The organism is Streptomyces sp. NBC_01618, assembly GCF_045209435.1.
Lineage (GTDB): Bacteria > Actinomycetota > Actinomycetes > Streptomycetales > Streptomycetaceae > Streptomyces.
The window spans coordinates 2,915,253-2,972,557 of the sequence record NZ_CP109297.1 but is presented as its reverse complement, the minus strand read 5'-3'; the positions used below and the strand labels follow the sequence as shown (position 1 = coordinate 2,972,557).

53 protein-coding genes, 2 tRNA genes, 1 other RNA gene and 1 pseudogene (2 of these 57 cut by a window edge) are annotated in these 57,305 nt (G+C 69.8%); 38 read left to right on the top strand and 19 right to left on the bottom strand.

Annotated elements, in window-relative coordinates; all coding sequences use genetic code 11:
• A protein-coding gene (gene prfB, locus OH735_RS13975) for a peptide chain release factor 2 (protein WP_406381815.1) crosses the window boundary here: on the top strand, positions 1–241 show its end. Its footprint begins 866 nt before the window's first position; 241 of the gene's 1,107 nt are visible here — the last part of the coding sequence; its start codon lies off the left edge, out of view; it ends in the stop codon at positions 239–241.
• A gap of 404 nt (positions 242–645) precedes the next feature.
• Positions 646–1,554 (top strand): LPXTG cell wall anchor domain-containing protein, encoded by a 909-nt coding sequence (locus tag OH735_RS13970; RefSeq protein ID WP_406381814.1) that lies wholly within the window; start codon positions 646–648, stop codon positions 1,552–1,554.
• A 118-nt stretch (positions 1,555–1,672) separates the two neighbouring features.
• On the opposite strand, the gene OH735_RS13965 is transcribed toward OH735_RS13970, so the two are convergent.
• Positions 1,673–1,873 (bottom strand): hypothetical protein, encoded by a 201-nt coding sequence (locus tag OH735_RS13965; RefSeq protein WP_383759955.1) that lies wholly within the window; start codon positions 1,871–1,873, stop codon positions 1,673–1,675.
• A 269-nt stretch (positions 1,874–2,142) separates the two neighbouring features.
• Between OH735_RS13965 and ftsE the strand changes: the two genes are divergently transcribed.
• The 5 genes from ftsE to ssrA all read left to right on the top strand — a co-directional run bounded on the left by ftsE (position 2,143) and on the right by ssrA (position 6,042).
• Positions 2,143–2,832: a cell division ATP-binding protein FtsE gene (gene ftsE / locus OH735_RS13960; protein WP_389922715.1), complete on the top strand. Its 690-nt coding sequence runs from the start codon at positions 2,143–2,145 to the stop codon at positions 2,830–2,832.
• Between the two features lie 23 nt (positions 2,833–2,855).
• Positions 2,856–3,773, top strand: a complete 918-nt coding sequence (ftsX, locus tag OH735_RS13955) for a permease-like cell division protein FtsX (RefSeq protein WP_406381813.1) — start codon at positions 2,856–2,858, stop codon at positions 3,771–3,773.
• A 67-nt stretch (positions 3,774–3,840) separates the two neighbouring features.
• Positions 3,841–5,028, top strand: coding sequence for a S41 family peptidase (locus tag OH735_RS13950; RefSeq protein WP_406381812.1), 1,188 nt, complete (start codon positions 3,841–3,843; stop codon positions 5,026–5,028).
• An 18-nt stretch (positions 5,029–5,046) separates the two neighbouring features.
• A complete protein-coding gene (gene smpB, locus OH735_RS13945) occupies positions 5,047–5,535 on the top strand; it encodes an SsrA-binding protein SmpB (protein WP_351073540.1) in 489 nt (162 codons plus the stop codon).
• 118 nt (positions 5,536–5,653) lie between these two features.
• Positions 5,654–6,042: a transfer-messenger RNA gene (ssrA, locus tag OH735_RS13940) on the top strand.
• 118 nt (positions 6,043–6,160) lie between these two features.
• Here ssrA and OH735_RS13935 read toward each other — a convergent pair.
• Positions 6,161–7,417, bottom strand: a complete 1,257-nt coding sequence (locus OH735_RS13935) for an MFS transporter (RefSeq protein WP_406381811.1) — start codon at positions 7,415–7,417, stop codon at positions 6,161–6,163.
• Between the two features lie 83 nt (positions 7,418–7,500).
• Between OH735_RS13935 and OH735_RS13930 the strand changes: the two genes are divergently transcribed.
• The 8 genes from OH735_RS13930 to OH735_RS13895 all read left to right on the top strand — a co-directional run bounded on the left by OH735_RS13930 (position 7,501) and on the right by OH735_RS13895 (position 16,781).
• Positions 7,501–8,505 (top strand): LysR family transcriptional regulator, encoded by a 1,005-nt coding sequence (locus tag OH735_RS13930; RefSeq protein WP_406381810.1) that lies wholly within the window; start codon positions 7,501–7,503, stop codon positions 8,503–8,505.
• A 144-nt stretch (positions 8,506–8,649) separates the two neighbouring features.
• A complete protein-coding gene (locus OH735_RS13925) occupies positions 8,650–9,216 on the top strand; it encodes a GNAT family N-acetyltransferase (protein WP_406381809.1) in 567 nt (188 codons plus the stop codon).
• Positions 9,217–9,516: 300 nt separating this feature from the next.
• Complete coding sequence (locus tag OH735_RS13920) at positions 9,517–10,164, top strand: CGNR zinc finger domain-containing protein (RefSeq protein ID WP_406381808.1); 648 nt, start codon at positions 9,517–9,519, stop codon at positions 10,162–10,164.
• Between the two features lie 109 nt (positions 10,165–10,273).
• Positions 10,274–10,867, top strand: coding sequence for a sigma-70 family RNA polymerase sigma factor (locus OH735_RS13915; RefSeq protein WP_406381807.1), 594 nt, complete (start codon positions 10,274–10,276; stop codon positions 10,865–10,867).
• A complete protein-coding gene (locus tag OH735_RS13910) occupies positions 10,864–11,742 on the top strand; it encodes a zf-HC2 domain-containing protein (protein ID WP_406381806.1) in 879 nt (292 codons plus the stop codon). The genes OH735_RS13915 and OH735_RS13910 overlap by 4 nt, the downstream gene beginning before the upstream one ends.
• Before the next feature lie 78 nt (positions 11,743–11,820).
• The gene (locus OH735_RS13905; protein WP_406381805.1) at positions 11,821–14,301 is read left to right on the top strand and encodes a HelD family protein; all 2,481 of its coding nucleotides are present in this window, start codon (positions 11,821–11,823) and stop codon (positions 14,299–14,301) included.
• A 451-nt stretch (positions 14,302–14,752) separates the two neighbouring features.
• A complete protein-coding gene (locus tag OH735_RS13900; RefSeq protein WP_406381804.1) occupies positions 14,753–16,186 on the top strand; it encodes an NAD-dependent malic enzyme in 1,434 nt (477 codons plus the stop codon).
• Positions 16,187–16,499: 313 nt separating this feature from the next.
• Complete coding sequence (locus tag OH735_RS13895; RefSeq protein ID WP_003968811.1) at positions 16,500–16,781, top strand: HU family DNA-binding protein; 282 nt, start codon at positions 16,500–16,502, stop codon at positions 16,779–16,781.
• Positions 16,782–17,011: 230 nt separating this feature from the next.
• Here the strand turns inward: OH735_RS13895 and murA are convergent, their stop codons facing one another.
• Entirely contained in the window at positions 17,012–18,352 is a 1,341-nt protein-coding gene (gene murA / locus OH735_RS13890) for a UDP-N-acetylglucosamine 1-carboxyvinyltransferase (RefSeq protein WP_406381803.1), read from the bottom strand.
• Positions 18,353–18,639: 287 nt separating this feature from the next.
• On the opposite strand from murA, the gene OH735_RS13885 reads away from it, so the two are divergent.
• Both OH735_RS13885 and OH735_RS13880 read left to right on the top strand, forming a co-directional pair.
• Positions 18,640–19,200, top strand: coding sequence for a YqgE/AlgH family protein (locus OH735_RS13885; RefSeq protein ID WP_406381802.1), 561 nt, complete (start codon positions 18,640–18,642; stop codon positions 19,198–19,200).
• Positions 19,201–19,230: 30 nt separating this feature from the next.
• A complete protein-coding gene (locus OH735_RS13880) occupies positions 19,231–19,518 on the top strand; it encodes a DUF3039 domain-containing protein (protein WP_406381800.1) in 288 nt (95 codons plus the stop codon).
• Positions 19,519–19,776: 258 nt separating this feature from the next.
• Here the strand turns inward: OH735_RS13880 and OH735_RS13875 are convergent.
• Positions 19,777–20,010: pseudogene (locus tag OH735_RS13875) on the bottom strand (zinc ribbon domain-containing protein); the annotation flags it as partial.
• Positions 19,913–20,158, bottom strand: a complete 246-nt coding sequence (locus OH735_RS13870; protein WP_406381799.1) for a hypothetical protein — start codon at positions 20,156–20,158, stop codon at positions 19,913–19,915. The pseudogene OH735_RS13875 and the gene OH735_RS13870, both read right to left, overlap by 98 nt.
• A 121-nt stretch (positions 20,159–20,279) precedes the next feature.
• On the opposite strand from OH735_RS13870, the gene OH735_RS13865 reads away from it, so the two are divergent.
• The 8 genes from OH735_RS13865 (at position 20,280) to OH735_RS13830 (ending at position 33,490) form a co-directional block, all read left to right on the top strand.
• Complete coding sequence (locus OH735_RS13865; RefSeq protein WP_406381798.1) at positions 20,280–21,908, top strand: beta-N-acetylhexosaminidase; 1,629 nt, start codon at positions 20,280–20,282, stop codon at positions 21,906–21,908.
• Positions 21,909–22,228: 320 nt separating this feature from the next.
• Positions 22,229–23,125 carry an FAD binding domain-containing protein gene (locus tag OH735_RS13860; protein ID WP_406381797.1) on the top strand — a complete coding sequence of 299 codons (897 nt, stop codon included), beginning with the start codon at positions 22,229–22,231 and terminating at the stop codon, positions 23,123–23,125.
• The gene (locus tag OH735_RS13855) at positions 23,122–25,101 is read left to right on the top strand and encodes a 2Fe-2S iron-sulfur cluster-binding protein (RefSeq protein ID WP_406381796.1); all 1,980 of its coding nucleotides are present in this window, start codon (positions 23,122–23,124) and stop codon (positions 25,099–25,101) included. Before OH735_RS13860 ends, OH735_RS13855 begins: the two co-directional genes overlap by 4 nt.
• On the top strand, positions 25,098–27,440 hold the full coding sequence (locus OH735_RS13850; protein WP_406381794.1) for a xanthine dehydrogenase family protein molybdopterin-binding subunit: 2,343 nt from the start codon (positions 25,098–25,100) through the stop codon (positions 27,438–27,440). The genes OH735_RS13855 and OH735_RS13850 overlap by 4 nt, the downstream gene beginning before the upstream one ends.
• A 172-nt stretch (positions 27,441–27,612) precedes the next feature.
• Positions 27,613–28,116: a hypothetical protein gene (locus OH735_RS13845; RefSeq protein ID WP_406381793.1), complete on the top strand. Its 504-nt coding sequence runs from the start codon at positions 27,613–27,615 to the stop codon at positions 28,114–28,116.
• Positions 28,117–29,664: 1,548 nt separating this feature from the next.
• Positions 29,665–31,035 (top strand): type VII secretion-associated serine protease mycosin, encoded by a 1,371-nt coding sequence (gene mycP / locus OH735_RS13840; RefSeq protein WP_406381792.1) that lies wholly within the window; start codon positions 29,665–29,667, stop codon positions 31,033–31,035.
• A 274-nt stretch (positions 31,036–31,309) separates the two neighbouring features.
• Positions 31,310–32,668, top strand: coding sequence for a zinc ribbon domain-containing protein (locus OH735_RS13835; RefSeq protein WP_406381791.1), 1,359 nt, complete (start codon positions 31,310–31,312; stop codon positions 32,666–32,668).
• 156 nt (positions 32,669–32,824) lie between these two features.
• On the top strand, positions 32,825–33,490 hold the full coding sequence (locus OH735_RS13830; protein ID WP_406381790.1) for a hypothetical protein: 666 nt from the start codon (positions 32,825–32,827) through the stop codon (positions 33,488–33,490).
• 107 nt (positions 33,491–33,597) lie between these two features.
• On the opposite strand, the gene OH735_RS13825 is transcribed toward OH735_RS13830, so the two are convergent.
• The 4 genes from OH735_RS13825 to OH735_RS13810 form a co-directional block, all read right to left on the bottom strand.
• Positions 33,598–33,672, bottom strand: a tRNA-Cys gene (locus OH735_RS13825).
• 900 nt (positions 33,673–34,572) lie between these two features.
• A complete protein-coding gene (locus tag OH735_RS13820) occupies positions 34,573–34,959 on the bottom strand; it encodes a DoxX family protein (RefSeq protein WP_406381789.1) in 387 nt (128 codons plus the stop codon).
• A 95-nt stretch (positions 34,960–35,054) separates the two neighbouring features.
• On the bottom strand, positions 35,055–35,525 hold the full coding sequence (locus OH735_RS13815) for a carboxymuconolactone decarboxylase family protein (protein WP_406381788.1): 471 nt from the start codon (positions 35,523–35,525) through the stop codon (positions 35,055–35,057).
• A 94-nt stretch (positions 35,526–35,619) separates the two neighbouring features.
• Positions 35,620–36,537 (bottom strand): sigma-70 family RNA polymerase sigma factor, encoded by a 918-nt coding sequence (locus OH735_RS13810; protein ID WP_406381787.1) that lies wholly within the window; start codon positions 36,535–36,537, stop codon positions 35,620–35,622.
• 34 nt (positions 36,538–36,571) lie between these two features.
• On the opposite strand from OH735_RS13810, the gene OH735_RS13805 reads away from it, so the two are divergent.
• Entirely contained in the window at positions 36,572–37,111 is a 540-nt protein-coding gene (locus OH735_RS13805; protein ID WP_406381786.1) for a recombinase family protein, read from the top strand.
• Between the two features lie 524 nt (positions 37,112–37,635).
• Here the strand turns inward: OH735_RS13805 and OH735_RS13800 are convergent.
• Complete coding sequence (locus tag OH735_RS13800; protein WP_406381785.1) at positions 37,636–38,043, bottom strand: hypothetical protein; 408 nt, start codon at positions 38,041–38,043, stop codon at positions 37,636–37,638.
• A 123-nt stretch (positions 38,044–38,166) separates the two neighbouring features.
• On the opposite strand from OH735_RS13800, the gene OH735_RS13795 reads away from it, so the two are divergent.
• The 4 genes from OH735_RS13795 (at position 38,167) to OH735_RS13780 (ending at position 40,377) form a co-directional block, all read left to right on the top strand.
• Positions 38,167–38,943 (top strand): Scr1 family TA system antitoxin-like transcriptional regulator, encoded by a 777-nt coding sequence (locus tag OH735_RS13795; protein WP_406381783.1) that lies wholly within the window; start codon positions 38,167–38,169, stop codon positions 38,941–38,943.
• Entirely contained in the window at positions 38,940–39,188 is a 249-nt protein-coding gene (locus tag OH735_RS13790) for a DUF397 domain-containing protein (RefSeq protein ID WP_406381781.1), read from the top strand. Before OH735_RS13795 ends, OH735_RS13790 begins: the two co-directional genes overlap by 4 nt.
• A gap of 8 nt (positions 39,189–39,196) precedes the next feature.
• Positions 39,197–39,763 (top strand): AAA family ATPase, encoded by a 567-nt coding sequence (locus tag OH735_RS13785; RefSeq protein WP_406381780.1) that lies wholly within the window; start codon positions 39,197–39,199, stop codon positions 39,761–39,763.
• Between the two features lie 98 nt (positions 39,764–39,861).
• A complete protein-coding gene (locus OH735_RS13780; protein ID WP_406381779.1) occupies positions 39,862–40,377 on the top strand; it encodes a DUF1269 domain-containing protein in 516 nt (171 codons plus the stop codon).
• Positions 40,378–40,488: 111 nt separating this feature from the next.
• Here the strand turns inward: OH735_RS13780 and OH735_RS13775 are convergent.
• Positions 40,489–40,563, bottom strand: a tRNA-Cys gene (locus OH735_RS13775).
• 186 nt (positions 40,564–40,749) lie between these two features.
• On the opposite strand from OH735_RS13775, the gene OH735_RS13770 reads away from it, so the two are divergent.
• The 4 genes from OH735_RS13770 (at position 40,750) to OH735_RS13755 (ending at position 44,804) form a co-directional block, all read left to right on the top strand.
• Positions 40,750–42,237, top strand: a complete 1,488-nt coding sequence (locus OH735_RS13770; RefSeq protein WP_406381778.1) for an MFS transporter — start codon at positions 40,750–40,752, stop codon at positions 42,235–42,237.
• A gap of 47 nt (positions 42,238–42,284) precedes the next feature.
• A complete protein-coding gene (locus tag OH735_RS13765; RefSeq protein WP_327274949.1) occupies positions 42,285–42,485 on the top strand; it encodes a ribbon-helix-helix protein, CopG family in 201 nt (66 codons plus the stop codon).
• Positions 42,482–42,871 carry a type II toxin-antitoxin system death-on-curing family toxin gene (locus OH735_RS13760; RefSeq protein ID WP_406381776.1) on the top strand — a complete coding sequence of 130 codons (390 nt, stop codon included), beginning with the start codon at positions 42,482–42,484 and terminating at the stop codon, positions 42,869–42,871. The genes OH735_RS13765 and OH735_RS13760 overlap by 4 nt, the downstream gene beginning before the upstream one ends.
• A 151-nt stretch (positions 42,872–43,022) precedes the next feature.
• Entirely contained in the window at positions 43,023–44,804 is a 1,782-nt protein-coding gene (locus tag OH735_RS13755; protein ID WP_406381775.1) for a DEAD/DEAH box helicase, read from the top strand.
• A 120-nt stretch (positions 44,805–44,924) separates the two neighbouring features.
• Here the strand turns inward: OH735_RS13755 and OH735_RS13750 are convergent, their stop codons facing one another.
• Positions 44,925–45,353 carry a hypothetical protein gene (locus OH735_RS13750; RefSeq protein WP_406381774.1) on the bottom strand — a complete coding sequence of 143 codons (429 nt, stop codon included), beginning with the start codon at positions 45,351–45,353 and terminating at the stop codon, positions 44,925–44,927.
• Positions 45,354–45,757: 404 nt separating this feature from the next.
• Between OH735_RS13750 and OH735_RS13745 the strand changes: the two genes are divergently transcribed.
• The 4 genes from OH735_RS13745 to OH735_RS13730 all read left to right on the top strand — a co-directional run bounded on the left by OH735_RS13745 (position 45,758) and on the right by OH735_RS13730 (position 51,697).
• The gene (locus tag OH735_RS13745; RefSeq protein WP_406381773.1) at positions 45,758–47,374 is read left to right on the top strand and encodes a hypothetical protein; all 1,617 of its coding nucleotides are present in this window, start codon (positions 45,758–45,760) and stop codon (positions 47,372–47,374) included.
• A 204-nt stretch (positions 47,375–47,578) separates the two neighbouring features.
• Positions 47,579–49,549 (top strand): hypothetical protein, encoded by a 1,971-nt coding sequence (locus OH735_RS13740; protein WP_406381771.1) that lies wholly within the window; start codon positions 47,579–47,581, stop codon positions 49,547–49,549.
• 335 nt (positions 49,550–49,884) lie between these two features.
• Positions 49,885–50,526 (top strand): IclR family transcriptional regulator, encoded by a 642-nt coding sequence (locus tag OH735_RS13735; protein ID WP_266746457.1) that lies wholly within the window; start codon positions 49,885–49,887, stop codon positions 50,524–50,526.
• A gap of 382 nt (positions 50,527–50,908) precedes the next feature.
• Positions 50,909–51,697: a S16 family serine protease gene (locus OH735_RS13730; protein ID WP_406381770.1), complete on the top strand. Its 789-nt coding sequence runs from the start codon at positions 50,909–50,911 to the stop codon at positions 51,695–51,697.
• Here OH735_RS13730 and OH735_RS13725 read toward each other — a convergent pair.
• The 7 genes from OH735_RS13725 to OH735_RS13695 form a co-directional block, all read right to left on the bottom strand.
• Positions 51,627–53,033 (bottom strand): MFS transporter, encoded by a 1,407-nt coding sequence (locus tag OH735_RS13725; RefSeq protein ID WP_406381768.1) that lies wholly within the window; start codon positions 53,031–53,033, stop codon positions 51,627–51,629. The genes OH735_RS13730 and OH735_RS13725 overlap by 71 nt on opposite strands.
• Positions 53,034–53,037: 4 nt before the next feature.
• The gene (locus tag OH735_RS13720) at positions 53,038–53,235 is read right to left on the bottom strand and encodes a hypothetical protein (RefSeq protein WP_406381767.1); all 198 of its coding nucleotides are present in this window, start codon (positions 53,233–53,235) and stop codon (positions 53,038–53,040) included.
• Between the two features lie 23 nt (positions 53,236–53,258).
• Complete coding sequence (locus OH735_RS13715; protein ID WP_406381765.1) at positions 53,259–53,867, bottom strand: ArsR/SmtB family transcription factor; 609 nt, start codon at positions 53,865–53,867, stop codon at positions 53,259–53,261.
• Positions 53,868–54,000: 133 nt separating this feature from the next.
• Complete coding sequence (locus OH735_RS13710) at positions 54,001–54,948, bottom strand: glycine betaine ABC transporter substrate-binding protein (RefSeq protein WP_406386549.1); 948 nt, start codon at positions 54,946–54,948, stop codon at positions 54,001–54,003.
• 65 nt (positions 54,949–55,013) lie between these two features.
• Positions 55,014–55,871, bottom strand: a complete 858-nt coding sequence (locus tag OH735_RS13705) for an ABC transporter permease (RefSeq protein WP_406386547.1) — start codon at positions 55,869–55,871, stop codon at positions 55,014–55,016.
• A gap of 35 nt (positions 55,872–55,906) precedes the next feature.
• The gene (locus tag OH735_RS13700; RefSeq protein ID WP_266752193.1) at positions 55,907–57,106 is read right to left on the bottom strand and encodes an ABC transporter ATP-binding protein; all 1,200 of its coding nucleotides are present in this window, start codon (positions 57,104–57,106) and stop codon (positions 55,907–55,909) included.
• 115 nt (positions 57,107–57,221) lie between these two features.
• On the bottom strand, positions 57,222–57,305 hold the 3' portion of the coding sequence (locus tag OH735_RS13695; RefSeq protein WP_406381764.1) for an ABC transporter permease. It continues 564 nt past the right edge of the window; only the last 84 of its 648 coding nucleotides appear in the window; the start codon falls outside the window, past its right edge; its stop codon occupies positions 57,222–57,224.

Sequence of the window (57,305 nt, the reverse complement as noted above, 5' to 3'; positions counted from 1 at the left end):
CCTCCAGGCGAAGCTCCTTGAGCGCCGCCGCCAGGAGGAGCAGGCCAGGATGGACGCCCTCAAGGGCGACGGCGGCAACTCCTGGGGCAACCAGATGCGGTCGTACGTCCTGCACCCGTACCAGATGGTCAAGGACCTGCGTACGGAGTTCGAGATGGGCAACCCGGAAGCGGTCTTCAACGGCGAGATCGACGGCTTCCTGGAGGCGGGCATCCGCTGGCGCAAGCAGCGGGAGAAGTAGGCAGGCGGGCCGACGCGGCCCGACTCCCTGTTCTTTGAACGGCGGTGCCGGAATCCCCACGGGGTTCCGGCACCGCCGTTCTCGTCGCGGGGCGTACGAGGCGGCGCGCGAAAGGGAGTTGAGGGGGCGAGTTGCGGAGGCCGCGTGGTGAGTGCGTCACAGTCGTGATTCCGAATGGAGATCAACTCCCGCCAAATTGGTGCAGATAGCACGGAACGGCCTTGACGTAGTCCTTAACTCTGGACAGGGTGCTAGGGCAGCATGCGTATGTCCGGGACGGGCGTGAACGGGGGCGGGCGGCATGACCACGGCTCCATGTGGCGCCGTTCGGAGCGAACCCCGCAGAGCCGGGGCCCGCATATGGCTGCTCCACTGACGAGAACAGCTACTGGGGGTAGCAGCACATGACGAAGAAGACGCGAGTCCGCGTTGCGCGGATAGCCGCAGGTGCGGTGATCGCCGCGGGCGCCTCGCTGACCGCCGCCGGTGCGGCGTCTGCCGTCGGCATCGGTGTCAACGTCGCGGGTGTCCAGGTCGGCGTCCAGATGATGGACGGCGACGGCGAGCCGTGCAGCCCGGCCGACCCGCGATGCGAGACCGGTGGTAACGAGACCGGTGGCAACGAGACCGGTGGTAACGAGACCGGTGGTAACGAGACCGGTGGCAATGAGACCGGTGGTAACGAGACCGGTGGTAACGAGACCGGTGGCAATGAGACCGGTGGTAACGAGACCGGTGGCAATGAGACCGGTGGTAACGAGACCGGTGGCAATGAGACCGGTGGCAATGAGACCGGTGGCAATGAGACCGGTGGTAACGAGACCGGTGGCAATGAGACCGGTGGTAACGAGACCGGTGGCAATGAGACCGGTGGTAACGAGACCGGTGGCAATGAGACCGGCGGTAACGAGACCGGCGGCAATGAGACCGGCGGTAACGAGACCGGCGGCAACGGCAATGGTGGCAACCAGTCCGGCGGCAACGGCAACGGCGGCAACGGCAACGGTGGCAACGGCTCCTCCGGCACCTCCGGCAACGGTGGTACCACGGGTAACGCCTCCGCAGGCGCCGTGACCGGTGGCGGCGACGCCGACAACTGCACCGTCGACCTCGACGGCGCCAAGTGCGCGGACAACACCACCCCCGACTCGGCCGGCAACCAGCCGGTCGAGCAGGGCAAGGGCAAGGACGAGCTCGCTGAGACCGGTGCCGCCGAGACCACGTTCCTGCTGGTCGGCGCCGCGACGATGATTGCCGGAGGCATCGGCTTCCGGATCATGCCGCGCCTCATGAACGGCCGTACGGTCGCCTAAGGGCCCACCAGCGGTCACATGCACGCACAGAAGGGCCCGGGACGCCTGCTACAGGCATCCCGGGCCCTTCTGCGTACACGTACCGCTCTCGCAGGCGGACGGGCGGGCTCTCCCGCGGCTACACGGTCTGGTGCGCCAGCAGCGCCAGCGCGCCCAGCAGCACCACCAGCAGGGCCACCAGCGTCACGGGGCTCAGCCCGGCGAAGATTCCCTGCCCCTGTTCGTGCTGCAGCCGCTCACGGCTTGCCCGGCACACGGGGCAGCGGCCCTCGTTCACGGGCGCCGCGCAGTTTGCGCACACCAATCGGTCATAGGTCATGCGCTTTCCTCCTCCCGCGCGGCGGAGCCGCATACGCCTTGTCTCCGCACAACGCTCATGGGGACGCAACCGTTCCCCCTACCACTGTGCCAGCTCGCGCGGATTTCGGCGCGGCCCGCCGGACATCGCCCGTTCCGTAGCGCTTCGACCCCGCTTCCGGCCCATGCCGTTCTGCCATAAATCACCCATCCTCGGACGCGCGCCTGCACGCGTCAGGCCGGTTCGCGTAAGGTCACGCACACCTACTCCCGGCCGACCGTGGTGCATCCGTGATCCGTTTCGACAACGTCTCCAAGACCTACCCGAAGCAGAGCCGTCCCGCTCTACGGGATGTGTCTCTCGATATCGAGAAGGGCGAGTTCGTCTTCCTGGTGGGCTCCTCCGGCTCCGGCAAGTCCACCTTCATGCGACTCATCCTCCGCGAAGAGCGCGCAAGTCAGGGAATGGTCCACGTCCTGGGCAAGGACCTCGCGCGCCTGTCCAACTGGAAGGTGCCGCACATGCGCCGCCAGCTGGGCACGGTTTTCCAGGACTTCAGACTTCTCCCCAACAAGACCGTTGCGGAGAACGTGGCGTTCGCGCAGGAGGTCATCGGCAGGCCGCGCGGCGAGATCCGCAAGGCGGTGCCGCAGGTGCTCGACCTGGTCGGCCTCGGCGGCAAGGAGGACCGGATGCCCGGCGAGCTCTCCGGTGGTGAGCAGCAGCGCGTGGCGATCGCGCGGGCGTTCGTGAACCGGCCCATGCTGCTGATCGCGGACGAGCCGACCGGCAACCTCGACCCGCAGACCTCCGTCGGCATCATGAAGCTGCTGGACCGGATCAACCGGACCGGCACCACCGTGATCATGGCGACCCACGACCAGAACATCGTCGACCAGATGCGCAAGCGCGTCATCGAGCTGGAGAAGGGCCGTCTCGTACGTGACCAGGCCCGCGGCGTCTACGGCTACCAGCACTGAGCATCGAGCACTGAAAGGACGCCATGCGCGCCCAGTTCGTCCTGTCGGAGATCGGCGTCGGCCTCCGTCGCAACCTCACGATGACCTTCGCCGTCGTCGTCTCCGTCGCCCTCTCGCTCGCCCTGTTCGGCGGCGCGCTGCTGATGCGCGAGCAGGTCAGCACGATGAAGGACTACTGGTACGACAAGGTCAACGTCTCGATCTTCCTGTGCAGCAAGAGTGATGTGACCTCGACGCCCAAGTGCGCCAAGGGTGCTGTCACCGCCGATCAGAAGAAGGAGGTCGAGCGCGACCTCAAGAAGATGGACGCCGTCGACACGGTCACCTACGAGTCGGCCGACCAGGCGTACAAGCACTACCAGGAGCAGTTCGGCGATTCGCCCATGGCGAGCAACATCACGCCGGACCAGATGCAGGAGTCGTTCCGGGTCAAGCTCCACGACCCGAAGAAGTACAAGGTCGTCGCCACCGCCTTCGCCGGCCGGGACGGGGTGCAGTCCGTCCAGGACCAGAGATCCATCCTGGACAACCTCTTCGGGCTGATGAACGGCATGAATGTGGCTGCCCTGTTCGTGATGGCACTGATGCTGGTCATCGCGCTGATGCTGATCGTGAACACCGTCCGGGTGTCCGCGTTCAGCCGGCGGCGCGAAACGGGCATCATGCGGCTGGTCGGCGCCTCCGGGTTCTACATCCAGATGCCGTTCATCATGGAGGCCGCTTTCGCCGGTCTCATCGGTGGCGTGCTCGCCTGCGTGATGCTGCTGGCCGGCCGGTACTTCCTGATCGACGGCGGTCTGGCGCTGCAGAGCAAGCTGAACCTGATCGACTTCATCGGCTGGGACGCGGTCCTCACCAAGCTGCCCCTGGTCCTGGCGATTGGCCTGCTGATGCCCGCCGTTGCCGCTCTCTTCGCGTTGCGCAAGTACCTGAAGGTGTGACAAGCGCCCTTGTGGCGCGCGGTCAACCGGCCGTGCGCAACAAAGGCGTTGTCCTACACTCGTCGCCATGTCGGGTCCCGCGCAGTGTTTCGGGCCCCGCGGCGTGCGCCGCGGGGCGGCCCTGACATTGGTTTTCGCGACCGTGCTGGCCACCGCGGCGGCCACCGGATCGTTGCCGCACGGCGGCGCGAAGTCCTCGGACATCGCGACCCGTTACGTCGCCTCCACCGTCGACGGCGACGAGGTGGCCGACGCCGCCGCGCGGGCCGTGGCCGACGGCAAGTCCGGCAAGGAGGCGGCCGAGGAGGCCGTCAGCCGCAGTGGCGACCGCTGGGGCGCGGTGTACGACGAGCGGCAGTACGAGGAGTTCGAGCAGGCCCTCGACGGCTCGTACACCGGCGTGGGGATCGCCGCCAGGCGCTCCGCCGAGGGACGGGTCGAGGTGGCCCGGGTCCAGCCCGGCGGCCCCGCCGACCGCGCGGGTATCGAGCCGGGCGATCTGCTGCGTACGGTCGACGGCCACCGGGTCGACGAACGCCCCGTCGCCGAGGTCGTCGCCCTGCTGCGCGGAGACCGTACGGAGGCGGCCGCGGGCAGCACCGTCGTACTGGGCGTGCAGCGGGGCGCGGCGCTCCGGACCGAGACGCTGCGCCGGGCCACGCTCAGCACCGAGGCCGTCACCGTCCGGCGCATCGGACCGGACCGTTCCGATCCCTCGCCGGCCGTACTGATCGAGGTGGACTCGTTCACCAGGGGCTCGGGCGACCGGGTCCGCGACGCGGTCCGGGGCGCACCGGCGGGTGCCGGGGTGCTCCTCGACCTCCGCGGCAATTCCGGCGGCCTGGTCACCGAGGCCGTCACCGCCGCCTCCGCGTTCCTGGACGGCGGCCTGGTCGCCACGTACGACGTGCACGGAGAGCAGCGCGCCCTCTACGCGCAGCCGGGCGGCGACACCGTCCGCCCCCTCGTCGTCCTCATCGACGGCGGCACGATGAGTGCCGCCGAGCTTCTCACCGGCGCGCTCCAGGACCGGGGCCGCGCCGTCACGGTCGGCTCGCGCACCTTCGGCAAGGGTTCCGTCCAGATGCCCAGCAAGCTTCCGGGCGGCTCGGTGGCCGAACTGACCGTCGGCCACTACCGCACCCCGGCGGGCCGCGGCGTCGACGGACACGGCATAACCCCGGACCTCGCGGTCACGTCCAGGGCCGAGCGGCGGGCCGAGACAGTATTGAGTGGCCTCGGGGGTGGGTCGTAGTGCGAAAATGGCTGCACTATGGCTAAGGAAAAGGACACCGGGCGCAAGCTCATCGCGCAGAACAAGAAGGCGCGGCACGACTACCACATCCTCGACACCTACGAGTGCGGTCTCGTGCTCATGGGTACGGAGGTCAAATCGCTGCGGCTGGGCCGGGCCTCGCTCGTGGACGGCTTCGTCCAGATCGACGGCGGCGAGGCATGGCTGCACAACATCCACGTCCCGGAGTACGTGCAGGGGACCTGGACCAACCACTCGGCCAAGCGGAAGCGCAAGCTGCTGATGCACCGGGCGGAGATCGACAAGCTGGAGTCGAAGTCCGGCGAGACGGGTCACACGATCGTGCCGCTCGCGCTGTACTTCAAGGACGGCCGGGTGAAGGTCGAGATCGCGCTCGCCAAGGGCAAGAAGGAGTACGACAAGCGGCAGACCCTGCGCGAGAAGCAGGACCTGCGGGAGACGAACCGCGCGATCTCGGCCGCGCGCCGGCGCCAGCGCAGCGCGTAGCCTGGAGCATACGGGCGGGCCGGCAGCGGCCCGCAGGAATAGGCTGGCATCGTCGTGCGTTGGTCGCGTACGATGGCACTGCACTCCACAGCGGGTGCACACATTGAAAACACAACATGGGGATGATCGGTTTCGACAGCGGATGTCGAAGCAGGGGAAGCGAGCCGAGGAAGCGGCAATGATCTCGTAAACCATATGTCGCAACCAATAATCGCCAATTCCAAGAGCGATTCCCAGTCCTTCGCCCTCGCTGCCTAATAAGCAGTGAGTGAGGGACCCTTAATGGGTGTCAGCCCGGGGGTGTTCCCGACCCGGACCCTGGCATAATCTAGGGGACTAAACCACTGATCCCGGTCACGGGGGTCGGTGGGAAATCAAACAGTGACTGAGCCCGTCGGAGACTTGTTCGCGAGATCTCCGGGGCCGAGAAAATCGCAGCGAACTGCGCTCGGAGAAGCCCTGATTCTGCACCGTTGGACGCGGGTTCGATTCCCGCCATCTCCACAATTCCCATGTGAACGAGGACCCCGTTGCCCACCGGCAACGGGGTCCTCGTTTTGTTCCCGCCGTCCGGGTTTTGTTCCCGCCGTCCGGAGCGTGCCCGGCGTGATCCGATCGAGAGGCCCTACCGCCGCCGGACCCCGACCGCCGCGACGGCCAGCGCCAGCCCCGCCGCGCACACCGGTGCGGCATAGCCCGGTACCGGGGCCGTGTGCTCCACCAGCCAGCCTCCGGTCGCCGAACCCGCGGCGATCCCGCCCAGCAGCGCCGTCACGGCCAGGGTCATGCCCTCGTTCAACTGGCCCTCGGGGGTGAGGCGTTGCACCAATGTCATGCCGGTGACCATCGTCGGGGCCGTCGCCGCGCCCGCCAGCAGCAGCGCGCCCGCGAGGGCGAGGAGCGAATCGGCGGAGGCGGTGGCGAGCAGCGGCAGGGACATCAGTGCCGTCATTCCCGCCAGGCAGCCCAGCAGCCGACGCCGGATGTCGCCGACCGGGCGCAGTGATCCGTACAGCAGTCCCGCCACACACGATCCAGCCGCCTGGAGGGCCAGGATCGCGCCCCCGGCGTGGGCGATCGTGACGACCTCCATCGAGCCGAAGACCGCCCCGGTGGCGAGGAAGACGGCGAGCAGGGCCGGCATGCCGGGGGTGCGAAGCGGCGAGCCGGAGCGGGTGGTGTGGGGTGCCACCGGTGGTTCGGTGGCGCGTTGGGCGGCGAAGATCAGTACGCCGGTCATCAGCAGGATCGCCCCGACGAGCGTTCCGGCCTCCGGGAAGAGCGCCGCGCACAGCAGGGCGGCGAGGGCCGGGCCGAGCATGAAGCAGAGTTCGTCGGCGGCCTGTTCGAAGGAGTTCGCGGTGTGCAGGGCGGCCGGATCGCCCCGGTGCAGATGGGCCCAGCGGGCCCGGGACATTCCGCCGGTGTTGGGGGTGGTGGCGGTCGCGGCGTAGGAGGCGAAGAGGGTCCAGGCCGGGGCGCCGTAGTGCACACAGAGCAGCAGCGCGAGCGACCCGAGCGCGGCGATCGCGGTGGCGGGCACGGCGATGCGGGCCTGTCCGTACCGGTCGACGAGCCGGGCCGTCCAGGGCGCGACCACCGCCGTCGCGGCGAGGCCGGTCGCGGTGACGGCACCGGCCAGGGCGTACGAGCCGCGCGACCCGGCGATCATGATCACCGCGCTGACGCTGAACATGCCCATGGGGAGCCGGGCGAGGAGGTTGCCCGCAGTGAAGGCGCGGGCGCCCGGGGTGGCGAGCAGTCGGCGGTACGGGTTGGTGGGCGTCGGTCGGGCGGGGGCGGCGGTGCGCGGGGCGATGACCAGCAGGTCCCCGGAGACGTTGAGCAGGGGGCCGGTGGGCGGCGTTCTCTCGTACGGCATGGATCCACCCTCGGGGCGCACGCCCCATGGGGTCCAACACCTTCTCCGTAGCGATTAACGCATCTGTGTTGTAAATTCCATGAGTGGCCTCCTCCGCTGCCGATACGGGCACCCAGACGCATACCCATACCGACCCCCGACTGCTCCGGGCCTTCGTCGCCGTCGCCGAGGAACTGCACTTCACCCGTGCCGCGGCCCGGCTCTACATCGCCCAGCAGGCGCTGAGCCGGGACATCCGCAGGCTGGAGCGCGAACTGGGCGCCGAGCTGTTCATACGGACCACCCGGCAGGTCTCCCTCACTCCGGACGGTGACCGGCTCCTCCCGTACGCGCGGCGGGTGCTGGAGGCGCACGACGATCTCGCCGCCGCCTTCGCCGATCCGGTGGTCAGGCCGCTCTTCGTCGACCTCAACACCGACGGCATGACCGCCGCCCGGGTCCTCGCCCGCGCCCGGGAACTGGCCCCGGCGTGCGAGCTGATGGCGCGCTTCGAGAGCGGACTCACCTGGGCCGCGGGGGAGATCCTCGCCGGGCGGCTCGACGTCTCGTTCGGCCGGGCCGCCGGACTCGACCCGGCGGTGCTGGCGCGGCTCGGTGTGCAGCCGGTGCGCTACGAGCCGATGGCCGTGCTGTTCCCCGCCGACCACCCCCTCGCCGCGCACGAGACCGTCGCGCTGGACGACCTGGCGGGCGAGACCGTCTACGCGGGCGCCGGGAACCCCCGCACCCCGGAGTGGACGGACCTCGCCCGGCTGCTCTTCGCCGAATGGGGCATCGAGCTGGCGCCTCCCGTCCCGCTCGCGATCGGCGTGGCCGAGTTCCAACGGGTCATGGCCAAGTCGCCGCGCTACCCGATCCTGTGCGTGATCGGCTTCCCTCCGATGCCCGGCACCGTGTTGCGACCGCTGGTCCGGCCCGTACCGCTCTCCCCGCTCCTGCTGGTCTGGCGCAAGGGGCTGCGTCACCCCGGTCTCGACGCCCTGCGCGAAGCCGCGGCTCAACTGGGTGCGGAGGAGGGGTGGATGGAGCAGCCCGCCGGAAGCTGGCTCCCCGAGATCGATGCGTCGCTCATGCTGACGACTGCCTGATCGGGGGACCGGACCGGACCGGGGCCGACCGTGCCCGTGCCCGTGTCGCCCAGCCCCTGGCCCGGCGGCGACCTTGCGCGATCTTGCTGTCGCTGTCGCTGTCGATGAGAACGAGGCCCGACCGGGCCCCGGTAGCGTGATGGGATGATGAACGGCATCCACCGGATCGGCGCGGAGATACGGCTCCGTCCCACGGCCTTGGCCGACGCCGCCTCCCTTGCCGTGTCGCTGACCCGCAGCCGCGCGTACATGCAGCCCTGGGAGCCCGTGCGGCCCGACGCCTTTTACACCGAGCAGGGGCAGCGGGAACGGCTGGCGGGTCTGCTCGCGGACCGTGACGCGGGGCGGTTGATGGCGTGGGTCCTCGCCGATGAACAGGACCGCGTGGTGGGTGGGTTCAGCCTCAACGGCATGGTGCTCGGGCCGTTTTGCAGCGCGACTCTCGGCTACTGGGTCGATGTCGAGCACGCGGGCCGCGGTCTGGCCACGGCCGCCGTGCAGCGGGTCTGCGAGGTGGCCAGGGACGGGCTGCGCCTGCACCGGGTCGAGGCGGGGACGGTGCTGGACAACGTCGCGTCGCAGCGGGTGCTCGCCAAGTGCGGCTTCGAGCAGTACGGCGTGGCCCCGCGCTACCTGCACATCAACGGCGACTGGCGCGACCACCGGCTGTTCCAGCGGATCCTGTACGACGGTTCGTCGCTGCCGGCGTAGGGGCCGCCCGGACGGCTGTCGGACGCCGTCGGTACGCACGCGTTCATGACGGTGTCCGGCCGGCGGCCACGGCGGCCGCGCCTCCACCTCGTCCGTGACCACCATGCGCAGCATGGTGCGCATCGCGGGATCGCGGTACGCCGCGACCACGGCCGGTATGTCGTCGGAGATCGTCGGTCATCGGGACACCGTACGACCCGGTCCGTACCGAACCGCGCGGCGGCAGGGGTTCCGGGCCGGGCACCTGAGGGGCACTCTGGGGGAGACCCCGACCGGAGACCCCGAGGCGGTGACTCACACATGGCGGCGGGCAAGCGCTCGTACGACTGGCGGTTCGACTCCGGCCGCCCCTGCCTGGACCTGGTGGCGACGGGAGCCGGCACCTCCGGCGCCTGCGAACTGCTCGACGGTGCCGAGCGGCTCGCCGAGTGGCTGGTCGCCGCCGGACTCGTACCGAGCGGCACCCGCCTCGACGCGGTGGACGACACCTGGGTGGTGCGCTTCCGGCAGCTGAGGGCCGGCGTCGAGGGCCTGCTGGCCGCCGAACTCGGCGGCCGCAGAGCCGAGAGCGCCCTGGAGCGGGTCAACGCGCTCGCCGCGGCCGCGCCCCCGGGACTGCGGGCCGTGCGCGGCAGGAGTGGCACGCTGGTACGGACACTGAGCGCCGATCCCGAATGCGGAGCGCTGCTGGCCGCCGTCGCCCGCGACGCCGTCGAGCTCCTGACCGACCCCGGGGCACGCGCCGGACTGCGCCGCTGCGAGGCCGACAACTGCCACCGCCTCTACCTGGACACCTCGCGCGGCCGCCGACGCCGCTGGTGCTCCAGCGAGGTGTGCGGCAACCGCGAGCGGGTGGCCCGGCACCGGCGCAGGGCGGCGGCTGTGGACGCGGCTGTGGAAGCGGTCGCGGGGGCGAGCGCGGGAGCGCCGTACCGCACAGAGTCTTGAGACGGTAAAGAATCTTGGGCTGGGAAAGAATCTTGCGGTTGGTTTGAATGGATCGCGGTCCCCTTCCGTACTCGATGGCCAGAGAGCTCCACAGGGTCTCGACCGGGAGGTGCGGGTGCGCAAGGATGCGGCCGTGGCCGATGACCGTCCGCACAGGGCCCGGCATCGCGGTGGGCCGCCCCGGTCCTCGTCCGACGTCCCCGACGAGGAGCTGATGCGGGCGCTCTACCGCGAACACGCCGGACCTCTGCTCGCGTACGTGCTCCGCCTCGTCGCCGGCGACCGGCAGCGCGCCGAGGACGTGGTGCAGGAGACCCTCATCCGCGCCTGGGAGAACGCCGGCCGGCTGGACGGGGCCACCGGCTCCGTCCGCCCGTGGCTGGTGACGGTGGCCCGGCGCATCGTCATCGACGGCCACCGCAGCAGGCAGGCCCGGCCGCGCGAGGTCGATCCGTCGCCGCTGGAGGTCATTCCCGCCGAGGACGAGCTGGACAGGGCGCTGCGGCTGATGACGCTCTCGGACGCGCTCGACGATTTGACCCCCGCTCACCGGGAAGCACTGGTCGAGACGTACTTCAAGGGCCGTACGGTCAACGAGGCGGCCGATGTGCTGGGCATTCCGAGCGGGACGGTGCGCTCGCGGGTCTTCTACGCACTGCGCTCCATGAAGCTCGCACTCGAGGAGAGGGGGATCACGGCATGAGCGACGACGAGTGGGAGCCGTTCGGCCCCCGGTCCACCCCCGGTCCCTCCAGCCCTCGCAGCCCCCGCGGCATCTCCAGCCCCGGCGGCCCCTCCAGCCCCCGCGGCCCCCGGAACGAGGAGCCGGGACACGACGCCGCCGCTGCGTATCTCCTCGGTGTGCTGGACGACGCCGAGGCGTCCGCCTTCGAGGCGCACCTGGCCGGCTGCGAGCTGTGCGGCGCCCGTCTCGACGAGTTCGCCGGGCTGGAACCCGTGCTCGCGACGCTCTCCGGTGGCCCCGGCGCCGGGCCGGGTGCCCGCCTTGTCCCGTACGTCGCGCAGCCGCCCGCGCCCCGGATGCTCGACCGGCTGGTCGAGGAGGTGGCCCGCAAGCGGGCCGGGCGCAGGCGCCGCTCCAGGTATCTGGTGGCGGCGGCAGCGGCGCTGATCATCGGCGGTCCGGTCGTCGCCGTCCTGGCGACCGGCGGCGACGGCACCTCCGCCCGGGCGGCCGACCCGCACCCCACCGGCCCCGCCGACGACACCGCCCTCTCCCGCATGACCGACAAGGTGCGGGCCACCGACCCCACCACGAAGGTCGACGCCACCATCGGCATGGAGAAGAAGACCTGGGGCACCGACACCGTGCTGGAGCTCAGGAATGTCACGGGTCCGGAGAAATGCCGGCTGATCGCGGTGTCGAAGACCGGCGAGGAGGAGGCCGTCACCTCCTGGACCGTACCGAAGTGGGGGTATGGCATCGAGAAATCCCCGTACCAGGCGGCGACGTACCCGCTCCGTGTGCACGGCGGCGCGGCCATGGACCGTGGCGACATCGACCATTTCGAGGTGCGTACGTTCGACGGCAGGCGGCTGGTGGAGATCAAGGCGTGATCGTATGGCAGGTGCGCGACGGCCACCCTTTCGCATAAAGTTGACGGCTGCCCAAATGCACGTCAGAAGGGGGCCTCGGTGGCCGCGCAGGATGCCGCTGTCGATTCGTTGCGGGACCGGGAAATCGGTGTCGAGCAGGAACATCTCGACCGTGTTTATCACCGCCTCGAAGAGAAGATCCACGAGGCGGAATTTCTCATGAACGATGCCGTCAAGCGCGGCCAGGTAGGCACCCCGGGAGCGCTCGCCGAGCGCGACGCCCAGGTGTTCCGGGCCGGGATCCACCTCAACCGGCTGAACAGCGAGTTCGAGGACTTCCTCTTCGGAAGGATCGATCTGCTGCTCGGCAAGGACGGCGAACGCGGTCCGGACGGCGCGTACACCTCCGTCGAACCGGCCGACAACGCCGTACGCGACGACAATTCCGCCGACATCGCGGAGACGCTGCACATCGGCCGGATCGGAGTTCTCGACGCCGATTACGCGCCCCTGGTCATCGACTGGCGCGCCCCGGCCGCCGCACCGTTCTACCGGTCGACGCCGAAGGAGCCGGGCCGGGTGGTCCGCCGCCGGGTCATCCGCTCCAAGGGCCGCAAGGTCCTCGGCGTCGAGGACGACCTGATGCGCCCGGAGCTGACCGCGTACCTGGGCGGCGAGAAGCTCCCCGCCATCGGCGACGGCGCCCTGATGGCGGCGCTCGGGCAGGCCCGCAGCCACACCATGCGGGACATCGTCTCCTCCATCCAGGCCGAACAGGACCTGGTGATCAGGGCCCCCGCCGCATCCGTCACCGAGGTCTCCGGCGGCCCCGGCACCGGCAAGACCGCCGTCGCCCTGCACCGTGCCGCGTACCTCCTCTACCAGGACCGGAGGCGTTACGCGGGCGGCATCCTCGTCGTCTCGCCGACCCCGCTCCTCGTGGCGTACACCGAAGGCGTGCTGCCGTCGCTGGGCGAGGAGGGGCAGGTCGCGATCCGCGCGGTCGGCTCGCTCTCCGACGAGGCGGCCGGCGTCGAGGGCGCCACCACTTACGACGAACCCGCCGTCGCCCGGATCAAGGGCTCCTCCCGGATGCTCCAGGTCCTGCGCAAGGCGGCACGCGGCGCACTGGAACAGCCCGGCACGGCCCGCAGGGCGGCGGCGGACCGGGACGGCCAGCTGTCCTTCGGCGACGCAACCGAAGAAACCGACGCAACCGAAGAAACCGGCGCAACCGAAGAAACCGGCGTAACCGGCGCGTCCGATGCGTCCGATGATTCCGGGGCGACCGGCCGCGCCGGTGAGCCCCCGGCCACCCCCACCCGACTGCGGGTCGTCGCCTTCGGCGCCCGGGTCGAGCTGAACGCCGACGAGCTGCACCGCATCCGGCAGTCCGTCCTCGGCGGCACCGCCCCGGTCAACCTGCTGCGCCCGCGCGCCCGCAGAATGCTCCTGGACGCCCTGTGGAACAAGTCCTCCGGCCGGGGCCGCTACACCGACCCCGAACTGGTCGCCGAGCTGCGCTCCTCCTTCGACGAGGACGTCTCCACCGAGACCCCCTTCATCGACTTCCTGAACGCCTGGTGGCCCGAACTCACCCCCCGCGGGGTGCTCGCCGCGATGGCCGACGAGAAGCGGCTCGGCCGCTGGGCGCGCCGGGTCCTCAATCAGGGCGAGGTGCGCCGCCTCGCCCGCTCCCTGAAGCGGCTCGACAGAAAGGGGAACGGGCCGCTCTCCGTGCACGACGTGGCGATCCTCGACGAGCTGCAGATGCTGCTCGGCACCCCGTACCGGCCGAAGAAGAAGCGCGAACTCGACCCGCTGGACCAGCTCTCCGGTCTGGAGGAGCTCATGCCGCAGCGCGAGGAGACCCAGCGCGAGCGGGCCGAGCGGCTGGCCGCGGAGCGTACGGAGTACGCGCACGTCATCGTCGACGAGGCACAGGACCTCACGCCCATGCAGTGGCGCATGGTCGGCCGCCGCGGCCGGCACGCCACCTGGACGATCGTCGGAGACCCGGCGCAGTCCTCCTGGTCCGATCCGGACGAGGCCGCCCGGGCGCGCGACGAGGCGCTCGGCAACCGGCCTCGCCGCCGCTTCACCCTCACGGTCAACTACCGCAACCCGGCGGAGATCGCCGAGCTGGCCTCGAAGGTCCTGGCGCTCGCGATGCCTGGGATGGAGTCACCGGCCGCGGTCCGGTCCACGGGCGTGAAGCCGCGCTTCGAGACCGTACGGGACGGCGATCTGGCCGCCTCGGTACGCGAGGAGGCGCGTCGGCTGCTGGCCGAGGTGGACGGCACGGTGGGCGTGGTCGTCGCGATGAACCGCCGGGCGCAGGCCCGCGAGTGGCTCGCCGATCTCGGTGAGCGGGTGGTGGCGCTGGGCAGTCTGGAGGCGAAGGGCCTGGAGTACGACGCCACGGTGGTCGTCTCGCCCGCGGAGATCGCGGACGAGTCCCCGGCCGGTCTGCGGGTGCTGTACGTGGCGCTGACGCGGGCGACGCAGCAGCTCACGGTGGTCTCGGGGGAGCGGGACCTGCCCGACGAGGACGGCATCCCTGACCTGCTGCGGGACTGACGCCGGGACGGGACGGAGGTGTCGCCGGGCGGACGGATTTCTGAATCCGTCCGTCCCGCGGGAATCGCATTCCAAGGGTCTTTGTTAGCCTGGTGTCGGCACCGGCTCGATCCAAGCCCCCGGGCCCAACCTTCGTCGCTCAGAGCGACCACTTGCCGCGAGGCGAGCATGGCGGGTCGGTGCCGCTTGACCAAGAAGACAGACCCGCGTCACCTTCCGGTGGTGCGGGTCTGTTCTTGTTTACGGACTACCGCCTTTACGGACTACCGCCGCGGACCATGGGGTGGGGGGTTCCGCTGAAGCGGCCATCTCTCGTATGGTGGAAACTGCTTTCCGAAGCGCGGCGCTCATTACCGGCTACCGGCCAGTAGGTGCGACGATCGGGAAGCGTGACCGAGGTGAGCGCCCCGGCCGCGCGGCAAAGAAGCTAGGGAAAGCGAAGGACTCGGCCATGGCAACGGCGCCCAGCGTCTCGTACTCGATGACGGTCAGGCTGGAGGTGCCCGCGAGCGGCACAGCGGTCTCCCAGCTCACCACGGCCGTGGAGTCCTCCGGCGGTTCGGTCACCGGCCTCGATGTGACCGCTTCCGGGCACGAGAAGCTGCGGATCGACGTCACCATCGCCGCCACCTCCACCGCGCACGCGGACGAGATCGTCGAAAACCTGCGCGGCATCGAGGGTGTCGTGCTGGGCAAGGTCTCCGACCGTACGTTCCTGATGCACCTCGGCGGCAAGATCGAGATGGCGTCCAAGCACCCCATCCGCAACCGTGACGACCTCTCGATGATCTACACCCCGGGCGTGGCCCGGGTCTGCATGGCGATCGCCGAGAACCCCGAGGACGCCCGCCGCCTCACCATCAAGCGCAACTCCGTCGCAGTTGTGACAGACGGCTCCGCGGTGCTCGGCCTCGGCAACATCGGCCCGATGGCCGCCCTGCCGGTGATGGAGGGCAAGGCGGCCCTCTTCAAGCGGTTCGCCGGCATCGACGCCTGGCCGATCTGCCTGGACACCCAGGACACCGACGCCATCGTCGAGATCGTCAAGGCGATCGCCCCCGGCTTCGCGGGCATCAACCTGGAGGACATCTCCGCCCCCCGCTGCTTCGAGATCGAGGCACGGCTGCGTGAGGCCCTCGACATCCCCGTCTTCCACGACGACCAGCACGGCACCGCCATCGTGGTCCTGGCCGCGCTGACCAACGCACTGCGCGTGGTGGGCAAGGGAATCGGGGACGTACGGGTCGTCATGTCCGGCGCCGGAGCGGCCGGTACGGCCATCCTGAAGCTCCTCATCGCCGCCGGCGTCAAGCACGCCGTCGTCGCCGACATCCACGGCGTGGTGCACGCGGGCCGCGAGGACCTCGTCTCCGCCGACGCCGACTCGCCGCTGCGCTGGATCGCCGACAACACCAACCCCGAGTCCATCACCGGCACCCTCAAGGAGGCCGTGGTGGGCGCCGACGTCTTCATCGGCGTCTCCGCCCCGAACGTGCTGGACGGCACCGATGTCGCCGCCATGGCGGACGGTGCGATCGTGTTCGCGCTCGCGAACCCGGACCCCGAGGTGGATCCGGCAATCGCCCGCCAGTCGGCGGCAGTTGTCGCCACCGGCCGCTCCGACTTCCCGAACCAGATCAACAACGTGCTGGTCTTCCCGGGTGTCTTCCGCGGTCTGCTGGACGCCCAGTCCCGCAGCGTCAACACGGAGATGATGCTCGCCGCGGCGGGTGCCCTCGCCGAGACCGTCGCCGAGGACGAACTGAACGCGAACTACATCATCCCGTCGGTCTTCAACGACAGGGTCGCGGGAGCGGTCGCCGGTGCGGTCCGCGACGCGGCGAAGACCACGGGCAGCGGTGCGGCGGACACCGGCTTGGCCTGAGCTACGGCGCGTCGCGGGTCGCGGCGCCCCAAACGCCCCTTTAGGGTGGGCGGGCGGCGCGTCCCGCAGAGCCCCGCATCCGCTGCGGACTGCTTTCGGGGAGTCGACGGAACGTCACCACGAGGAGGCGAGGGTGCTTTTCGTGTGACTCCGTAGGGTGCCGGATTGGCGTTACCGCCGCAGGTGGGGGCAGGATGCGTAATCGGGCGCGAGGGTCTGACGACAGACCCGGGTCCGGGGACTGTCCGAGGGCCCTGGCAGCATCGGCTTCGATCTCACGCCTCACAGGCAAGAAGAACACGGGAGTAACAACATGAACCGCAGTGAGCTGGTGGCCGCCCTGGCCGACCGTGCCGAGGTGACCCGCAAGGACGCCGACGCCGTGCTGGCCGCCCTCGCCGAGACCGTCGGTGAGATCGTCGCCAAGGGCGACGAGAAGGTCACCATCCCCGGCTTTCTGACCTTCGAGCGCACCCACCGTGCCGCTCGCACCGCTCGTAACCCGCAGACCGGCGACCCGATCAACATCCCGGCCGGCTACAGCGTGAAGGTCTCCGCGGGCTCCAAGCTCAAGGAAGCCGCCAAGGGCAAGTAAGCCCCACAGGCGCGACGAAGGGCGGTCACCCGACAAAGGGTGACCGCCCTTCCGTGTACCGGCGCGAGAGGGCCCGTTCCGGGCCTCTGCCGCCCTAGCCGGGCGGACCCCTCCGGCCGCCGCGCCGACCCGTGGGCGGCGCGGCGGCCGAACGGGGGCGGCGCGGAAGCCGAACGGGGGCCCGGGACAACGGTCCCGAACCCCCGTCAGCAGCCCCGGGACCGCCCGTCTCAGACCAGCGCGCCGCCCGGCAGCTCCACCTTCGCGCCGAGCTTCTCCAGCTTCTCCATGAAGTTCTCGTAGCCGCGGTTGATCAGGTCGATGCCGTGCACCCGCGAGGTGCCCTGCGCCGCCAGCGCGGCGATCAGGTACGAGAAACCGCCGCGCAGGTCCGGGATGACCAGATCCGCGCCCTGGAGCTTCGTCGGCCCGGACACGACCGCCGAGTGCAGGAAGTTCCGCTGGCCGAAGCGGCAGTCGGAGCCGCCCAGGCACTCGCGGTAGAGCTGGATGTGCGCGCCCATCTGGTTCAGCGCGGAGGTGAAGCCGAGCCGGGACTCGTACACCGTCTCGTGGACGATGGACAGGCCCGCGGCCTGCGTCAGCGCCACCACCAGCGGCTGCTGCCAGTCGGTCTGGAAGCCGGGGTGCACGTCCGTCTCCAGGGCGATGGCGTTCAGCGCGCCGCCCGGGTGCCAGAAGCGGATGCCCTCGTCGTCGATCTCGAACGCCCCGCCGACCCGGCGGAAGGTGTTCAGGAACGTCATCATCGAACGCTGCTGTGCGCCCCGTACGTAGATGTTCCCCTCGGTGGCCAGCGCCGCGGACGCCCAGGAGGCCGCCTCCAGGCGGTCCGGGATCGCCCGGTGCGTGTAACCGTCGAGCCGGTCGACACCGGTGATCCGGATCGTCCGGTCGGTGTCCATCGAGATGATCGCGCCCATCTTCTGCAGTACGCAGATGAGGTCCTCGATCTCCGGCTCCACGGCCGCGTTGGACAGCTCGGTGACGCCCTCCGCGAGCACCGCCGTCAGCAGCACCTGCTCGGTGGAGCCCACCGACGGGTACGGCAGTCGGATCTTCGTGCCGCGCAGCCGCTGCGGGGCCTCCAGGTACTGGCCGTCCGCCCGCTTCTCGATCGTCGCGCCGAACTGCCGCAGCACGTCGAAGTGGAAGTCGATCGGCCGACCGCCGATGTCACAGCCACCGAGCCCCGGAATGAACGCGTGGCCCAGCCGGTGCAGCAGCGGGCCGCAGAAGAGGATCGGGATGCGCGACGAGCCGGCGTGGGCATCGATGTCGGCGACATTGGCGCTCTCGACATGCGTCGGGTCCAGAACCAGCTCGCCCGGTTCGTCACCCGGCCGGACCGTCACACCGTGCAGCTGCAACAGCCCGCGCACCACCCGCACGTCGCGGATGTCGGGCACGTTGCGCAGCCGACTGGGCCCGCTGCCGAGCAGCGCGGCGACCATTGCCTTCGGCACCAGGTTCTTGGCGCCTCTGACGCGGATCTCGCCCTCCAGCGGGGTTCCGCCGTGGACAAGCAGGACATCGTCTGTGCCGGTCATGAATCTCGCGTTCCGGAGTGGTCGGGCAGGGGGCCAACCGAAAGGGTAATGGCCCACCGCCCCCCTTTCGTAAGAGGACGGGGGGTGCGCGAACGTCATGAATCCGCCACAACACGCTCTGCTGCACGGGTCTTGCGGAGGGTTACCGTCCGCAAAGCCTTCCGGGCGGTGCGCTCCCCGTGCGTCCGAGCGCCCTGAGCTGCGCCCCGAGCCGTGCCCGGCTCTTTCGGCGACCGGGCGGCCCACTTGGTCCCCGTGGAGACCGAAGATGCGGGATCATTTCTGCCATGACCGAGGTGTCCTCGCTCACAGGGCGACTGCTCGTGGCCACACCCGCGCTCGCGGACCCGAATTTCGACCGCGCGGTGGTGCTGCTCCTCGACCACGACGAGGAGGGCTCGCTCGGTGTGGTCCTGAACCGCCCGACCCCCGTCGGCGTCGGTGACATCCTCACGTCCTGGGCCGGTCTGACCGGCGAACCGGGCGTCGTCTTCCAGGGCGGCCCGGTCTCGCTCGACTCGGCGCTCGGTGTGGCCGTCATCCCCGGCGACGAGGGCCCCCTCGGCTGGCGCCGGGTGTACGGGGCGATCGGCCTGGTCGACCTGGAGGCCCCGCCGGAGCTGCTGGCCGCGGCGCTCGGCTCGCTGCGGATCTTCGCCGGATACGCCGGCTGGGGCCCCGGACAGCTGGAGAAGGAACTGGCCGAGGGTGCCTGGTACGTCGTCGAGTCCGAGCCCGGCGACGTCTCCTCCCCACGTCCGGAGCACCTCTGGCGGGCGGTTCTGCGCCGCCAGCGCAGCGAACTGGCGATGATCGCCACCTATCCGGACGACCCTTCGCTGAACTGATGGTCCCGGCCTTCAGTACCCTTGGGGTCCATGAGCACTCTTGAGCCCGAGCGCGGGGCAGGTACGGGCACCCTCGTAGAGCCGACGCCACAGGTGTCGAACGGCGACGGCGACCACGAGCGCTACGCCCATTACGTCCAGAAGGACAAGATCATGGCGAGCGCCCTGGAGGGCACCCCCGTGGTCGCACTGTGCGGCAAGGTCTGGGTACCGGGCCGCGACCCGAAGAAGTATCCGGTCTGTCCCATGTGCAAGGAGATCTACGAGTCCATGGGCTCCGGCGGCGACAAGGGCAAGGGCGGCAAGGACAAGAATTGACGATCCTCTCCCGGCTCTGAGGCCGGGAGATTCCCTTTGGCTACCCGAAAGTGGCCGGTTGGGTTTCACGCGTCCGCCTCCGCCGGAGGGCGGGACTCGGCACCAAAGGGCGCCTGTGCGTGCTGTTGTTGACCGAGCCACCCTTTCCCATAGCCCGAAGGGCATGGGAGGTGCCCCCCCCTGGCGGGCTCGGACCTCGATCTCGACCGAGGCGTTGTGGTCGGCGTCGTCCTCGTGCCTGCAGCGCACGCACGCGAACAGTCGGCCGCAGCCCTTGCGGGACTGCGGATCCGTCCGGCCGCAGGCCGCGCACGTCTGCGAGGTGTGAAACGGCGGCACGGGTCGCAGCTCGGAGCCGTACAGGCGGCATTTGTATTTCAGCTGCCGCCTGCGTTCACCGGGGCAGTTGTCGAGGATGGACCGGTTGAGTCCGGCTTTCTGCCTTACGTTGCGGTCGGGTTGCTTTGCGGTGCCTTTGGCGCCGGCGGTCATGTTCGTCACGCGTGCGGGCTTTGTACTGCTGCGAGCAACGCAGCCGGGCACGCTCGTTGAAGAAGTTGTCGAACGTCGCGTCCAGATGCCGCAGCACCTGTAGGCCGGCCTGCGCGGGGAGTTCGACCAGCCAGGTCAGCTCGCTCAAGGTGGCTCCTCCCGCCGCCTGCGCCAGAAGTGCTTCACCGCTGATCGGGGACTGCTGCGCGCACTCGCCCGAACAACCAGCCTCACCGGGATGGCAAAAGTTCATCTGAGACGCTGACCCCATGGATCTGATCCCCGCGCCCGTCGCCGTCGAAGGACTGGCCCCCGATGGATTCCTGTTGGACCGGAGCACCACGCTTTACGCGGCGCCAGGCACAGAGACCACGGAGCGCTGGCTGCGTTCCGTGGTTGGTCCCGCCCTCGGTCTGCAGCTGGTGCCGGGAGATGAAAGGGCCAAGAATTCGGTCGCGCTGCACATCGACGACGCTCTGGAGCCCGAGGCGTACAGGCTTGGTGTGGTCCGGAGCCAGGGCATTGAGATCCGCGGCGGCAGTGCGGCGGGGGTTTTCTGGGGCGCCCAGACCCTGCGTCAGCTCCTTGGCCCCGACGCTTTCCGCCGCGCGCCTGTCCACTCCAACAAGAAGTGGGTCATCCCCTTCGCGACCATCGAGGACAGTCCCCGCTTCCCCTGGCGCGGCATGATGCTCGACGTGGCGCGGCACTTCCTGCCCAAGGACGACGTCCTGCGCTATCTCGACCTCCTCGCCGCGCACAAGCTGAACGTCTTCCACTTCCACCTCACCGACGACCAGGGCTGGCGCATCGAGATCAAGCGCTACCCGCGGCTCACCGAGGTCGGCTCCTGGCGGTCCCGTACCAAGCACGGCCACCGGGCCTCCGAGCTCTGGGACGAGACCCCGCACGGCGGTTACTACACGCAGGACGACATCCGCGAGATCGTCGCGTACGCCACCGAGCGGCATATCCGGGTCGTTCCCGAGATCGACATCCCGGGCCACTCGCAGGCCGCCATCGCCGCGTACCCCGAACTGGGCAACACCGACGTCATCGACACCACCACCCTCTCCGTCTGGGACACCTGGGGCATCAACGCCAACGTACTCGCCCCCACTGACAACACCCTTCGCTTCTTCGAGGGCGTCCTCGAAGAGGTCCTGGCACTCTTCCCCGCCGCCACCTCGCCGTTCATCCACATCGGCGGCGACGAGTGCCGCAAGGACCAGTGGAAGGAGTCCCCGGCCGCCCAGGCCCGGATCGACGAATTCGGCCTGGCCGACGAGGACGAGCTGCAGTCCTGGGTCATCCGGCACTTCGACACCTGGCTCACCGCTCGCGGCCGCCGGCTCATCGGCTGGGACGAGATCCTCGAAGGCGGCCTCCCGGCGGGCGCCGCCGTGTCGTCCTGGCGGGGTTACGGAGGAGGCATCGCCGCCGCCGAGGCCGGCCACGACGTGGTGATGTGCCCGGAGCAGCACGTCTACCTGGACCACCGTCAGGACGGCGGCCCCGACGAACCGATGCCCATCGGTTTCATCCGCACCCTGGAGGACGTCTACCGTTTTGAACCCGTGCCCCCGGGCCTCTCCGAGGAGGCGGCCCGTCACATCCTCGGCACCCAGGCCAACGTCTGGACCGAGGTCATGCAGAACCGGTCCCGCGTCGACTACCAGGTCTTTCCGCGCCTCGCGGCGTTCGCCGAGGTCGCCTGGTCGCCCCTGCCCGCCTCCGCCGACCGTGACTTCGCGGACTTCGAACGGCGAATGACCGCGCATTACGCCCGACGTGACGCCCTCGGCGTCGACTACCGGCCACCGGGCGGTCCGTTGCCCCGGCAGCAGCGCCCCGGCGTCCTCGGACGCCCCATCGAGGGGCCGCCCCCGAACGTGTGATTCCGTCCGCGCTCCGGGTCCGGCCGGCCCGCTCCGCGGGAGCGGGCCGGCCGGCGGTCATGGCCCGGAACAGGCGTCCGTCAACGCACAGCCGGAACGGAACAACCCACCCAGGGCTCGCCGAAGAGTGGCAATTCGCACTCCGCGCCGAAGTCGGTCGAATCCGGATCATCCCCCTGGTAGGGGACGGATATGCCCTTCGCGGACCCTCGCGTCGGTCCGATCGGAAGATGTGCCAGAGTTGCCACGTCCGGGCTTTGAGCACGTACCGTACGGCGAAACGAGCCGGACAGCCGGGACACCGGGAAGGGGCAGCTGGGTTGACCACGCACGCACCGCAGGCGACGCAGTCCGTGACGCTGCCGGCCTCGCTCGACGAGGCCGTGGCGGCACTCGGCGCCATGCCTGCAGCCGTTCCTGTGGCGGGTGGGACGGACCTGATGTCGGCCGTCAACAAGGGGCTGCTGCGCCCCTCGGGACTGGTCGGCCTCGGCCGGATCAGCGAGCTGCGCGGCTGGCACTACCAGGACGGTCACGCCCTGCTCGGCGCCGGACTCACCCACGCACGCATGGGGCGGCCCGACTTCGCCGCCCTCATCCCCGCCCTGGCCGCGTCCGCGCGCGCCGCGGGCCCGCCCCAGATCCGTAACGCCGGAACGCTCGGCGGCAACATCGCCACCGCGGCCCCGACCGGCGACGCCCTGCCGGTGCTCGCCGCCCTGGAGGCCGAGCTCGTCATCGCGGGCCCGGGCGGCGCCCGCCGCGAGTTCCCTGTCTCGCACCTGCTGGCCGGCCGCGACATGCTCGAACCCGCCGAACTGATCGGCTTCGTCCGCGTACCGCTGCTGCACGCCCCCCAGGTCTTCCTGAAGGCCACCGGCCGCACCGGCCCCGGCCGCGCCACCGCGTCCGTCGCGATCGTGCTCGACCCGGCCCGGCGCGGGGTGCGCTGCGCGGTCGGTGCCATCGCGCCGATGCCGCTGCGGCCGCTGGAGGCCGAACGCTGGATCGCCTCACTGATCGACTGGGACGGCGAACGGGGCCTGGCCCCCGACGCGCTGGCCGCCTTCGGCGAGTACGTCGCCGCGGCCTGCATCCCGGACCAGGCACCGCCCGCCGACGGGGGAGAGGCGCCACCGCTGCCCCCCGCCGTACTGCATCTGCGGCGCACCGTCGCCGCGCTGGCCCGACGCGCGCTGGGGAGGGCACTGTCGTGAGCAACGAGGACCACAACGAACAGCACGGGCAGCGGGAGCAGCCGCAGCACGGGGGCTGGCAGCCGACGCCACAGGGCGGCGAGTACGACGCCGAGGCGACCGCCTTCGTCCACCTGCCGCCGGAGGACCTGGCGAACATCCCGTTGGCCGCGCCCGGCCAGGGCTACGTACCGCCGATGATCCTGCCGCTGACGCCCGCGGCCGGTCTCGACCCGGCGGCCACGGGCAGCTGGGTCGTGCAGACGCAGAGCCAGCAGGAGCGGGCCGCGGAACCGGAGCAGCCGGCGCCCGGCGCGGTGCACTGGCCGGACCCGAACCAGCAGCAGACGCAGTACGGGTACGAGTACCCGCAGCAGGAGCAGTACCGGGAGACGCCGGCCGCGACGGGCCAGTGGAACTTCACGGAGCCCACCGAGTTCGCCCAGCAGGCCGACCACACCGCGCACGTCGACCACAGCGGTCACACGGACCACGGCGTGCAGCCCGACCACACCGCGCACGTCCACCACAGCGGTCACACGGACCACGGCGTGCAGCCCGACCACACCGCGCACGTCCACCACAGCGGTCACACGGACCATGGCGGTCACACGGACCACGGCGTGCAGCCCGACCACACCGCGCACGTCGACCACAGCGGTCACACGGACCATGGCGGTCACACGGACCACGGCGTGCAGCCCGACCACACCGCGCACGTCGACCATGGCGGTCACACGGACCACGGCGGTCACACGGACCACGGCGGTCACACCGACCATGGCAGTCACACCGGCCACACCGGTCAGTGGACGATTCCGGTCGCCGACGGTGACCTCCCGGAGGAGTCCGGCGAGTTCGCCGCCTCGGCGCTGGCCTCCCAGTGGTACGCGGACCGGACTCCACCGGCCACGCTGCCGGGTGGTGCGCCCGCACCGTGGGCGACACAGCAGCCGGTCGCGGAACCCGAGCCCGCCCCCGTCCCCGAGTTCGAGCCCGCGGTGGAGCCGGCGCCCGGAGCGGACATCGAGCCGGAACACGCGTCGGGAGCCGATTTCGCGCCGGCCGCGGAGCCTGCGGCCGAGCTCTCCGAGCCGTCCTCCGAGCCGTCCTCCGTGGCGTACGAGGCACCGGCACCGGCACCGGAAACGGCCGCCGAGGACGGCCCCGTACCGACGGCCGCAGACGCCGCAGACGCCGGAGGCACGGGAGGCACGGGAGACACGGGAGACACGGGAGACATCTCCGTTCCCGAAGAGGACCTCGCGCAGGCTCCGGCCCCCCACACCGCCGTATCGGACGACGCCCCGGCCGAGCACCCTGCCGAGCAGTCGCCGCCCGACACACCGCTGCCGGACGAAGAGCAACTCCCCGAGCCCCAGCCCGTCCCCAGCGAGCACCCGGCTGCCTCCTACGTCCTGCATGTGAACGGCGCCGACCGCCCCGTCACCGACGCCTGGATCGGCGAGTCGCTCCTTTACGTGCTGCGCGAGCGCCTCGGCCTCGCCGGTGCCAAGGACGGCTGCTCGCAGGGTGAGTGCGGTGCCTGCAACGTCCAGGTGGACGGCCGGCTGGTCGCCTCCTGTCTGGTCCCGGCGGCGACCGCCGCCGGCAGCGAGGTCCGTACGGTGGAGGGCCTGGCCGTGGACGGCGAACCGTCCGACGTCCAGCGCGCCCTCGCCAAGTGCGGAGCCGTCCAGTGCGGTTTCTGCATCCCCGGCATGGCGATGACCGTCCACGACCTGCTGGAGGGCAACCACGCCCCCAGCGAACTGGAGACGCGCCAGGCGCTCTGCGGCAACCTCTGCCGCTGCTCCGGCTACCGGGGTGTCCTCGACGCCGTGAACGAGGTCATCGCGGGCCGCGAGGCCAGTGCCGACCTGGCAGCCTCGTCGGACTCCTCGTCCCCGGAGCCCGACGAGGCCCGCATTCCCCACCAGGCGGCCGCAGGCGCCGGCGGGGTTCAGCCGCACTCGCAGGACGGAGGCATGGCGTGAGCAACGACGCGGCCACCGCGGCCACCGCCGCCAACGCGACCAGCACACGGATCCCCACCCCGGCGGCCGGACCCGACGCCGAGCCCACCGCGCTCGGCCTGGGCGTCTCCCTCCTGCCCGCCGACGCGCGAGCGAAGACCGAGGGCACCTTCCCGTACGCCGCCGACCTCTGGGCCGAGGGTCTGCTGTGGGCGGCCGTACTCCGTTCCCCGCACCCGCACGCCCGCATCCTGTCCATCGACACCTCGGGCGCCGTCGAGATGCCGGGCGTACGGGCCGTCGTCACGCACGAGGACGTCCCCGGGGAGGGCGCGTACGGGCGCAAGGTCGTCGACCGCCCGGTCTTCGCCTCCGACCTGGTCCGCCACCACGGCGAGCCGATCGCCGCGGTCGCCGCCGACCACCCCGACACGGCGCGTCTCGCCGCCGCGGCCATCGCCGTCGAGTACGAAGTGCTCGAACCGGTCACGGACCCCGAGAAGGCGTTCGAGGCCGAGCCCCTGCACCCCGACGGCAATCTGATCCGGCACATCCCGCTGCGTTACGGCGACCCGGACGCCACCGGCGAGGTCGTAGTCGAGGGCCTCTACCGCATCGGTCGCCAGGACCCGGCCCCGATCGGCGCCGAGGCCGGGCTCGCCGTGCCCCGGCCCGACGGCGGCGTGGAGATCTACACCGCCTCCACCGACCCGCACACCGACCGCGATCTCGCCGCCGCCTGCTTCGGCCTCGAACCGGACCGGGTGAAGGTCGTCGTCACCGGCGTCCCCGGCGCCACCGGCGACCGCGAGGACCCCGGCTTCCAGCTGCCGCTGGGACTTCTCGCGCTGCGTACCGGCTGCCCGGTCAAACTGGCCGCCACCCGCGAGGAGTCCTTCCTCGGCCATGCCCACCGCCACCCCACGCTCCTGCGCTACCGCCACCACGCGGACGCCGAGGGCCGGCTGGTGAAGGTCGAGGCGCAGATCCTGCTCGACGCGGGCGCGTACGCCGACGCCTCGTCCGAGTCGCTGGCCGCGGCGGTCGCGTTCGCCTGCGGCCCGTACGTCGTCCCGCACGCCTTCATCGAGGGCTGGGCGGTCCGTACGAACAACCCGCCGTCGGGCCATGTGCGCGGCGAGGGCGCGATGCAGGTCTGCGCGGCGTACGAGGGCCAGATGGACAAGCTGGCCGCCAAGCTCGGCATCGACCCGGCCGAGCTGCGCCTGCGCAACGCCCTGTCCACCGGCGACATCCTGCCCACGGGCCAGACGGTGACCTGCCCGGCACCGGTGTCCGAACTGCTCACCTCCGTACGGGACTTCCCGCTCCCCTCCCTCCCCAAGGACACCCCGGAGGACGACTGGCTGCTCCCCGGCGGCCCCGAGGGCGCGGGCGAACCCGGCGCGGTGCGCCGAGGCGTCGGCTACGCGCTCGGCATGGTCCACATGCTCGGCGCGGAGGGCGCCGACGAGGTCTCCACGGCCACGGTCCGGGTCCACGACGGCATCGCCACGGTCATCTGCGCCGCGGTCGAAACGGGCCAGGGCTTCTCGACCCTCGCCCGTCAGGTCGTGCAGGAGACGCTGGGCATCGAAGAGGTCCACGTGGCGTCCGTCGACACCGATCAGCCCCCGGCGGGCCCGGCGACGCACGGCCGCCACACCTGGGTCTCGGCCGGAGCGGTGGAACGCGCGGCCAAGATGGTCCGTACGCAGCTGCTCCAGCCCCTGGCCCACAAGTTCGGCATGTCCACGGAGCTGCTGCAGATCTCCGACGGCAAGATCACCTCGTACGACGGGGTGCTGTCCACGATGGTCACGGAAGCGATGGACGGCAAGGAACTCTGGGCCACCGCCCAGTGCCGCCCCCACCCGACCGAACCCCTGGACGAGTCGGGCCAGGGCGACGCCTTCGTCGGCCTCGCCTTCTGCGCGATCCGCGCGGTGGTGGACGTCGACGTCGAACTCGGCTCCGTACGGGTCGTCGAGATGGCGATCGCGCAGGACGTCGGCCGGGTCCTCAACCCGTCCCAGCTCGCGACCCGAATCGAGGCGGGCATCACCCAGGGCATCGGCGCCGCCCTCACCGAGAACCTCCGCAGCGCCCGCGGCCTGATCCGTCACCCCGACCTCACCGGCTACGCGCTCCCGACCGCCCTGGACGCCCCGGACATTCGCATCGTCAGACTCGTCGAAGAACGCGACGTAGTGGCCCCCTTCGGCGCCAAGCCCGCCTCGGCGATCCCCGTGGTCACCTCCCCGGCCGCCGTGGCCGCAGCCGTACGATCCGCCACCGGCCGCCCGATCAACCGCCTCCCCATCAGACCCCAGGCGGCGGTGGCGACCCCCAAGTCCTGAGCCCAGCACGGATGGCGTGATCCGGGTTGGGTCCGCAACCCGGAGAAGCGCAATGTCACCGCCGCTGACTATGGTGAACACCGAAGCGGTGGTCGGCTGTTGCCAAATGGGGGAGAAAGCTGTGCGACCGAGCGATCCGGGGACGGAATCTTCGGCATATCCATTGGCTGTCATGGGTGGACTCGGAGCGATCGGAGCGGTGTCCCAGAACGCCGTGGGTGAACTGGTCACCGAATTGTCGTCGTTCACCAAGTTCCGCGACCGCATCGACGAGCTGCTGCGCGACCTCAAGGCGTCCCCGGCAGGACCCAAGAAGCTGGGCGAAGACCCCATGTCCCGCTCGCAGCTCGGCGGCGGCGACAATCAGTGGGCCGAGGCGGCTTCGCTGTTCATGTCGTACCAGACGGTGATCACGGAGCTGGAGTCGCTCTCCAAGCTGCTCGCGGACTCCATGGAGGGCATGAGCATCGCGGTACTCGCGTCCCACAACGGCTACGAGAACTTGGACGAGGACATCCGCCGCCGCATGCTCGCGATCAGCGACGAGGCGAAGGAGCACTACGGGGGCGAGTACGACCCGGCGCAGGCTCCGGCGAAGCAGAGCGGGCATGGGCCGGCGGCTGTGAAGTCTACAGAGCCGGACACTGGCGACACTGCCGGTATCGGCGGACTCTGATGACGGCGATCACTGGCGTGGCACGAGGATAGACGGGGGCAGCGGGATGGATCACAAGGAAGCCGGGCCGGGGACTCCGTTCGACAGCATGTCTCACGAGAACATGCTCGCGTGGTTGGACGCGGCCAACAGCGGGGCGATTCAGGGTGCGTCGGACCGGCTGGTGAGCGCGTCGGCGGAGATCCGCAAGATCGCGGAGGACCTCAAGGTCCGCCCGCAGATGGTCGAGTGGAAGGGCGAGGGCGCGGACGCGTTCCGCACCTGGAGCGCGGATCTGGCGAACGCGACGCTGCGGCTGGGGGCTTACAGCGAGGGCGCGTCGAAGTGGCTGGCTCAGGCATCCGACGCGATCGCCTTGGCACAGGTAGCCATCCCGCGCACACATGCGGGGGCGCAGGCGAACCTGGATGCCGCGCTGGCGGCGCGGAACGACCCGGATGCCTCTGCGGTAGCGCGGAGGTCGGCGGAAACGCTGATCGCTGCGAAAGAGGCGAACCGCCAGGAGGCGGCGGCAGAGATGCGGAAGCTGGCGCAGTCGTACGCGTTCTCCTCGTCGCAGATGGCCGCGCTTGAGAAGCCCGCCTTCCCACCGCCGCCACAGGCGATTGTGCCCCCGCCGGAGGAGGCGCGGTACGGAAGCGCCGGACGCGAGTTCGGGACTGCCGCCGTGGCCCGTGGCACGCCGGCGTTTGCGACGACAACTGGGCCAGGCGGCGGCCAGACTCCATACCACGTGACGGTACCTTCAGGGGGTAGCGGTTCCTCGCCTTCTCTTGTTGGGAATTCCGCAGTTCCGCGACCAGTCAGCATGGAGATCGCGGGAGCTACTGCGTTGCCAGATGCTCCGTCGAATCCCTCAGCGATTCCACCTGTTGTGGGCGGGAGTAAGAGCGAAGGCGGTCTTCCTCCGACGGTAAATGTCTCTCCGCCCGGCATTGGCGGAGGCCGCCCTGTGGTCCCACGGGTGACAGGTGGCGGTAGGGCGACTGGCATTGCGCGTCCGCCCGCGCCGACTTCGAGCGGGGGAAACCTGGGTGCCGGAGGTATTGACCGACCGCCCCGTGACGGCGGAATCGTTGGAGGCCGGCCCGTTGCACAGACTTCCGGCCGCGCGGCCGGCGGCCTTCCTCGTGGCACGGTGGTCGGTGGCGAAGGGACACATGCCGGTCGTGCACCGATGGGGCACGGTGCGGGTATGGGAGGCGCCGGAGGCAGCCGTAACGGCATCGTCGGGGGCCGCCGTCTTGCGGGCGAGGTCGGCGGGGTGGTGGGTGGTCGCCCGCAGCAGTCACGACGCACAAGCGATCGTCCATTCACGCCTGGGGGCACCGGCTTGGTCCAGGGCGCCACATCGACTGAAGGCGCTCGTGGGGCCGGCCCGGTAGGGCGTGGGGGAGCTGTCACCCCTCAGAGACCGGGAGATTTGCGTCGCGACGAGGGCGAGCGGCCGGACTACCTCGTCGAGGATGAGGAAACCTGGCGGCAGGGCCACCGACGGGTCGTGCCACCTGTCATCGATTGAACTTAAGGAAACGGCAAAGGAATCGGATGCGTACCAGCAGTAGCAATATGGGAGTCACCCATCGATTCATGGTCCCTGCCGTACTGGGACTATTGCTGGTTGGGGGAAATGCGACGCCCGCGCATTCGGACTCGGCCCGCTCCGAGCAGTGGCATCTCGATGCGATGAAAGCCGAGGAGATGTGGAGGACGAGTACCGGTGAAGGGGTTACCGTCGCTGTCATCGACTCTGGTGTGGATGCAACGAACCCTGATCTTGGCGGGCGCGTACTCAGGGGACTGAATCTGGAGCACAATGTTCCCGGAAACGAGCTTGAGGATTACAGCGGCCACGGGACGGGGATGGCTGGCCTCATCGCTGGAACAGGTAAAGCGAAAGGAGGGAATGGGGCTTTCGGCTTGGCGCCCGGAGTGAAGATTCTTCCGATTCGGATGCCGAAGGCCACCAAGGCCGCGAATCAGGCTGCCGCCGAAAGGCGATTCCATGAGAACATCCCGAAGGCGATTAGGTATGCAGTTGATCACGATGCCAAGGTTGTCAATATTTCCTTGGGAGTGACGACGGGCTCGCAGCAGCTAAATGATGCCGTCAAATATGCCCTCGATGAGGGGGTGCTTATTTTTGCGGCCGCTGGGAACAGTGGTGACGGTGCAAACCTACTCGAATACCCGGCTGGTACACCTGGTGTAGTCGGTGTGAGTGCCATTGGTCAAGACTTCCAAAAGACAGAGGAATCTCAGTTCGGACCGCAGGTGGATCTCACTGCACCTGGCGAGAAAATGATTCATGCCTGTGGTGAGGCAACAGGGTTTTGTGAATCGCATGGGACCAGCGACGCCACCGCTCTCGCCTCCGCCTCCGCAGCCTTGATCTGGTCCAAGCACCCTGATTGGACCAACAACCAGGTACTGCGGGTCCTACTCAACACGGCCAGTCGCCCAACCAGTGGTGCCGAGCGCAATGACTACGTCGGCTACGGCGCTGTCCGCCCCCGCATCGCCCTGAAAACCCCAGGCGACCCCGGCCCGGCCGAGGTGTACCCGCTGCCCGACCTTGCCGCCGCCGAGTCCGCCGAGCCGACCAAGACCACGGGTAGTTCCGAGGAGAGCGACAAGTCGGCTGTCGCAGACCCGGACACTGACGACGACAGCGGCCATACCGCCCTCTGGACCGGCCTGGGCATCGGCACAGCCGCGCTCATCGGCGCCGCAGTGGTCGTTGTGGCCATCCGCTCCCGCCGCCGTAAATCCGCCGCCGCAGCCGCACCGCCCGCATACCCGCACCAGCCTCCGCACCCCGACCCGTACCGGCAATCCCAGCCTCACCAGCAGCCCACGCACCCGGCCTATGCACCCCCTCCGACCGCTCCTCCCGGCTCCAACTCGCCCTGCGCATAGGTACAGGAGTCCGGGACCTCGGTCCATCACACCTGGTCGACCGAGGTCCTGCCGGAGGACGAGACGGTACGGACCCTGGCACGCGCGCAGACGTACTTCCGGAGCGCGGGATGGAGCGTGCGCCACGTGCCGACGCGTGAGGGCACCCCCGCCGTCGTCGCCCGCCACCCCGAAGAGGGCACGATCGCACAGGTCGCAGCCTCGACCACCGGCGCGGTGCGCGTCCTCCCACGACAAGGAGTTCACCGAGAAGTGGGGGCCCGAGCTGCGCAAGATGGGCACGGAACGCATCCCGCTCGCGAAGCACGACTACAACGGGCCGTTCGGCTACCAGCTGCTCGGCGGGATCATGCGGTACGGGAGCTACGACGCAAAGTTCCTCAACCCGATCGCCGAGCACGTGGCGCAGCTGCACCAGAAGGACCCGTACATGTTCGCCGACAACAAGGTGGTGAACAGCCCGTTCAAGAACCCGTTCAACCCATCCGGTGTGAACGGGGCGGGCTACGACCCGGCCACCGCCATGCTGGAGGCGCTCGGCAACAGCCCGGAGGCGGCGAAGAAGTTCTTCACCGACGAGCCGACCGCGTACAACGAGGACGGCACGGTCAACCACGGTGCCAAGGCCGACCTCGGCAAGGGGATCGACAACTACCTCGACTTCTTCGGGAACGAGAAGTGGGAGTCCTTCCCGGACGTCAACTCCCTCGACCAGAACGAGCTCAAGGCATCGACCGACCAGATGCCCGACGCCTTGGGTCACGCCCTGGAGGCCGCGACCCTCGGCTACCCGGCCGGGGACCCGGACGCGGGCGTGGTGCGGGACGCGGACAACGCCGCGGTCATGCAGCAGGTCATGGAGAAGTACGGAGCGGACGCCGGCCTGCTCAAGGAGCACGAGGCGATGGCCGACAGCCTGGGCACCATGGGCGCCGGCTACATCGACGACATCAACTGGGCGCTGGAGAAGAACGACGCGAACAGCCCCTTCGCGCCGGGCAAGAACCCGGACGGCCACCTCGACTTCGCGGACACCCAGGACAAGAACGGCCGGAGCGTCGTCCGGGGCTTCCTCAGCACCCTGGGCCAGCACCTGGACGCCTACGCGACAGTGTCGGCGGCGGAGCAGGTCTACACCCGCAGCGTGCTGGAAGGCCAGGTGGGCGCCGACGGGAAGATCGACACCGGCGCGGCCAGGGCGACCGTGCACACGGGTTCCGAGGTGCAGGGCATGCTCGATCAGTCCCGGGCCGACCAGGTCGAGGTCACGAACCTCAAGACCCACGAGGACTACGAGAAGGCGGTGGCCAAGCGGGCGGGGTGGGTCGAATTCGGTGCCAACGGGGCAGCGGCGAAGGCCGGGCTCAACCGTTGCATTGCCGATGCCGGATGGGGGGTGTTCCTGACGATCCTGCACGCCAAGGCTGAGAGCGCCGGACGGGAAGTGATCGCCGTGGACCCCCGCAACACCTCCCGGACCTGCCCCGAATGCGGGCACACCGCGAAGGAGAGCCGGCCCACACAGGAGAAGTTCCACTGCGTCAGCTGCGGCCACCAAACGCATGCCGACAAGGTTGGGGCACTCAACGTTCTACGGGCCAGGCTGGTCCGTCGCAACGCCAACCAGGCATAGCGAGAAGCCACCCCGTTCACGGGGTGGAGGAGTCACGAGGATCGGCTACGCGACGGGCAACGACCGCGAGAACCAGCAGGGCAACGCCCCGGAGACCGGCTGAGCCCGGTGGGAGGGCCGATGACCGGGAGGGCCGATGAATACAGAATGAGGCAGATGGTGATCAGTCGTAGGACCCGGCGTACGGGCCTCCTCGGGGCGACCCTGACCGGCTCCCTGCTCCTCGGGGCCGCAGGCTGCTCGGGAGGGGGCGACGGGGCCGTGAAGGAGCCGGACGTGACGGTGGCAGCCGGCGCTCTCTGCGGTGGTTCCGCCGTGTCCCCCGGCGCGGCCGAGGCGCTGAAGACGATCACCGGTTCCTCGCGGTTCGAGGCGTCGGGTGAGACATCCACGGTCGCCCATGCCGCGAAGGAGCTGACTGAGGGGTTCACGTCCTCCGCCACCGGTGACGGGGAGGTCTGCCGCGTGTACACGGCTCGGGACGAGCTCCGTATCACCTGGCAGCTGTCCAGCAGCGCACCCGTGGATGATCCGGCGGCGAAGTTCAGCGTGCTGGACATGGGGGAGCGGGCGCTGGCCGCGCCGGACGGCGCGTTCCTCCGGTTCGCCTGCCGCAGCGGAAAGGTGCCAGGTTCCGGCCCGGCCCATATCGACATCGGCGTCGAGCGTGGGGGCATGCCCACGGAACCCGAGGGCGACCCCGAGGCACTGAAGGACGCCTATGCGACCGTCGCCCACTCCTTCGCCCTGGCCATGGCGAAGGAACTGGGCTGCGAGAACGACGGAGGGTTGAAGGCGAAGCCTTCCCTGGACCCGGTGTGAACCGGCCCCCGGCACAGCGAAACGGCCGCCCCCGCACGGTGGGGCGGCCGTTTCCGCTTCGGGCTTCCGCCCGACCGGCCGGAACCGCTGGGACCGGCCGGAACCGCTGGAGACCGTGACCGGACTCGACCCGGTGGAACTCGAGTTGCAGTCGAGCCCCTGAGCCTCTCGGGCACACGGTCAGGTGTTCTTCCTCGCGCCGGAAGGTACGGGCCCGCGACGACCGCTCTCAAGGGGCTCCCGCGGCCCGCAACACGACCGCCGTACGGCGTTCAAGAACGGCCGCGGGGCCGAACCGTGACCGCGCGCCCCTCGGGGCCGGCGGTCCTACGGCCAAGGGCCGGTCCGGACTACCCCCGCCGACAGGGTCTCTGTCGTCATGAGTGCCCTGGAACCGCGTGGGCAGGCCTGGCGCACCGCCCTGTCGCCCACCGGGAACCGGATCCCCAATGTGCTGAGCGCCGCCGAACCATGACCATGGACGCATTCCGCGGAAGGACCGGCAGCTGACGATCACCTTTCCTACCCGCGCCCGCCTCCCCCCTCCTCCGGGGCCAGTTGCGCCATCACCAGCCCGTACAGCAGCTCCACGTCCACGAAGTTGGGGTCCGAGTAGGAACGGACCAGGAAACCGGTGTTGCTGTCAGAAGTTTTGACAGGCCATGATTCGGGCCGTCAGGGTGTGGGGGCGAGCGATGACCCGACGATCGGTTTCCTGAAGGCGGACGTGGCACGGTTCTGTGCTGGTCTGGATGATCTGGCTCCGGCGATATCTGACCAGGCAGCGGCGCTCGCTAGCGGTCGTGCACCGGGAGATCGCCCGGGTGTGCCGGGCCAGGGTTCTGCAGGTGCCGTCGCGTGGCGCGCTGGCGCGTCGGGTGGAGAAGCTGGACCCGATGGCCAGCACCGAGGCGCGGGAAGGGCCGGACGCCGCCCGGTCGCTGTTGTCGGCTGGTGGGACGCCGTGTGGAGATCGTTCGTCGATGAGCTCGAGCACGCCTTGTCCTGTCGCTGCCCTTCGGTGAGTGCGCCCACGCGCAGGAGCGGATCGCGGCCCGCATCCCGCCCGGGTGACGGGCCGGTCAGCCGGTGAAGGGTTCCAGGGCGAAGCGGCCGATCGCCACGAAGGCGGTCAGGGCAAGGTAGACCCCGTCTCCCAGCGCGGCTTTGGGCTCGCCACGGCGCATCCGCAGGATCATGGCGCCGGTCATGATCAGTGCCAGGCCACTGGCCGCCAGTGGTACGAGTATCGGCGCGATGCCGAGCAGGGCGGGCAGGGTCAGGCCCACGGCACCGAGGATCTCGAGTGCTCCGATGGCCTTGAGGGTGCCGGGCTTGAAGTCGAGGACCCAGCGCGCGGCGTCGGCCATCGCGGCCATCTTCTCCCGTGGGACGAACAGCTTCCCGAAGCCGGAGAACAGGTAGACGGCGGTCAGTAGTCCGGTGACGATCCACAGTGCGGTGTTCATGAGTCCTGTCCTCGGTTCAATGTCTGGGGTGGCGGCCGCGGGCGGACCCGGGGTCGTTCCGGGTCCGCCTGAGAGCTTGAGGGGGAATGGCCGCGTCAGCCGAACTGACCGGGCTGGTACTCGCCGCCGGGCGTCCGGGTGATCACGTTCAGCCGGTTGAAGGCGTTGATCACGCAGATCAGGGCCACCAGGGCCATGAGCTGGTCCTCGTCGTAGTGCTTCGCCGCGTTCGCCCACGCCTCATCGGTGACGCCGCTGGAGTCGGCGAGGCGGGTGCCCTGCTCGGTGAGTTCCAGCGCCGCCCGCTCCGCCTCGGTGTAGACGGTCGTCTCCCGCCATGCCCCGACCAAGTTGATCCGCACCGCGCTCTCGCCGGCGGCCGCGGCGTCCTTGGTGTGCATGTCGAGGCAGCCGCCGCAGCCGTTGATCTGGCTGGCGCGGATCTTCACCAGCTCCTGCACCGCCTTCGGCAGCGCCGAGTCGGTGATGGCCTTGTTCGACGAGATGATGTGCCTGGCCCACTTCGACCCGACCTCGTTGCGCATGGGGTTGATCCGGGTTTCCATCTCGGTCTCCTTCGTCTTCGGCTGCTTTCACCACTACGACGAAGCACTCCGCCAAGACGTAACAACCCCAACAACCCCATGCGCTCGACGTGTTCTACTCGGGTCGCTCGGGCAGCCCCATGGTGTCGAGGCGCTTGCGGTCGCTCACGGTCAGGAGCTCGACGATCCGGCCGTCGACCACGGTGCACGCCACCACGCCGAGCACCTTGCCGTTCGCACCCCAGGCCACGAACCCGGGCTTGCCGTTGACCAGGACCGAGAGCACCGAGGTCATCGACCGGGCACCGCGCAGGACCGGTTCGGCCACCTCGGCTGCCCCGACCGTGGTCATCACGCCCTGCGGGTGGTACGTGCGCCAGGTCACCTTCGGATCGAGCAGTCGTACGAGCCCTTCGAAGTCCCCGTTCCGCGCCGCGGCAAGAAATGCGTCGACCACTGCCCGCTGCTGCCGCGGCTCCTGCTCCGGCAGCGATGTGCCCTGCACCTTGCGGCGGGCCCGGCTGGCGAGCATCTTGGTCGCGTCGGTGGACCGCCCGATGATCTCGCCGATCTCGGCGAAGGGCACCGCGAACATGTCATGCAGTACGAACGCCAGCCGCTCGGTGGGCGTGAGGGTGTCGAGCACCACCAGCAGTGCCAGCCCGACCGATTCGGCGAGCATCGCGTCGTCCTCGGGTGCCGCCCCGCCGTCCACGGTCACCACCAGCTCGGGCAGCCGGTCGTCGTACGACAGCTCGGCCCGGGTCTTGCGCGAGCGCAGCACGTCGATGCAGACCCGGCCGACCACGGTGGTCAGCCAGCCGGCCAGGTTGTCGATCGCGGCCGCGTCCTGTCGCGCCAGCCGGATCCACGCCTCCTGCACCGCGTCCTCGGCGTCCACCCGCGACCCGAGCATCCGGTAGGCGACCGCCACCAGGCGCTCGCGCTGCTGTTCGAAGGCTCCCGCCAGTGCTTCGTGCGGACCTGATCCGGTCATGTCGTTGCCCTCCTGCGCGAATTCCGTCATGGTCATGACGGGCCCGAAGGTGCCGAGGTAACCGTTCGAGATGAAGCGGCTCGGCCGCGACGCAGCCGAGCTGACCGCGCTCGCCGACCACCTCGCAGCCCACGGCCTGGTCCTGGAGATGCTCGCCGGTCCCCTCGCCGGGATCTACGATCCCACCGGACACGGCCGCCTCCTGTTCGCGTTCTTCGCCGCGATGGCGGAGACCGAGCGCGAGAACATTCGGGAATCGACTCTGGAAGGGCTCGACACCGCGGCCCGCAAGGGCAAGCACGGCGGCCGGCCCCCCGTCATCACCAACAACGACATGCTGCACACCGTGCTCCGCCGCCGTACGGGCGGCGAAACCGTCGAGCAGATCCAGCCCGACCTCATCATCCCCACCGGCAAGCGCAAGGGGCAGAACCCGAGCCTGTCCAGCGTCTACCGGGCCCTGGCCGAACACGAGAAGCGAGCCGCGTACCCCGAAGCCGTGACCGCGGCGCACACCGACTTCGCCGCCCTCCAGGCCGCCGGGGGCCTACCGGGACAGGGAAGCGCGAAGGAGTCGGCCAGCCTATCCGGGCCAGCTCGGAGACCATGATCAATCTCACCGATACTGGCTGTTCCGTTGGTCCTACCGACGCCAATTGCATCGGATGCGAACAGGCGACACCCCCTTGCCGATGTCGTTGCGCAACGAGCCGACACCCTGACCGGCCCTGGACCAGGCCGACTTGTTCGACACCAGCGTGCCTGTGTCACCGCCACTGGGGTCGACAGGCACCTGGTTCAGTCTCGTGTGCGTGCTCTGCCGTTCGACCGCCGCGGTCTTGAGCTGCTCCCACTCCTCCCACGCCATGCGTGGCCCTCCCCGTCTCTCATGCGTATGCCACTCAGCGGAAATAAATGTGCGATCGCGATGTTCTGGATGCCGGGTGCCGGGTGCCCGGTGTCGAGCTGATCGAGGAGAGCGATATTGCCTCTTGCGCAGATGACCGATCCGTACGGGACACAGGGCGTCTGAGTATCTGCACTCAGGCGGAACGCGGTCCTCGACGGGTCCGTGTGCGTCGAAGTCAACCGAGACGAGGGTGTGATCTGTCGATGGTCCTACCCGTTCCGGCCTCACCCCTCCTCCGGGGCCAGTTGCGCCATCACCAGCCCGTACAGCAGCTCCACGTCCACGAACTCCCCTTCCTTCGGCGCCCCGCACCGCCAGCTCAGCGGGTACGTGTTGCCGTCCGGTGCGGGGATTCCCACGTACTGGTCACAGGTAGCCGGCCCGAAGCACCTGGCCCCCGGCGGCCAGTCGTACTCCTTGCTCGAACCGGGCGGGACCAGGAAGTACGTCCACCGGCCGCCCGCGACCTCCCGTACGACCGGGCCCGGTTCGCCTTCCGTGAGCGTTCCGAGGTGCTGCAGCACCGCCTCTCCCCGTACGCCCCGCAGTCGGATGGCGTCGAAGTGGATGCCGGTCAGGTGGAGTTGGTGCCCGGCGGCGGGTACCCATTCGGGGCGTTTCTTGCTCGTCATGACCACAAGCATTCCGATGGCTGCGTAGCGTGACCAGGAGGACGCGGTCCACATCGACGGGATGTGGAGAGGGTGGTGGTGGCTGTGGGGACAAGTAGTGCGCGATCGCAGGTGCGGAGGCTTGTGGGAGACCTGATTCGTATCCATCGGGTGCGGGCCGGGCTCACGCAGAAGGACGCGGCGGACCAGCTGTTGATCTCGGAGTCGCTGATGGGGGCGGTCGAGCGGGCGGAGCGCATTCCGTCGCTGGAGCTGCTGGCCGACGCGGACCGGGTCTTCGTCGCGGGCGGTGCGCTGAAGGCGTGCGTCGAGCTGATCGACGAGGAGAAGTACCCGGCGAAGTTCCTGGACTGGGCGCGGCTGGAGCGGCAGGCGCGGGTCATCAGCGCGTACGAGACGATGCTGATTCCGGGGCTGCTCCAGACGGAGGCGTACGTGTACGCCCTGTACCGGGCGCGCAAACCCGCGTACACCGAGGACGAGATCGTCCGGCACGTCGAGGCGCGGCTGGAACGGCAGGCGGTGCTGATGCGCACGCCGCCGCCGTACGTCGGGTTCGTCATCGAGGAGTCGATCCTGGAGCGGACGCTCGGCGGCGCCGAGGTGTTGAAGGAGCAGCTGTTGCATCTGCTGGAGTGCATGCGGCGGATGAACCATCTCACCGTGCAGGTGATGCCGTCGGATCAGCACACGCATGCGGGATTGAACGGGCCGATGCAGTTGATGTGTACGGCGGAAGGGCGCAATCTGGTGTTCGCGGAGAGCCAGGGCGGCGATAGGTTGATCGCCAGGCCGGAGCAGGTGGGTGACATGTTCGACCTCTTCGGCATCCTGCGGGCCCAGGCGCTCAATCCCTGGAAGTCGGCGGAGATCATCGAAACGAAGGCGAGGCAACTGTGACCACCGGGCCCGAGCTCTCCTGGTTCAAGTCCAGCTACAGCAACAACGAGGGTGAAGCCTGCGTCGAAGTCGCCTACGACTGGCGCAAGTCCAGCTACAGCAACAACGAGGGGGGAGCCTGCGTCGAGGTCGCCGCCTGCCCCCACACCGTCCACGTCCGCGACTCCAAGGTCACCGACGGCCCCACCTTCGCCGTCGCCCCCGCCGCCTGGGCCGCCTTCCTGGCCGGCGCCGTCGCGGGCTGATCGCGAACGTGTTGCGAGCTGCTGATCCCGGCCCCGCGGTCGTCCTCATCACTGGTGTGATGGCGTCCGGGAAGTCCACCGTCGCCCAGGCCCTCGCCGAGCGGCTGCCGAAGGCCGTTCACGTGCGTGGGGACGTCTTCCGGCGGATGGTGGTGTCCGGGCGAGCCGAGATGGTGCCAGGAGCGTACGAGGAGGCTGTCGCCCAACTCCGGCTCCGGTACCGGCTGTCCGCGATGACGGCCGATGCGTACGCGGGCGATGGCTGGACCGTCGTGGTGCAGGACGTGGTGCTGGGGGAGGAGTTGGCCGCGTACGTCGAACTCGTACGGACCCGGCCGCTGTACGTCGTCGTGCTCGCCCCGAAGCCGCATGCCGTTGCCGAGCGGGAGGCCGGGCGGGGCAAGAGCGGTTACGGGGCCGGGTGGACGGTCGAGGCCTTGGACCGGGTGCTGCGGGAGGAGACGCCGCGGATTGGTCTCTGGCTGGACACGACCGGGCAGAGCGTGGAGCAGACGGTCGACGCGGTCCTCGCGGAGCTCGGCCGGGCGCGGGTGGTGGGAGCGGCGGAGAGCTGAAGCGGCTGGAGGGCCGATACGTTCGGACCTAATGTCTTATTTAACAACCGTTCCTCTATGGTTGGTGCGGTAACGCACCAACCGGAGGAGTCAGCCGCATGAGCAATCTGTTCGTCATCGCCTACGACGATCTCGCCACCGCCGACCAGGTCCGGGACAAGCTGCTGTCCATGAACCGCGAGCACCTCGTCGAGCTGGAGGACGTCGTCGTCGTCGAACGGCGCGAGAAGGACGGCAAGATCAAGCTCCATCAGGCCGTCAACCACGTGGGTAACGGTGCCGCGGGCGGCGCGCTGTGGGGGAGCGTCATCGGGCTGCTCTTCCTCGTGCCGTTCCTCGGTGCCGCGGTGGGCGCCGCGGCCGGCGCCGCCGGAGGGTCCGCCGTCGACACCGGTGTCAACGACAAGTTCATGAAGGAGCTGAGCGCCAATCTCCGGCCTGGCGCCGCCGCCGTCTTCGTGCTCGTCAAGACGTCCGTCCGCGACAGGGTCGTCCCCGAGATCGTCAAGTTCGGCGGTCAGCTCGTGCAGACCTCGCTCAGCAAGGAGGACGAGGCACACCTGCGGGAGATGGTGAAGGAAGCGCTCAAGGAAGAGACGACGATCGCCTCCTGATCTCCGGACCGTACGAGAGAAGGCGACCGCCCGCGCCGCGCGCAGGGTGGTCGCCTTTCGTATGGGGGGACCCGGTGCAGACGTATGGCGCGTGCTGGGCGGGCTCCCGGGTGGAGGCCGTGACCGGATTCGAACCGGTGTAACTCGAGTTGCAGTCGAGCCCCTGAACCACTCGGGCACACGGCCGTGTGTTCCTCGTCGTGGTTCGACCGTAGGGGCGGGTGTCCGCGCTGCTCAAGAGCGCGGGCCGGGCCGCAATGCGACTGCCATGTTCCGTTCACGATCGGCTCCGCGGTCCTACGACCAACGGACGAGCGGCGGACCGCCTCGCGACAGGGTTCATCCAAGATCTTGCCCCTTACTCTTGGGCTCATGAGTGCCCTGGAACCTAGAGACGCCGACGCCGACACCGGGATCAATACTGGGATCAATGCCGATGCGGCGTTGCCCGTCCCGGGTGCCGCGTCCGGCGGGGTGCTCGGGCGGGACTACCGGGTGCTCAGTGTCGGCATCGTCTCCGTCGTGTTCCTGATCGCCTTCGAGGCGACGGCCGTGGGGACCGCGATGCCGGTCGCCGCCCGTGAGCTGCACGGCATTCCGCTCTACGCGTTCGCGTTCTCCGCGTACTTCACCACCAGCCTGTTCGCCATGGTCCTGTCCGGGCAGTGGGCGGACCGGCGCGGGCCGCTGGGTCCGCTGGCCGCCGGGATCAGCGCGTTCGGGGCCGGGCTGCTGCTGTCGGGTACGGCGGGCAGCATGTGGATGTTCATCGCCGGGCGGGCCGTGCAGGGGCTCGGCGGCGGGCTGGTGATCGTGGCGTTGTACGTGGTGATCAGCCGGGCCTATCCGGAGCATCTGCGGCCGTCGATCATGGCCGCGTTCGCCGCGAGTTGGGTGATCCCGTCCGTCGTCGGACCACTCGCCGCAGGGAGTGTGACCGAGCACCTGGGATGGCGGTGGGTCTTCGTCGGCATCCCCGTCCTCGTGGTGTTCCCGCTGGCGCTCGCGCTGCCCGAGATCCGGCGCCGGGCCTCGGGGCCGGCCGATCCCGCGGCACCCGTCGAGCCGTACGACCGGCGCCGCATCCGTCTTGCGCTCGGGATCTCGCTGGGGGCGGCGCTGCTCCAGTACGCCGGGCAGGAGCGGGACTGGTTCGCGCTGCTTCCGGCGGTTGTCGGGTTCGGGCTGCTCGTCCCCGCCGTACGCGGACTGCTGCCCCCGGGCACGGGCCGGGCGGCGCGAGGGCTGCCCTCGGTGGTGCTGCTGCGCGGGGTCGCGGCCGGGTCGTTCATCGCCGCGGAGTCGTTCGTACCGCTGATGCTGGTGACCCAGCGCGGGCTGAGCCCCACGCTGGCCGGGCTGTCGCTCGCGGCCGGGGGCGGGACCTGGGCGCTCGGTTCGTACGTACAGGCCCGGCCGCGCCTTGAGCCGTACCGGGAGCGGTTGATGGTGGGCGGCATGGTGCTGGTCGCCGCGGCGATCGCGGCCGCGCCGTCCGTGCTGATCGACTCGGTGCCGGTCTGGACCGTCGCCGTGGCCTGGGCCTTCGGGTGCTTCGGCATGGGCATGGTGCTCGCTTCGACGAGCGTGCTGCTGCTGAAACTGTCGCCGCCGGAGGAGGCGGGTGCCAACTCCGCAGCGCTCCAGATCGCCGACGGGCTGTCGAACGTGCTGCTGCTGGCCGCGGGCGGGGCGGCCTTCGCGGCGCTCGGCGGAGGCGTGGTGGGGGCTGTGCACGAGGCGGCGGAGGCGGGGGCCTCGGGGTCTCATCCGGGGGCGTTCGCGGTGGTCTTCCTGCCGATGGCGGGGGTGGCGCTGGTGGGGGCGTGGGTGGCGGCGCGGGTGCGGACAAAGCCTTAGGTACCGTGTGGTACCACTCTGGCCCCACTCGATGGTACCGTTTTGGTATGGCTATGAACCTGCGTCTTCGTGACGATCAGACCGAGGCCCTCAAGCAGCGAGCGGAGCAGGAGGGGACCAGCATGCACGCCATACTGCTGCAGGCTGTGGACGACTACCTGGCCAGGACAGCTCAGCAGGCCATCGTCCGCAAGACGGCCAAGGAGCAGGCGGCCAAGTGGAGCGAGCTGATGGACCGGCTCAAGTGACCTGTGTCTACCTGACGTCCGAGGACATCCTCGTCGTCGCCGAACATGCCTGCGCGGACATGCATGTCGTCGTGCGCGACGCCGGACTCCTCGAATCGGCGGCACACCGTCCCTCCGCAGCCATGTTCGGCGAGGAGGCGTACCCGGACCTGATCGACAAGGCCGCCGCGCTCCTGCAGTCCTTGGCGATCAACCATCCGTTCTTCGATGGCAACAAACGCACGGCCTGGCTGTCCTGCGTGACCTTCCTGGCGATGAACGGGGTCGATCTGCGCCCGGACATCGATGCCGCGGAACGCCTGGTCATCGCGGTGGCCACTGGGGAAATGGACGAGGTGAAAGTCATCTCTCAGGGGCTGCGCGAGCTGGTCGTCGACGACGTGTGACAGCCATCGCAATTCCGTGTGGGGCGGCGTAGTTCGAGGCGGTTCACGCCTCGCCCCCCGGTAAGGTGGCCCGGTTGTCGTATCGCGTACGAGTCCGTCCCGGCCCGTACGGACAGCGCCCCACGTACCCGAGAGACCCGAACCGGAGACCGTGACTACTACCGCCTCCCACCACCTCTCACCCGCCTTTCCCGGCCGCGCCCCCTGGGGCACGGCCGGCAAGCTGCGAGCCTGGCAGCAGGGCGCCATGGAGAAGTACATCCAGGAGCAGCCGCGCGACTTCCTCGCGGTCGCCACCCCCGGCGCGGGGAAGACCACCTTCGCGCTGACCCTCGCGTCATGGCTGCTGCATCACCACGTCGTGCAGCAGATCACCGTCGTCGCGCCGACCGAGCATCTGAAGAAGCAGTGGGCCGAGGCCGCGGCCCGGATAGGGATCAAGCTCGACCCCGAGTACAGCGCCGGACCTGTGAGCAAGGAGTACCACGGGGTCGCGGTCACGTATGCCGGTGTCGGTGTCCGCCCGATGCTGCACCGCAACCGGTGCGAGCAGCGCAAGACCCTCGTGATCCTCGACGAGATCCACCACGCCGGTGACTCGAAGTCCTGGGGTGAGGCCTGCCAGGAGGCGTTCGATCCGGCCACGCGCCGGCTCGCGCTGACCGGTACCCCGTTCCGGTCCGACACCAACCCGATCCCCTTCGTCGCGTACGAGGAGGGCAACGACGGCATCCGGCGCTCCTCGGCCGACTACACCTACGGGTACGGCAACGCGCTCGCCGACGGCGTCGTCCGGCCCGTGATCTTCCTCAGCTACAGCGGCAACATGCGCTGGCGCACCAAGGCCGGGGACGAGATCGCGGCCCGGCTCGGCGAGCCGATGACCAAGGACGCCATCGGGCAGGCGTGGCGCACCGCCCTGTCGCCCACCGGGGACTGGATCCCCAATGTGCTCAGCGCCGCCGACAAGCGGCTGACCGAGGTCCGCAAGGGCATCCCGGACGCGGGTGGGCTCGTCATCGCCACCGACCAGGAATCGGCGCGCGAGTACGCGAAGATCCTGAAGAAGGTCACCGGCGAGAAGGCCACTGTGGTCCTCTCCGACGAGAAGGCCGCGTCGAAGAGGATCGACAAGTTCAGCGAGGACGAATCACGCTGGATGGTCGCCGTCCGCATGGTGTCGGAAGGCGTCGACGTGCCACGCCTCGCCGTGGGCGTGTACGCCACCACCATCTCCACGCCGCTCTTCTTCGCCCAGGCCGTCGGACGTTTCGTGCGCTCGCGCAGGCGCGGCGAGACCGCCTCGGTCTTCGTACCGACCATCCCGATGCTGCTCGACTTCGCCAACGAGATGGAGGTCGAACGGGACCACGTCCTCGACAAGCCCAAGAAGGGCAGCGACGAGGAGAACCCGTTCGCGGAGGAGGACAAGCTCCTCGCCGACGCGGAACGCCTGGAGGACGAGGAGACCGAGGACCAGTTGCCCTTCGAGGCCCTCGAATCCGACGCGGTCTTCGACCGGGTGCTGTACGACGGTGCCGAATTCGGCATGCAGGCGCACCCCGGGAGCGCGGAGGAGCAGGACTACCTGGGGATTCCGGGGCTGCTGGAACCCGACCAGGTGCAGCTGCTGCTCCAGAAGCGGCAGACCCGGCAGATCGCGCACAGCCGCCAGAAGCCGGCCGGGGAGGCCGACCTGCTGGAGAAACCGGCCGAGGCGCGGCCGGTTGTTACGCACAAGCAGCTGCTGGGGCTGCGCAAGCAGCTCAACACGATGGTGTCGGCGTACACGCACCAGAGCGGCAAACCGCACGGGGTGATCCACACCGAGCTGCGCCGGGTGTGCGGCGGGCCACCGAGCGCGGAGGCGACGGCCGGGCAGATCCAGCAGCGGATCCAGAAGGTCCAGGAGTGGGCTACCCGGATGAGGTGAGCCCCCGGCACGACCGTGGGGTGCCCCGCGACGACTGAGGAGCACCCCACGTGCGTGAGCGGCGGTCGGACCGACTGGGAGACCGGGGCGGTTGCGCTCCGCCCCGGTCTCCCGGGCCCGTCATCCGGCCAGGGCGTCCGGTACCTCGGCGGGCAGCTTGGCCTCCGCCGCACAGCCCAGCGCCTCGGCCACGGCACGGGACACGGCATTGAGCACGGTCATGCGTCCCTTTCCGTCGGGGTTCACCTGGCCCCGTGCGGAATACATTTCCGCCCTCACATAGGGCGTCTTTCCGTCGGACCCCTCCGTGGGGCACGCGAAATAGAGCGAGGTGCCGTTCTCGCCCTGCGCGGACGCGAACAGGCTGAGGGGGAAGGACATTTCGCCCGAGTCGCTCGCCTTGGCCTCTTTGGCAAGGTCGGGGTGGCTCCGCCGCGCCTGAAAGCTGATGTCGAGAAGCGGAAAGTCGTTTTTGCCATCGGCTTTGTAGATAAGGCAGGCGTTCTTCTCGGTCGGCTTGTCGTGAAGGGTCTCCACCGCAAGTTCCAAGGAGAATTTGTACGGGGTCCCGGACGCTTTGGTCGCCTGGATTTCGGTGCGCTTTCGACGGCCTTACGGAAGTGATCGGCATGACGGGAGGAACTCCTTCCGGTTGAATTCCGCGGATTCGAAGAAATCGCCGGGTGCGATCTTCTTGCGGAACTGCGTGCCGGGCCCGGCATGTCGGGTGCAGTGAAACTGTGATCTTCAGAGATGTCAAGAGATGTCAAGAGGTGTCAACGGGTGCGTGGAAAGTGTTTGCGGAAATGCTTTTCGGCCATTTCGGATAACGATCAGTCCCTGGGTAATGATCAGTCAATTCTCTCTTGACTTCTCTGCGTGCGACCTCCTCAATGTGCGCAAATCAATGGGCCATGGAGGGGTGTCTGGTGATTCGACGACGAAGACCTGGCGTGACCGGTCTGCTCGCTGCCTGCTTCGTACTGTCCCTGAGCTGCGTCGGGGCCACCGCCCAGGCGGCCGGGCCGGCCGGGCGGCAGGCCGCTGCCACGGTCACCCCGACCGTCCACTGCACGCTGCCCGCGGGGCAGGGCGAGGCGACCGGCCCGCAGGAGATGACCGTCGAGCTGTCGCCCGCGGTCGTCGCTCCGGGCGGCAAGGTGCACGCCAAGGTCACGCTGGGCCCGTCCCCCGCCACCAGCGGTCTGTCGCTGGAGGACGTGCCGACCATCCCCAGCCTCGACCTTGCGATGTCGGGCGGGGCCACCGGCACCGTCACCGTGCGGGGCGCCGAGTTCACGATGGACATCCCGTCCGGGACGCCCATCGAACTCCCGCCGTACGAGGGCGACTTCCTGGTCCCCGCGAGCGCCTCGGGGGAGATCTCCTTCGCCCCGGTCCGTACGCTGACGCAGACCAAGGTGCTCGGCTCGGTCTTCGAGACGCCCTGCGACGTGGTCGACGCAGGCGGCTCCATCGGCACCGTCACGGCGGAGGGCGCCGGCTCCGAGCCCGCCACCCTGACCGCCCCCGCCGACCCCGTACGCCCCAACACCCCTGTCGCGCTGGGTGGTTCGGGCTGGACGCCGGGCGGTAGCCCCGTACCCTCGCTCTGCGCGAAGGGCGGTGGCGGCTGCGACCCGCTAAAGTTCGGGAGCCACACCCTCACCATCGACAGCTACGGAACGCTGCACGGCACGGCCACCCTCGCGGAGGCCGGGGCGGTGCCGGACGGCGCGTACGAGGTGAAGGTCAACGACGGCACGAAGGAAGCCACCGCCCCCCTCACCGTCAAGGCCGTCGCGGCCGGCGACCGCGAGATCTCGCTCTCGCGGAGCAGCGGACCCGTCGGCAGCGTGATCACGGTCAGCGGAAAGAACTACAACCCGGACCGCTGGATCAACGTCATCGGCCTCGACGCGACGGGCACCGGGCTCGACGACAGCGCGGTGTACGTCAAGAGCGCCTCGGACGGCACGTTCGCCGTCGAGTTCACCGTGATCTCCGATGCCGTCGTCGCCGTCCAGGCCGACGAGGGCAACGACCCCGCCACCGTCCGGACCACCCCGTTCACGGTCATCACGGACGGGGGAGGGGGCGGCGGCAGCGCCGACCAGAAGCTGAACACCTCGGTCCGGGCCGGGACGTTGTCCATGGTCCAGGACGGTGACACCGTCGACTTCGGTACGACGGTCCTGGGCACCGGCAGCGGGGTGCAGCGCTCCCGGCTCAACCGGGTCGAGGTGGAGGACGCCCGCGGCGTCAACAGCGGCTGGTCCCTGACCGCCACCCTCACCGGATTCACCAGCGCCGGCGGGGACACCATCCCGGCGGGCGCCGTCCGGTGGACGCCCAAGTGCGCGGCGCAGAACGGGAGCGTGGGCGTGCCGGTGGCCGGATCGCCCGCCGCGCTCGGGAGCGAGGCGGCGAGTCTCTGCCGGACGAATCCGGACGGCTCCCGCCCGTTCACCGGCGGCCGGTTCGACGCCGACGCCGATCTCGTACTGACGGTGCCCACAACCACCCGGCCCGGAGATTACAGCGCCACCCTGACGCTCACCCTTCTCTGAGAACCGCCAGGGATCCGAGAGCCGCCAGGGAAAGGAAGGAAGGCACGTACCCGGAGACGCCCGCCCGCTCCGTTTCGCAAGGAGCAGGCGGGCGTCGCCCATGTCGAATTCGGAGATCTGCCCGTAGCGGGGGATTTCCCGCAATCACGGAGGAGCCGCATGTCCTTGCTGCCGAGATCGAGAAGAACGCAAAGGCCGGGTGCGGTGTTACGCCGGGCCGTCGCGCTCACCGCCGGAGCCGTGCTCGTCTGGACCGGCGGGGCCGTCGCACTCGCCCCCGTCGCCCAGGCCGGCACCGTCACCCCGACCGTCCACTGCACCCTGCCGGCCGGGCAGGGCGAAGCCACCGGCCCGCAGCAGATGAGCGTCGACCTCTCGCCGGCCGTCGTCGACCCGGGCGGCAAGGTCCACGCCAAGGTCACCCTCGGCCCGTCGCCCGCCACCAGCGGACTCAGCCTGAGCGACGTGCCCACCACCCCCAGCATCGACTTCGCCATGTCGGGCGGCGCGACCGGCACGGTCACCGTCACCGGACCCCAGATCAACCTCGACATCCCGTCCGGGAAGCCCATCGAAATCCCGCCGTACGAAGGGGACTTCATCATCCCCGCCAACGCGAAGGGGCCGATCTCGTTCACCCCGGTGCGCAATCTGACGCGTACGAAGGTGCTCGGCTCCACCTACGAGACCCCGTGCGACGTGGTCGGCGGCGGTGGTTCCATCGGCACCGTGGACGCCGAGGGCACCGCGGGCCTGCCCGCCACCCTGACCGCGCCCGCCACCGCCGTCCGGCCGTCCACCGCGGTCGCCCTGTCCGGCAGCCTGTGGACCGCCGGCGCCACCCCCGTACCGTCCCTGTGCGCGGCGGACGGCGGGGGCTGCGACACCGGCAAGTTCGTCTCCGGCACCCTCGCGATCAGCGGCTCGGGCGAACTGACCGGAAGCGCGGTGCTGGCCGCCGCGGGCACGGTGCCCGACGGCTCGTACCTGGTGAAGGTCGGTGACGGTACGAAGGAGGCGACCGCACCCCTGACCGTCAAGGCGTACGTCCCTGGCGGCCCGCGGACCATCGCGCTCTCGCGCTCCGGCGCCCCGCTGGGCAGCGTCATCGAGGTCACCGGCAGCAACTACTTCCAGGACCGCTGGATCAACACCGTCGGCCTGGACGCGAGCGGGGCGACGCTCGACGACACCGCCGTCTACGTGAAGAGCACCCCCGACGGCACGTTCAGCGCCGACTTCACCGTCTCCGACCCGGCCATCGCCTCGATCCAGGTCGACGAGGGCAACGACCCGGCCACCGTACTGACCACACCGTTCGCCGTGACCGATGCCTCCGCGACGCTCTCCGCGGGCGCGGCCAAGGTCAAACCCGGTGGCACGATCACCATTTCCGGCGGTGACTGGCCGATCGGCACCACCCCCTCCGCCGCGCTCTGCGCCGCCGACGGCAGCGCCTGCGACAGCGCCCGGATCAGCGGCTCCACGCTCCGGATCAACGCCGACGGAACGCTCGCCGGTACGGTCACCGTCGCCGGATCCACCCCGCGCGCCGTGTACGCGCTCCAGGTCACCGCCGGGGGAGCGCAGGCCCTCACCCCGCTGACCGTCGCCCCGACCTTCGTCGTCCTCACCCCGTCCGCAGGCCCGAAGGGCACCGCCGTCACCGTCCTCGGCCAGGGCTTCGCGAAGGTGGCCACCGTGTCCATCGTCGGGCTGCGGGCCGACGGATCGCAGACGTCGGACCCGGTGAAGACCAAGGTGGTCGGGGTGGACGGGGCGTTCTCGCAGACCTTCACCGTCAACGCCGCCGACACCGTCGCGATCCGCGTCCGGGAGGTCCTCGTCAACCCGCGCACCGAGACGGCGGCGTTCACCGTCCAGGACGGGACCGCCCCCGCCGGTCCGGCCTTCGCACTGTCACCGCCCGAGGGGCCCGTCGGCACGGTGGTCCAGGTGACCGGCCGGGGCTTCGCCCCCGTCGCCACGGTGTCGGTGACCGGCCGCACCGCCGACGGGAAGCAGACCACGGACCCGTACGTCACCCGGGTCATCGGACTCGACGGCACCTTCGCCCTGAACTTCACCGTCCGCGACCCCGCGACGAGGGCGATCAGGGCCTGCGAGGTGCTCGTGAACGGAAAAATTGTGCAGCAGTCGTTCACGGTGGGTTAACGGCCGTTCGCGTCTGGTGTACGGAGTGTTGCCGAGCCGTCGGCCGACCTGGACGCGCGTAGACGTTCAGGCTTCGGCCGGCGCGCCACTGACCGGCGCTTATGCTTCTTCACCACAACTCCACTTCCGCTGACGCCCGGATTCTGGACGAGGCCTTCCGCTGAGCGGACTGGCTCGCTACTGTCCCAAAAAATGAACGCCCCGTGGCAATGCCGCCGCGGAGCGCAGCCGGTGCCTTGGCCAGGCCGGCGGCTTCTCCGTACGTTGCCGCTGGGACCGGCGGCGCACATTCCATGGGACCAGCCGCCGCCGCTCACCACAGAGGAGAGGGCGTCGTGACCGCGGAGACCTCCCAGACGCTCGACCGGGGACTACGGGTCCTCAAACTGCTCGCCGACACCGACCACGGCCTGACCGTCACCGAGTTGTCCAACAAACTCGGCGTCAACCGGACCGTGGTCTACCGTCTGCTGGCCACCCTGGAACAACACGCCTTGATACGCCGCGATCTGGGCGGCCGGGCCAGGGTGGGCCTGGGCGTGCTGCGCCTTGGCCGCCAGGTCCATCCGCTCGTACGGGAAGCCGCGCTGCCCGCGCTGCGGTCCCTCGCGGAGGACATCGGGGCCACCGCCCACCTCACGCTGGTCGATGGCAGCGACGCGCTGGCCGTCGCGGTCGTCGAGCCGACCTGGACCGACTACCACGTGGCCTACCGGGCCGGCTTCCGCCACCCGCTGGACCGGGGCGCCGCGGGCCGGGCGATCCTCGCCGCCCGCCAGAAGCCGGTGGGCGAGACCGCCTTCACCCTCACCCACGGCGAACTGGAAGCCGGGGCGAGCGGGGCGGCGGCCGCGCTGGTCGGGGTGACGGGCGTCGAGGGCAGCGTCGGCGTGGTGATGCTCGCCGACTCCGTACCCGAACGTGTCGGCCCCCGCGTCGTGGACGCGGCCCGCGAGGTCGCGGACGCACTGCGGTAGGGCAAACGGTGGGGCCGGGCGGTTGCATGTGCCGTGGCCGACCGGCCTACCCGGCCTGTCGCGTGTTGCGGCGGGGCGGCCACATCAAGCCCGTCCGGCGGTTGAGGACGAAACGGTTGGTCGGGCGTGCCCGGCCTGTCGCGTGTTGCGGCGGGGTGGCCACATCAAGCCCGTCCGGCGGTTGAGGACGAAACGGTTGGTCGGGCGTGCCCGGCCTGTCGCGTGTTGCGGCGGGGTGGCCACATCAAGCCCGTCCGGCGATTGAGGACAAAGCGGCCGACCGGACGACCCCGGCCGCTCACGGAGCGCGGGCGGTCCGGGCAGGACCGGGGCGCCCCACCACCCGGCCCACACATCCCGCCCCGGCGGCTAGATTGGGCGGGTGCTCACTCGTCACTCGCGCCCCCGCACCCTCGCCCTGTGCGCCCTGCCCGTCCTCGCCCTGTTCGGCGTGGCCGCCTTCGCGCCGCTGCCGTTCACGCTGGCGCAGCCCGGCACGACCGCGAACGTGCTCGGGGCGGACCACGGCACCCCCGTGATCAGCATCAAGGGCGCGCCCACCCGCCCCACCAAGGGTGAGCTGCGGATGACGACGATCATCGCGACCGGGCCGAACGCCGATGTCGGTGTCGGCGAGGTGATCGACGGCTGGTTCCGTACGGACCGGGCGGTCCTGCCCCGCGAGTCCGTCTACCCGACCGGCGGCTCCGAGAAGGAGATCGAGAAGCACAACCTCGAAGACATGCGGAAGTCGCAGAACTCCGCCGTCGACGCGGCCCTGAACTACCTCGGCAAGCCCAAGGGCTCGGTCGACATCACCCTGCACCTCGCCGATGTGGGCGGCCCCAGCGCGGGCCTGTTCTTCGCGCTCGGCATCGTCGACAAGCTCGACGGCGACGGCTCCGGCGGCGACCTCACCGGTGGCCGCACCATCGCGGGCACCGGCACGATCCAGGCGAACGGCGAGGTCGGGGCCGTCGGCGGGGTGTCGCTGAAGACGCAGGCCGCGCGCCGTGACGGTGCGACCGTCTTCCTCGTCCCGAAAGCCGAGTGCAGGGAGGCGGGCGCGGAGCTGCCCAAGGGGCTCCGGCTGATCCCGGTCACGACCCTGAAGGGCGCGGTGTCCTCGCTCCAGGCGCTGGAGCACGGACGCAAGGTCCCGAGCTGCTGACCTGTACGGCCGTGGACGGTACCGCAGCCTCCGCCGCCGTGTCCCCGGACCCGGCGTCCCCGGCCTCGGCGTCCACCGCGTCCATCGTGCGCCATGCCGGGAACACCAGCGGGCTCAGCGTTGCCAGCAGGAACACCCCGCCCATCGCCAGCAGCGCACCCCGCGCGCCCGCGCTCTCCACCAGCAGGCCCGCCGCGAGACCGCCCACCGGCATGGCCAGTTCGCCGCCCGCCGTGAGGACCCCGGAGACCCGGCTGCGCAGTTCATCGGGCACGCTTTGGTAGATCACCGTCGTCAGGACCGGGTTCAGCACCCCGCCCGCGAGCCCGCTCAACGCCATGGTCACGGCGAGCGGCAGCGTCGTCCCGGTCAGTGCCGCGACCGCGTACCTGGGCGCGCCGCACAGGACCACGCACACCGTGAACACGGCCCGCCGCGAGTAGCGGTGCCCGAACGCCCCGTACAGCAGCGCCCCGGTCAGCCCGCCTGCGCCGAACAGCGCGGTGAGCAGCCCGATGTCCCTGGCCCCGCCCAGCTCGGTGGAGGCGTGCACCGGCAGCAGGACGGCGTTCCAGCCCTGATCGGTGCCGTTCATGAAGAGGACCATCACCACGATTGCGAGCAGCAGCCGGTTGCTCAGCAAGTAGGCGTATCCCTCGCGCAGTTCGGTGCGGTACGCCCGCAGCGAGACCGGCTTCGCGGCCTTGCGGGGCTCCGCCGCGCGCAGCCCCCGTATCCCGAGGGCGATCAGCAGCGCGGACGTCAGGAACGTCGCACCATCCAGGAGCAGGACGGTCTCGGCGCCGACCAGCGCGATGAGTAAGCCGGCCAGCGCCGCCCCGGCCATCCGGGCGCCGCGTGAGACGGCGTCGAAGAGGCTGGCGGCACGGGCGAGGGTGGTGCCGGCGTACTCGGCGAGATCCGGTACGAGGACGTAGCGGGCCGTGTTGCCGGGCGTGTGGAGGAGCCCGCTGACCGCCATCAGCGCGCACAGCATCCAGAAGGCGAGTACGTCCGCGTAGTGCAGCAGCGGGATGGCGGCGACCGCGACGCCGCACACCAGGTCGGAGGTGACGGAGACCCGGCGCCGTCCGATCCGGTCGATGACCGGTCCGCCGATCAGCGCGGAGACGACGATCGGAAGCGTCGCGCAGAAGGCGACGACACCGGCCCGGCCCGCGCTGCCCGTGGTCTCCAGGACGAACCACGGGACCCCGATGAGCGTGAGTGAACTCCCCATGGTGGAGATCGAGTTGGCCGCGAGAACGAAAGCGAGCGGCCTTCGGTCGCGGCTCTCGGCGTGCGCGCCGGCGTGTGTGTTCTTCCCCCCGTCCATGGCCCTAGGCCGTACGAGGCGAGCGAGCCGACAGCGTGGGCCGGTTCGGTATCAGCCGCAGCCCCAACTCGACCATGGTCCAGCCCAGTCGGGTCCGCAGGTCCTTGCGCGGGGCGCGCGGGGCGGGACGGAAGGTGTCGGCCTGGTGGCGCAGTTCGGCGGAGCGGGTGGCGTGCAGCTGCAGGTGCGTCTCGGCGTTCATGGCGATGGATCCCTTCGGTCGGTTCAGGCGTTGGGGCGGGGGAAGAGGTGCGTATGCGTACGGACCATGGCCGAGCCCTCGGTGCCCTCGGGGACGCGTCCGCGATAGCTGTTGACCAGGTCGTGGATCTTGTAGGCCAGTTCGCTGGTGAGCTCAGGGGTGAGCCGGATCTTGAAGTCGCTGAGGTCCCAGTTCTGGGTCCACTCCTCGGGCCACTCGTGCATCGTGCCGAGCCAGGTGTTGAGCTCCTGGGCATGGGCCGTGGCGAGCTCGTGGAGTACGACGTTCATGGCGCCGCGGACCTCGGGGTCGGCGTCCTTCATGATCGCGGTGTCGAAGGCGCTGCCGGAGTGCGCCGCCCGCCACCACCGCTCGCGCCCCTTGCCGAGCTCGGGGTCGTCCTCCACGAAGCCGTACGTGGCCAGTTGGCGCAGGTGGTAGCTGGTGGCGCCGCTGGACTCGCCGAGCCGGTCGGCGAGTTTGGACGCGGTGGCGGGACCGAACTCCCGGAGCGTGCTGAGCAGTCGGATGCGCAGAGGGTGGGCGAGCCCGCGCAGGGTGCGGGCATCGATGCTGAGGATCTTCTGATCGTCGGCGGCGTTGTCGCTGCCGGCGGCTTTCGTCGCTGCCATGCCTCAACGGTAGACTTGCAAAGGCAGCTTTGCAACCTCTTCTTTGCATCGGCTTCTTTGTAACTCTGGGACCCGTGCCGAGTTTCCCCACCCCCTCGCCCCCTCGCCCCCTCGCCCCCTCGCCCTCTCCCCCTCACCTCTTCTTGTTCTCGATGAACCCCTCCCGGATCAGCCAGTCCTTCGCCACCTCGTGCGGGTCCTGCCCTTCGACGTCCACCTTCGCGTTGAGTTCCTGCGCGACCTCCGTCGTCAGCTTCTTGCTGACCGGGTCGAGCAGCCCCGCGATCTGCGGATACTTCTCGAAGGTCTTGGTATGGATGACGGGCGCCGCGTTGTAGTTGGGGAAGAAGTGCTTGTCGTCCACGAGCACGTCGAGGTCCATGGCCTTGATCCGGCCGTCCGTGGTGTACACCTCGCCCAGCAGGCAGGAGTTGGACTTCGAGACCTGGGTGTAGATGATCCCGGCGTCCATCTTCTTGATGTTGGCGGTCGGCAGGGACATCCCATACGCCTTCTCCATGCCCAGCAGTCCGTCGTCGCGCGAGGCGAACTCGTTCTCCACGCAGATCGTCACCGCCGACGGGTTCTTCTTCGACAGCGCGGCGACGTCGGAGAGCGTCTTCAGGTGGTACTTCGCGTTGTTCTTCCGGCTGATGGCGAGCGCGTAGGTGTTGTCGAGGGTGGACTGCGGCAGCCACGTCACCCCGTTCTTCCGGTCCTCGTCCCGGACCGCCTGCCACTGCTTCAACGGGTCGGCGATCGGCTTCGCGTGACCCAGGTAGGTGATCCAGCCGGTGCCCGTGTACTCGTACATCGCGTCCGCGCTGCCCTTGACGATCGCCTCGCGCGCACTGATCGAACCGGGCAGGTTCGTCCGGTCCAGGACCTCCGCCCCGGCCGCCTTGAAGACCAGGCCGATCATCTGGCCCAGGACGATGTTCTCGCTGAAGTTCTTCGAGGTGACGGTCAGCGAGGCACCCTTCAACGGATCGCCCTGTCCGACGGAGCCCGGCACCACGTCGTCCACCATCGGCGAGCCGCTCTTCAGCCCGCACCCGGCGAGCGTCGGCGCCAGCACCATCACGCCCACGAGCCCGGCACGCACCCTCCGTCGGACCGAAGCACCCCGCTGCGTCCCCGCGCCCATCACCCCACCTCCAGCCCGCGCGGTGTCAGCGCCACCTCGACCAGCGACGCCAGCCAGTCCACCAGCAGCGCCAGCACCACCGTCAGTACGGAACCGAGCACCAGCACCGGCATCCGCTGGGTCTGGATGCCCGAGGTGATCAGGTCCCCGAGACCGCCGCCGCCGACGAAGGTGGCCAGGGTCGCGGTGCCGACATTGAGCACCAGCGCCGTCCGTACACCGGCCAGGATCAGCGGGACGGCGAGCGGCAGCTCGACCTTCGCGAGCGTCCCCATCGCCGACATGCCGATGCCGCGCGAGGCCTCGACCAGGTCCGGTGCGATCGCTCTCAGACCGGCCACCGTGTTGGAGAACACCGGCAGCACCGCGTAGAGCACCATGCCGATGATCGCCGTCGACGGGCCGATGCCCAGCCAGATCACCAGCAGCGCCAGCAGACCGATCGCCGGGGTCGCCTGCCCGATGTTGGCGAGCGCGGTGACCAGTGGGGCGCCCCTGCGCAGCCTGCGCCGGGTCAGTGCGATCCCCAGCGGGATGGCGATGATCAGCACCCAGAACGTCGAGATCGCGGTCAGCCTCACATGCTGCCACCAGCGCAACTGCACATTGCCGCCGGTGAGGGAATTCCTTGCGATCGAGTCGAGGTGGATGTTGGTGATCCACAGATAGGTGATGACCAGGACGACCGCGAGCACGGCCGGCAACAGCACCAGCTTCTGCCAGGTGATCCGGCGCCGCGGCCGGGCCGGTGGCGGCGGGGGTTCCGCCTCCTCGTCGCGGAAGGCATGGCCCTTGACGTCGTGCTCGCCGGGCGGACGGGCTTTGTCGGAACCGGGCGCCCGGCGGGACCGCGCCATACGCGCCGAACCGGAATCGAGCGGGGAGTTGGGATTCATGCCTCCGCACCTCCCTCCAGCTCCTGTTCGGTCTGGTGGGAGCGGAGTTCCTCCAGGTCGTGCTGGTGCTCGATGGCGGTGAGCCGGTCGGCCTCCAGCAGCTCGTGGACGGAGTTCATCAGGGTGTGCATGTCGACGACCCCGATGAACTCGCCGCGCCGCCCGGTCACCGCGACCCGCCCGCCGCTGTCGATCAGCACCGCCTCCAGCGCGTCGTGCAGCGTCGCGTCCCGCGTCACCGTGTCATGGACCAGCTGCCCGGCCCGCGCCAGCGAACCCCGGGCCCGCATCAGGTCGCCGCGCCGCAGCCACTTGTACGGGCGGTTCCTGCGGTCCAGCATCAGGAGCTCGTTGTGCAGGCTGCTGCGCAGCGTGTTGAAGATCGACTGGAGCGGGTCGTCGACCGTCACCGTCGGGAACTGGGCGATCTCCACATCCCGTACGCGGGTGAGGTTGAGCCGTTTCAGCGCCGCCCCGGCACCGACGAAACCCGAGACGAAGTCGTCCGTCGGGTTGGTGAGGATCGCCTCCGGGGTGTCGAACTGCGCGATGTGCGAACGCTCCCGCAGTACGGCGATCCGGTCACCCAGCTTGATCGCCTCGTCGAAGTCGTGGGTGACGAAGACGATCGTCTTGTGCAACTCGTGCTGGAGCCGGATCAGCTCGTCCTGGAGGTGGTCACGGGTGATCGGGTCGACCGCGCCGAACGGCTCGTCCATCAGCAGTACCGGCGGATCGGCCGCCAGGGCCCTTGCCACGCCCACCCGCTGCTGCTGTCCGCCGGAGAGAGCGCGCGGGTAGCGCCCGTGGAACTCGCGGGGATCGAGACCGACGAGATCGAGCATCTCCTCGACCCGGTCCTTCACCTTCGACTTCGACCAGCCGACCATCTTCGGTACGAGGGCGATGTTCTCGGCGACCGTCATGTGGGGGAAGAGCCCGGACGACTGGATCGCGTAACCGATCTTGCGGCGCAGCCTCACCGGATCGATGTCGGTGACGTCCTCGTCGTTGATCCTGATCCGCCCGGACGTCGGCTCGATCAGCCGGTTGATCATCTTCAGGGTGGTGGACTTCCCGCAGCCGGACGGGCCGACGAAGATCACGGTCTCGCCCGCCTTGATGTCCAGCGTGACGTTGTCCACCGCCGGGTTCGGATTGCCCGGGTAGCGCTTGGTCAGATTGTCCAGATGGATGGTGGCGCCGGAGGTGGTGTGCGTCGTCCCGGCACCGTGGGCGGTACCGGTGTCGGTGGCTGCGGCGGACCCGGACCCGGTCGCCCCTGACCCGGTCGTCCTGGAGTCGGCGGTCTCAGGCACGAATCCCCCTGGGAATGGTGAGCCGTCCGAGCAGGACGTACGCGGCGTCGAACAGCAGGGCGAGGATGACGATGCC

Bases quoted from the DNA above. Each gene is read 5' to 3' on its own strand.
- OH735_RS13970 (WP_406381814.1), top strand. From the start codon at position 646: ATGACGAAGAAGACGCGAGTCCGCGTTGCGCGGATAGCCGCAGGTGCG.
- OH735_RS13965 (WP_383759955.1), bottom strand. From the start codon at position 1,873: ATGACCTATGACCGATTGGTGTGCGCAAACTGCGCGGCGCCCGTGAAC.
- ftsX (WP_406381813.1), top strand. From the start codon at position 2,856: ATGCGCGCCCAGTTCGTCCTGTCGGAGATCGGCGTCGGCCTCCGTCGC.
- OH735_RS13950 (WP_406381812.1), top strand. From the start codon at position 3,841: ATGTCGGGTCCCGCGCAGTGTTTCGGGCCCCGCGGCGTGCGCCGCGGG.
- smpB (WP_351073540.1), top strand. From the start codon at position 5,047: ATGGCTAAGGAAAAGGACACCGGGCGCAAGCTCATCGCGCAGAACAAG.
- OH735_RS13935 (WP_406381811.1), bottom strand. From the start codon at position 7,417: ATGCCGTACGAGAGAACGCCGCCCACCGGCCCCCTGCTCAACGTCTCC.
- OH735_RS13925 (WP_406381809.1), top strand. From the start codon at position 8,650: ATGATGAACGGCATCCACCGGATCGGCGCGGAGATACGGCTCCGTCCC.
- OH735_RS13920 (WP_406381808.1), top strand. From the start codon at position 9,517: ATGGCGGCGGGCAAGCGCTCGTACGACTGGCGGTTCGACTCCGGCCGC.
- OH735_RS13910 (WP_406381806.1), top strand. From the start codon at position 10,864: ATGAGCGACGACGAGTGGGAGCCGTTCGGCCCCCGGTCCACCCCCGGT.
- OH735_RS13900 (WP_406381804.1), top strand. From the start codon at position 14,753: ATGGCAACGGCGCCCAGCGTCTCGTACTCGATGACGGTCAGGCTGGAG.
- OH735_RS13895 (WP_003968811.1), top strand. From the start codon at position 16,500: ATGAACCGCAGTGAGCTGGTGGCCGCCCTGGCCGACCGTGCCGAGGTG.
- murA (WP_406381803.1), bottom strand. From the start codon at position 18,352: ATGACCGGCACAGACGATGTCCTGCTTGTCCACGGCGGAACCCCGCTG.
- OH735_RS13885 (WP_406381802.1), top strand. From the start codon at position 18,640: ATGACCGAGGTGTCCTCGCTCACAGGGCGACTGCTCGTGGCCACACCC.
- OH735_RS13880 (WP_406381800.1), top strand. From the start codon at position 19,231: ATGAGCACTCTTGAGCCCGAGCGCGGGGCAGGTACGGGCACCCTCGTA.
- OH735_RS13865 (WP_406381798.1), top strand. From the start codon at position 20,280: ATGGATCTGATCCCCGCGCCCGTCGCCGTCGAAGGACTGGCCCCCGAT.
- OH735_RS13845 (WP_406381793.1), top strand. From the start codon at position 27,613: ATGGGTGGACTCGGAGCGATCGGAGCGGTGTCCCAGAACGCCGTGGGT.
- mycP (WP_406381792.1), top strand. From the start codon at position 29,665: ATGCGTACCAGCAGTAGCAATATGGGAGTCACCCATCGATTCATGGTC.
- OH735_RS13835 (WP_406381791.1), top strand. From the start codon at position 31,310: ATGGGCACGGAACGCATCCCGCTCGCGAAGCACGACTACAACGGGCCG.
- OH735_RS13830 (WP_406381790.1), top strand. From the start codon at position 32,825: ATGGTGATCAGTCGTAGGACCCGGCGTACGGGCCTCCTCGGGGCGACC.
- OH735_RS13820 (WP_406381789.1), bottom strand. From the start codon at position 34,959: ATGAACACCGCACTGTGGATCGTCACCGGACTACTGACCGCCGTCTAC.
- OH735_RS13815 (WP_406381788.1), bottom strand. From the start codon at position 35,525: ATGGAAACCCGGATCAACCCCATGCGCAACGAGGTCGGGTCGAAGTGG.
- OH735_RS13810 (WP_406381787.1), bottom strand. From the start codon at position 36,537: ATGACCATGACGGAATTCGCGCAGGAGGGCAACGACATGACCGGATCA.
- OH735_RS13805 (WP_406381786.1), top strand. From the start codon at position 36,572: ATGAAGCGGCTCGGCCGCGACGCAGCCGAGCTGACCGCGCTCGCCGAC.
- OH735_RS13800 (WP_406381785.1), bottom strand. From the start codon at position 38,043: ATGACGAGCAAGAAACGCCCCGAATGGGTACCCGCCGCCGGGCACCAA.
- OH735_RS13780 (WP_406381779.1), top strand. From the start codon at position 39,862: ATGAGCAATCTGTTCGTCATCGCCTACGACGATCTCGCCACCGCCGAC.
- OH735_RS13770 (WP_406381778.1), top strand. From the start codon at position 40,750: ATGAGTGCCCTGGAACCTAGAGACGCCGACGCCGACACCGGGATCAAT.
- OH735_RS13765 (WP_327274949.1), top strand. From the start codon at position 42,285: ATGGCTATGAACCTGCGTCTTCGTGACGATCAGACCGAGGCCCTCAAG.
- OH735_RS13725 (WP_406381768.1), bottom strand. From the start codon at position 53,033: ATGGACGGGGGGAAGAACACACACGCCGGCGCGCACGCCGAGAGCCGC.
- OH735_RS13720 (WP_406381767.1), bottom strand. From the start codon at position 53,235: ATGAACGCCGAGACGCACCTGCAGCTGCACGCCACCCGCTCCGCCGAA.
- OH735_RS13715 (WP_406381765.1), bottom strand. From the start codon at position 53,867: ATGGCAGCGACGAAAGCCGCCGGCAGCGACAACGCCGCCGACGATCAG.
- OH735_RS13710 (WP_406386549.1), bottom strand. From the start codon at position 54,948: ATGGTGCTGGCGCCGACGCTCGCCGGGTGCGGGCTGAAGAGCGGCTCG.
- OH735_RS13705 (WP_406386547.1), bottom strand. From the start codon at position 55,871: ATGGCGCGGTCCCGCCGGGCGCCCGGTTCCGACAAAGCCCGTCCGCCC.